A 57,671-nucleotide genomic window follows, 5' to 3' on the forward strand; every position below is an offset into this window, starting at 1 on the left:
TTCGGTTCTTCCGTTAAATGTGTAGATTGTTAATAGAATGAGATTAATCCACATACATGGTAAGCTTACCTCCAATAAGATTATTTTATAAGGGGGGGGGTAAACTATATGATAAATGTAATTAGGTGTGATGTCTATCTGTCGTCTACAAACAATTTATTCCTATTAGCCTAATTAGGCTATTTAGTCCAATTGGGCTAATTAGGCTAATAACTTATTATTCTGTTATAATTTTTCACATCATAATTTTGAATACATGCTCTTTTGGCTTCTAAAAGACGCCCTTTTGGCTTGCAAAAGATGCTCTTTAAGACCCTTGCTAACGCCCTTTTGAAGTCCAACTAAGCACCTTTTACTTTATACTTGGTAACTAATTGGTAATCTGTTGATTGCAAACCTGCTTCATGTGTGTATTTTTGCCGTTAGTTATAGGTGTTTTCCTTGAAATTATGTAATGATTTTTCAACCCCTTATCTGCAGATTTTCGAAGTCTTAAAACGAAAAGATTTTCAATGAAAGAGGATGGAAATAGGATAGATAGTTGACTGTCTCAGCTATATTTTTGTTTAATGAGTAACTTTGGCTCTTACGTTAAAGCACTACGAAAAGCGTCCACACATTTAACGGAAGAACCTTTTATTCTTCCATACATTGGAAGAACAAGGTACTACCCAAAACATAATAAGAGTCCTATTCTGCATCTATGAATTAGACTTAATAGCCGACCCTTACCTTATTATATTATCTAATAATAACCCTCTTGATAAGTTCTCTCAAACGTGTTAATACTCAGCACATCATGTGCGAATACACATCAGCTATAGTGCTGAGCGCAAACACATTACAAAGAGAGCATTAGAGAGGGCTGTATTATCTTACTTCTCTTGATAGAGATAACGCTTAATACTCTTCTTCGGAGTCTTGGCAAACTCCTCATCACGCAACTCTATCGCTGAAAGATGGCAGAAAGATGGAAGCATAGCATTCAGTTCTATACGATTCTGCTCCATTATCTCTTGCAAGTCTGATTGTAAGAAGCCCATCTCTTTAGCCTCATCAAGATCTGGATGAACCAAACCGACAATCTTGTCACCACGTTGGATAACGATACACTCACTCACCATTGACATAGAGTTCAGCTTGTCTTCTATCTCTTCTGGATAGACATTCTGACCATTAGAGCCTAAAAGCATATTCTTAATGCGGCCACGGATAAACAAATGACCATCCGCACTCATCGTTCCAAGGTCGCCTGTATGATACCAGCCATCCTTATCAAGCACCTCTTTCGTAGCCTCTTCGTTCTTATAATAACCAAGCATAACGTTCTCACCACGTGTAATTACCTCACCTGGAACATGCTCAGGATCAGGACTAACAATCTTCACCTCCATATTCAAAGCAGGTGTACCGCAAGAACCGGGTACAAAGTCTTTGTAGTCACTGAACGTTACCAAAGGGCCACACTCCGTAGCACCATAAACGCTTGTTATAGGGAAATCAATGCTTACTAAGAAGTCTTCTATCTCTTTATTAAGTGCTGCTCCACCCGTTACTACCTCGTATGCATTGCCTCCAAAGCATTCCATAACGATTGCTCTAATCTTTTCTTTCACCTTCTTGCTTACCACTGGCATCTTTAACAACATTCGGGTAGCTGTACTCTGGACCCTTGGAAAGACATTCTTACGGATAATCTTCTCTACAACCATTGGTACTGACATAATAATAGCAGGATGGATGTCTCTACATGCTTGAGCTATCAAAGAAGGACTCGGTAGACGTGTGAGGAAATAAAGATGACTTCCAAAACAGAACTGACAGATGAACTCGCATATCATACCATACATGTGTGCCATCGGTAATATACAAAGCACTTTACTATCGGGCTTGATATGTGGTTTTATATCAGCTATTGCCCATGCGAGATTACTACGAATAGAGCGATAACTTAGCATGACACCCTTTGAGAAACCCGTCGTCCCGCTGGTATAATTAATCAGTGCAAGGTCGTCAGCCTCATCCTTAAAATAGTTAACATCCTCTGCACGGAAGAATTTAGGGAATTTCTTACCAAAGAGTGCATTAAGGTTTTCACGCGCATTTGTCAATGACTCTGAACGAGAAAGTATCAACGAGAAATCTGGTAGATAGATAATACCTTCCAACTGGGGCATGTGCTCGCCATCAATCGCTGTAGCTACTACATCACCAACAAAGAGGAGCTTTGCCTCTGAATGGTTTACTATATTATATATTTGTTCGGGTTTAAACTCATTCTGAACAGGTACTGCCACTGCTCCATAGGTTAGAGTTGCAAAGAAAGCAACTGCCCATGAAGAGGAGTTTCGACCACAAAGGGCTACCTTATCACCCTTCTTCAAGCCGCTATTAGCAAAGAGAATGTGTAACTTCTCTATTTTCCGCGCTACATCATGGTATTGAAGTGTAGCACCAAGATAGTCGGTAAGAGCATCTTTGTCCCAGTTATCCTTGATACTCTTCTCTATACACGCGTTGAAACTATTTATAGCATCCATTGCACAAAAGTATGATTCGCGTGCAAAGTTAAGTAAAATTCTGCACATTCACAAAAACTTTGTGCAAGAAAAACATACTATTTGTACAAATAGAAAGAAGCCTCTACTTGCACAGATAATTACAAATTATGGATTAAGCAGATCTTATTTTATTTCCCTATCACACTTATCGTCTTATTAGAAAGACCTATTCAGAAATCCGAACATGCCTTATTTAAACTCATACGAATTACCGTAGAACAGCCAATATCAGGACTTTCTCACATCAAAGGGATTGCTATTAAAATCTCGAATAAGTCTTAAAACGAAAACTATCAAGCAACAATGAAGTTCGAAAACATAAAAGACCAATACAACCCAATCACTTACTATCCTTTCACATAATGGCGAATATGAAAGAAAACAGTAAAAGACAAAGAACAAAGAAGAGACTATATCAGAAATGTTAAGATACACGACCCGTATATCTGACAGCAGTAGTTAAAATGGAAGCATAAGTATTGCTTACCACACAAATGTGCTGACTCATTTCTGAGATAGTCTCTTTCTATTTTCTTAAAGCCACTTACACCTTATTATATATAGGTGCACATGGAAATGATATTATTCCTCAGCAGGCTTCATGTTAGTGTAGACATTCTGCACGTCGTCGAAATCCTCCAAACGCTCAACCATCTTATCAATAGTCTCACGCTCCTCATCAGTAACGTCCTTTAAGTCGTTAGGAATACGAGTGAACTCTGCAGAAGTGATTTCGAAACCATTGTCTTCCAAGTGCTTCTGAATCTCGCCGAAGCTTGTAGGCTCTCCGTAGATTGTGATTTCATTCTCTTCTTCATCCTCATCGTACTCATCGTCAACTCCATAGTCAATCAAATCAAGGATCAACTCCTCCATATCTACACCCTCTTTCTTCTTGAAGGTGAACACAGCCTTATGGTCGAAAAGGAAGCTAAGAGAGCCCTGTGTACCAAGATTACCATTGAACTTGTTGAAAATAGAACGAACATCACCAACCGTACGAGTAGTGTTGTCTGTCAATGTATCAACAAACACAGCAACTCCATGAGGACCATAACCCTCGTAAGTCACCTCCTTGTAGTCGCTGGTATCCTTACCCATCGCATTCTTAATAGCACGCTGGATATTGTCCTTCGGCATGTTCTCACGCTTACATGTAGCGATGATAGCACGAAGGCGTGGGTTATTCTCTGGTTCAGGACCGCCAGCTTTAACAGCGATAGCGATTTCTTTACCTAACTTAGTGAACGTACGGGCCATGTGACCCCATCTCTTGAGCTTAGTTGCTTTGCGATATTCAAATGCTCTACCCATTGGATTTGTTTGTTAACGGAGTTCTGCTCCGAGTTTATTTGTTAAATTCTTTATTAGTTTCTGCATGATGGCGTCTATCGCCTTGTCGTTGAGCGTCTTGGTCTCGTCCTGCAAAATGAAGTTTACTGCATAACTCTTCTTGCCCTCAGGGAGGTTTTTGCCCTGATAAACATCAAAGAGTTCGACGCGCTTCAAAAGTTTCTTATCTGCTTGACGAGCTATCTCTTCTATCTGTGCAAACTCTACATTATTGTCGACCAACAAGGCAAGGTCACGACTAACAGCAGGATATTTAGATATCTCTTGGAACTGAAGTTTATTCTTGCGGATAGCCTTCATCAGTCCTGCCCAGTCTAAATCTGCATAATAAACCTTCTGGTCAAGACCGAAACGCTTCAACAGTTTATGGCTGAGAATACCCATCTCAACGAGTACCTTACCAGCACGCGTCTTCAAAGCTATTGCCTTGTCAAACACGTTGTTATCCGACTTCTCACTAACAAGTAAGCCCTGTGCAACACCGATACGACGGAGGATATTCTCGACATGTGCCTTTAGCTCATAGAATGAACTTTCCTCGTCAGGATGTGCCCAAGAACCTTGTACACGCTTACCTGTCACCCACAAAGCCATGTGATAGTCCTGACTATAAGCCTTAACAGGATTTTCCTCTGTCCATCTCTCCTTATTGTATTTATAGACATTACCTACTTCAAAGAAACGGAGGTTCTGCGCCTTACGATTCACATTACGTACGATACTCTCCAAACCACCAAAGAGAAGGGTCTGACGCATCACACCTAAGTCTGCTGAAAGAGGATTCATCACCTTCACGGTCTCCTCCCAAGGATAAGCATTGAGACCTGCCTCCTCATAGTAAGAGCTCTTTGTGAGCGAGTTGTTCATAATCTCTGAGAAGCCAGCACCTACCAACTGTTCACCGATAATGTTCTCACGATGATAGTTCTTGTCAGCCTCCTCTGCGATTGTCAATGACGACTTCAACTCTGTAGGTATCTCTACATTATTATATCCGTAGATACGCAGGATGTCTTCTACTACATCACAAGGACGTTGTACATCGACACGATAAGGTGGAACCAGGAGGTTGAGGCCCTCTGCATCTTCATTTTCCACCTTCATCTCAAGGCTCTCTGCAATACGCTTAATCGTATCATGACCGAGCTTCTTACCAATAAGACGGTCGCAATACTCATAGTTCAAACGAACAGGGAAACCCTCCATCTTCGTTGGATACTCGTCACATATCTCCATGCTAACCTTTCCTCCAGCAAGTTCCTGACAAAGGATTGCGGCCTGCTTGAGTGCATAGACAATGCCATTAGGGTCTATACCACGCTCGAAACGGAAGCTGGCATCCGTAGAAAGACCATGACGACGAGCACTCTTACGAATCCATGTTGGATGGAAATAAGCACTCTCTAACACTACGTTCTTCGTTGTTTCGTATGTGCCACTACCCTTTCCACCGAACACACCGGCTATGCACATTGGATCCTCTTCATTGCAGATAGCGAGGTCGTGCTCGCCAAGGATGTGCTCTTCACCATCTAAGGTAACGAACTTCTTACCCTCATTCTTATCCTTAACGATGATGTGATGTCCCTTAACCATGTCTGCATCAAAGCAGTGCATAGGCTGACCGTAGGCCATCATGATATAGTTAGTAATATCCACGATATTGTTGATTGGGCGCAAACCGATAACATTCAGCTTGTCTTTCAACCACTGTGGACTTTCTTTTACTTCGCAATCAGTTAAACTCAAACAAGCATAACGGCGACAAGCATCCGTATTCTCAATTGTCACCTTGATAGGGAGATCATGGTTATCAACCTTGAAAGCATCACAAGAAGGGCGATGTAATGACGTCTTATAACCATTCTGTATCAACCAGGCATAGAGGTCGCGCGCCACTCCATAGTGACTCAATGCGTCCGCACGATTGGCAGTGATGTCTATATCTATCAGCCAGTCGCTGTCTAAGTGATAGTATTCTGATGCTGGCTGACCCACTGGTGCGTCCTCTGGTAACACGATAATACCATCGTGAGCAGTACCGACACCAATCTCGTCCTCGGCACATATCATACCAAGACTCTCTACACCACGCAGCTTACTCTTCTTAATAGTAAACTCATTGTCGCCATCATAGAGTACACAACCTAAGTCGGCAACGATTACCTTCTGGCCTGCTGCAACATTCGGTGCACCACAGACGATCTGCTGTGGTTCTCCCTTGCCAAGGTCAACAGTTGTTACGTGGAGATGATCTGAGTTCGGATGTGCCTCACAAGTCAGTACCTTACCGACATACAAGCCCTTTAATCCACCACGTATCGTCTCAACCTCGTCCAGTGACCCTACCTCCAAACCTATTGAAGTGAGCGCGACAGCAATCTCTTCTGGACTAAGATTGAAATCAACGTATTCCTTTAGCCATTTATATGAAATCTTCATTATGTTGTTATTTGTTTGTTCTGAAAATACATGCAAATTTACGAAAAAACTCAGATATAGCAAAGGGATAAAAGAAAAAAGCCGTTGTATGGGACGAAAGTAGCTGTTTATACTATCACTATAAAGAGATTGCAGCTCCGTACACCAGCATCGATAACTGGCTTTTCGTACTCTTTCTCACTACCTTTTGTTGGTGATAACGTAAAGTTTTTGACGTTAGCTCATAGCTCCATCATCACAGGAACGGAACCACAATACTTGCAGATATCAAGATAATGCCTTACCTTTGTCGACATAGAAATAACTGGAGAATAAAAACAAAACAAACAATATGAGACTTACAGGACGTAGAGAGAGTAATAATGTAGACGACCGTCGTGGCATGGGTATGGGTACTAAAGCGGGTATCGGTGGTATTGGCGGTATCATCCTCATTGCTCTTATTACCTTTTTGAGCGGTGGAGACATGGGTGATGTGGTAAATAATGTTTTACAACAAGAGCTGCAAGGGCCAACTGAAGTGCAGACTGGCGGACAACAACATCAGTTTTCTGCGGAGGAAGAGAAACTTGCGAACTTCTCTAAACAGATTCTTGCAGGTACGGAAGATGTGTGGACTGAACAGTTTCAGTTGCATGGCATGCGCTATCAATACCCTACCCTCGTCCTCTATACTGGTGCTGTACAAACTGCTTGTGGGGATGGCTCCGCTGCAATGGGACCTTTCTATTGTTCGGCCGACCAACGTCTTTATCTCGACTTGAGTTTCTTTAGTGGTATGCGCAAGGATTTAGGATTAAAAGCAAAAGGCGACCTTGACTTTGCCTACGCCTACGTGATTGCGCATGAGGTGGGTCACCACGTGGAGTATCTCCGTGGTATTCTTGGGAAATGTCATGCTAAGATGGCACGTGTAAATAAGGAAGAGGCTAACAAACTGAGTGTGAAATTAGAGCTCCTTGCCGATTACTATGCTGGCTGTTGGGCCCATTACGATAATGAAAAATATCAAAGTCTTACTGACGGGGATATCGAAGAGGCTATTGACTGTGCTGAGAAAATCGGAGATAACTATCTTCAGAAGAAAGCACGAGGCTATGCTATGCCTGAGACCTTCACCCACGGTACCTCTGAACAACGTATGTACTGGCTGAAGAAGGGTATCGACACAGGCGATTGGAACACAACTACCTTCTCACCAGGCGATTTAGACTAAAGCATTAACTATCTTCTTTACCGTTGAAAGGGCTCTTTTTACAGGTAGAATAGGCCTTAACAACACCCATGGGATACTCCTCGTAGGAATAAGAAGGCTGTGAAACTTTGAATTATTACCATGATAAAAAAGAATTATCATCATGATAAAAAATATTTCTTTTCATGAAGAAAAATATTTTTTATCGTGAAAATAATTCGATAAAGGGATTTTATAGCAGTCGAGAAGATTGTTATAACTCACCTAACACCTTCTCAATCACACGATTAACAGCGCTTTATTATCGTCCTACTATCAAGGCTCAAGGTCCTATCCTTTGCTTACCTTCGTATGAGAAAAGTAGGAGTTAAAGTTATAACTGTTGTAAATAGGCTGCGACCATCTCAGCGCATCGCTCTCCATCAATACCTGCGCTGACAATTCCACCAGCATAACCAGCACCCTCAGCACAAGGGAAAAGACCTTCGAGACGCACGTGCATGAGGCGTTCTCGGTCACGGAGAATACGGACAGGCGAACTGGTACGAGTCTCGGAGGCTATCATTACGGCTTCATTGGTAAGGAAACCATGCGCTTGACGACCAAAGGTTTTGAAGGCTTCTTGCAGTCGTTTTGTCACAAAAGACGGCATCCAAAAATGTAGTGGACTTGATATTAGTCCCGGCGCATAGCTCGACTTAGGAAGATCATACGACAGACGATTGTTTACAAAGTCGGCCATACGTTGTGCTGGAGCCGTCTGCTTGCGATTTCCCTGCTGCCATGTGTCACGCTCTAATTGCTCTTGATAATGCATGATGCGCAACACGTCCTCTCCTGCTACGTCCTCTGGGTTCAATTGAACAACCATACCAGCATTCGACCACTGCGTCCCTCGGTTGGCAGGACTCATCCCATTGGTGACTGTTTGTTCGGGTCCTGTGGCCGAAGGTATCACAAAGCCGCCCGGACACATGCAGAAGGAATAAACACCACGACCCTCTACTTGCGTCACAAAAGAGTATTCTGCTGTTGGGAGATACTTCCCCTTTCCATTCTTATTATGGTATTGTATCTGGTCAATCAGGTGGGAAGGGTGCTCTAATCGTACACCGACGGCAATCCCCTTTGCCTCCATCTCAATGCCAGCATCAGCAAGATAGCGATAGACATCACGTGCAGAATGGCCCGTGGCAAGAATTACCGGACCATGAAACTCACGTTTCACGCTGACCATCCCACCATTGTCAACGGCCTCAACACCGACGACTTTATCGCCATCAAGTATCAATGAGGTCATCTTAGTTTGGAAGTGAACCTCCCCTCCACAGTCGAGTATGGTGTTACGCATGTTCTCTATCACCCGTGGAAGCTTGTCTGTACCGATATGTGGGTGGGCATCAGCGAGGATAGCGGGGGATGCGCCATGCTGACAAAAGACGTTTAGAATCTTGTCGACAGGGCCACGCTTCTTACTTCTTGTATAGAGTTTTCCATCCGAATAGGCTCCTGCTCCACCTTCACCAAAGCAGTAATTCGACTCAGGGTCAACCTCTTGCGTCTTTGAAATCAGGGCCATATCTAACTTACGATCACGTACATTCTTTCCTCGTTCGAGGACGATTGGGCGCAAGCCTAATTCTATCAGTTTCAGAGAAGAGAACAGACCAGCTGGGCCTGCACCTACCACAATGACCGAAGGACGGCTACTTACGTCTTGATATTCAGTCTTTATATATGGGTCGTCTTGCGGAAACTCGTTGATATATACACGCACTTTCAGATTTACATAGATGTCACGATGACGCGCATCAATAGAACGCTTCAACACCCGAACACGATAAATGGTACGCTCGTCCAGTCCCTTCTCCTTGGCAAGATAGCCTTTCAAATTGTTTTCACTATAGGCAATCTGGGGCAGAACACGTAGCTGATATTCCTCTGTCATATATAGTAATACTTCTTCTTTTTGACGCAAATTTAATCAAATATATCGAGATATTCGTTGGCTATTGCAATATTTCTTATTATTTTTGTGGCTAAGTTTCGCACCTCCCCCATTGTTAAGGGGATGCTAAATAATAACAAATAGAATATCAGAAATGAAAGTATTAAAGTTTGGTGGAACGTCCGTAGGTTCTGTTGCGAGTATTCTAAGCCTGCAAAAGATTGTCGAAAAAGAGGCTAAACATCAACCTATTATTGTGGTTGTAAGTGCCTTAGGGGGTATAACAGATCAGCTCATTACTACCTCTCAGCTTGCCTTGAAGGGGGATGAAAGCTGGAGAAATGAGTTCGATTCAATTGTTGCACGACATCACAAGATGATTGATGCGATTATTACCGACCCTCATGACCGTGAGAGTCTATTCAACAACGTGGATAGTCTCTTTGAACAACTACAGTCTATCTATTATGGTGTTTTCTTAATCCACGACCTTAGTCATAAGACTGAGGATACTATTGTTAGCTATGGCGAACGCCTTAGTTCGAGAATAGTAGCTACGCTCATCCGTGGAGCGAAGTGGTTTGATTCACGTAAGTTCATAAAGACTGAAGAGAAGCAGGGCAAGAGAAGTCTCGATTCAGAGCTAACCAACAAACTTGTTTTAGATACTTTCTCTGACCTTCCTCGTATCTCTCTTGTACCTGGTTTCATAGCACAAGACCGCGACTCTGGCGATATCACCAATCTTGGACGTGGTGGAAGTGACTATACAGCGTCTATCCTCGCTGCCTCTCTCAATGCTGAGGTGTTGGAGATATGGACGGATGTTGACGGCTTTATGACGGCCGACCCACGTGTTATCAAGAGTGCTTATACCATCAATGAACTGTCATACGCAGAGGCAATGGAGCTTTGTAACTTTGGTGCAAAGGTCGTCTATCCTCCAACGATCTACCCTGTCTGCGTGAAGAACATACCGATTAAGGTGAAAAACACCTTTAATCCTGACGGGAAAGGGACGATTATTAAATCACACGTTGAGAACAATCAAAAGCCTATCAAGGGTTTATCATCTATAAAAGGTACGACGGTCATCACCGTGACAGGCCTTTCTATGGTGGGTGTCGTTGGTGTCAACCGACGTATCTTTAGTTCTCTTGCCAACAATGGTATCAGTGTCTTCCTTGTGTCACAGGCTGCTTCAGAGAACAACACCTCTATCGGTGTGAAAGATGAAGATGCTGACAATGCTGTGAGAGTACTCAATGATGAATTCCGACTTGAGATAGAAGATGGTCGAATGTTCCCTATGCACGCTGAGAGTGGACTTGCCACTGTGGCCATCGTAGGCGAGAACATGCGGCGAACACCAGGCATCAGTGGTAAGCTATTTGAGGTTCTTGGACGTTCAGGTATCAGTATTATCGCTATTGCACAAGGTGCGTCAGAGATGAACATTTCCTTCGTTGTGAAGGGAACTGACCTAAGGAAAGCACTGAATGTACTTCATGATTCACTCTTCTTGTCGGAGTATAAGGTGCTTAACCTCTTTATATGCGGTGTCGGAACAGTAGGTGGTATGCTCATCGAACAGATTAAGAGCCAGTATGAAGAGTTAAAACAAAACTCTAACCTGAAGCTAAAGGTAGTGGGTATCGCCTCCTCTAAGAATGCTATCTTCAATCGTGACGGATTAAACTTAGACAACTATCGAGAGGAACTCAAGTCGAGTGAGCCGTCAAACCCAGAACATTTGCGTGACGTAATACTACAGATGAATATCTTCAACTCGGTATTTGTGGATTGTACTGCCTCCCAAGACGTGGCTGCACTCTACCAGTCTTTATTGGAGAATAATATCTCTGTCATAGCAGCCAATAAGATTGCAGCATCTGGAAAGTATGAGGATTACTATCACTTAAAGCAGACTGCCATACAACGTGGCGTCAAGTTCCGCTTTGAAACGAACGTAGGTGCAGGACTGCCTATCATTGGTACGATCAATGACCTACGTAATTCGGGGGATAAGATACTGAAGATTGAGGCCGTACTGTCTGGTACGCTTAACTTTATCTTCAATGAGATTGGAGCCGAGACTCCCTTCTCTGAGACCGTTAAACGAGCCAAAGAGCAGGGCTATAGTGAGCCTGACCCACGTATTGACCTTAGTGGAAAGGATGTCGTTCGCAAGTTAGTTATCCTTACACGTGAGGCTGGCTACAAGGTAGAACAAGAGGATGTTGAGAAGCACCTCTTCGTTCCTAATGATTATTTCCAAGGTTCTGTAGAAGACTTTTGGAAGCGTCTTCCTGAGCTTGATGCCAACTTCGAGCAGCGTCGAGAGAAACTTGCTGAGGAAGGTAAACGCTGGCGTTTCGTCGCAACGATGGACCATGGCAAGACTAATGTTGCTCTGAAAGAGGTCGATTCAAGCCATCCTTTCTATAACCTTGAGGGTTCTAACAACATTGTTCTACTAACAACCGACCGATACAAGGAGTATCCTATGCAGATTCAGGGCTATGGTGCTGGTGCGTCAGTGACTGCTGCTGGTGTGTTCGCCAATATCATGAGCATTGCTAACATATAATATTAGATTGTTTATATACCAACAAGAAGAGGGGCATACGGCGTTGTATGTCCCTTTCTCAGTATTCAATAGCCAGCCTTATAACACCAGTTTCCAAACCGTATTTTCGGTCTCCATGTCGCCAGACTCCTCATGGAACGTGAAGCCTTGGGGCTTCTTTCCTTCCACACTTATATCTATTACCGACATAACATTACGTTTGATAGTGAGCTGCTTCTGCTCTTTCTCTACCGTCCCATCGTCCTTTGTCCATGAAACACGAAGGTCTATTGTCGTTTGATAACCGTCTTTAGTCCCATTCACCACGTCATAGAAGGAATAAACAGCCCTATTGTCATACATCGGACTGTCCTTTGTCAGAGGAATACCCCAGCCTACATAGTTGACTACAAGTTTTCCTTCATCGGGCGGTGTCACCTTAAAATGCAAACCAAACACCGACCGTTTCATATCGAGTGTCAGGTCTTTTGTTGCCTTAGGACTAAAGGAGTCGATTGTAGCATACAGCTTCGTAATACGTGGATAATGTATCGTTCGACCGTCGGCAATAGTTGTTTCACCTTTTGTCAGACCATTAAGATTCTCCTCTTTAGATAACACAAAGCTATTTGTTAACCGTGTTCCCTTATCCGTTCCATGCAAGAAAGGAGCAAGATACTCGCCATCCTTCAAGAATATTCTATCATCTCCTTCCTCTACAATCAGGCACTCTACCTTGTAAAGGTTCTCTACATTCATCTTCAAAGCAATCTTTGAAGCATTGGTAAACAGTCCGTAGGCATACATAGAATACGCCTCTTCATTGGGCTTCTTCTCGTACACATTGACAGCATAAAACTTCTTCTTCGTTTCACCAGTGACACCTCTACTAAACGGTTGAGGCTTTGCACCCATCGCATCCTCAAATGTTTCGATATGCAACTCCTTAGGATGAATACGCACAACTCTGGTTAGCTTGTTCTTTGAATTACGAGACTTTGTCCCCTCATCGACATTGTCTAACACTGGTTTCTCACATGCGGCTAATGCTAATATACATACTAAAAGCCAAATCCATGCTACTTGTTTTTTCATATTAGTTATTTTTTAAGTTAAGTTATGGTCGTTCTGTATTAATCATCCCACGCTGGGAAGGAATCATCTAATCCTAAGTCTGGGAAGGAAAAGCCCTTTGCCAATTGGTTCTGCTCTCCTTCATATTGATTATGCACTTCACCTTGTTCACCTCTCAATGTGGTACTCCCCGCTCTTGTTTGCGAGCTTCTTAACAAGAAAGAACGTGAGGATACATAATAAACTGTTATTAAGGGCTTAATATATGTTTTCATATTCAATTGCTTTAAGTTGTCAAAAGGAGTATATAACAAAGTCGTTTATCGATTTAAGTATTTCTTTCCACCAACGATTATAATACCTTTATAGTCCTTACTAACCTGTTGCCCTGCAATATTATAGATTGGACAGCACTGGTGAACATCATCATTTACCGTGGTGGAATTGATTCCTAAAGGTATATCAAAGGTGAAATTAGACTTTGCTTGTGTAGCTACTGTTGGCGTGTAGACGAGGTAAGCTTTATGAGCCTTCGTCTGGAAAGCCTTGCCATCAGGCTTATTCCAATAAAAGCCTACGCCATTACTGCCCTTAGCAAAGACATAATACAATGTGCCTCCATCCGTTTCTCTATCCACATCAGAGCCTCGTAAAGCATTTAAAGCATCTCCTTCGCCTTCTTTAGTCGTCTCACTAAAAAGGTAATTACCCTCCTCTGCTTCTAAAACGACAGCCGTACCACTCGGAAGGACATCATTCTCTTGATACGTCTTACTCACTGAAAGAACGTTATCAACAATCTTATACGTTCGTGCTATGACTCCTTTAGGAATAACAAACGACTTCTTACCATAATAAAAAGTAGCTCGCTTGGCTGCAGAAACGTAGATAGAGACCGTGTTCTCAGTAGGTTCTATAGGTTTGACTGGCTCATAAGTGACTTTTATAGACGTAATGCAACTACCTTTACTGGTCGTAGGAGTAAAGGAAATACTTTGTTTATTACCTTTCCATTCCTGTCGATAAAATTCCTTTCGACCCTTTTTTTCCTTAGAAATAGGCATTTTATTATCATCATCATAGACACTAAGTCGCATTTTATCACCTACAATAGAAAAAATAACTGACGTAATCTCACAACTAACTCCTTTTATTGTTAATAGACTATCACTAACAAGTCTTACACAAGGACAGCCATTTATAACAGAACACTTTGGTGAGTATAATTTCTTTGAACGTGTACTAAACTCCAACACAATCCCTTCCTTCTCGATTCTACTGGGGACCTTTTCACTTCCAGAGTACTTTGAGAAATCAAAGAGAACGGACTTCTGTGCCAGAATGGATATTGGGAACAGTAGCATTAGACATGAAAAAATGAGTTTCTTGGGCATAGTTGGTAAAGATTTGTATTATATTTTTTAAGGTTAAAGTTGGTTCTTTCCTTCTCTATTACAAGAGGACAGCAGCCAAAAACGACCTTGTTTTCAACATGGTAAATAGTATTTATCGATGCAAAGATATATAAAAAATAAATAAAAGGAAAGTAAAATAAAAGAAAAAAAGGCGACTTAATAAATCTATAAAAGCCTCTATTCCTCCATTAATAGACATATATACACGTTCAGTATAGCATAAAGTACATTTAGTCAATAAACTTTTAAAGTAGAATATATGCATAAAATTAGTCACAGAGAGCAGAGATTTACGCAAAAAAACTACTTAATATTTATATTCATCCGTCTTTTTGAGCGATATGTCGAGCATTCCTTATTGTCTTAACGTCAATTACAAATCTCTATTACAGGGTTATCTTTATGCTTACCCTCTACCCCATTCGTACCAAGAGAAGGCCGTGTCCACCACACTTTGAGTTCTACCTACATGTAAAAACCTCCGTTACTCTGTGAGAAAGAATATGCCCCTCTATCTCTATCAGCATATTCTATAGAAACACCTCAGCTATCAATCCACTCTTAGAGGAAATCAACAAGAATACGAAAAATCATTACATCGCAACGAGTTAAACAACCTCAACACAGGAGTATAACGTTTCTTAAAAGCAAGTTTATAACTTTCAAAAAATCAATAGGTTACATACAGCATCAAAGAAGACACCTTTCTTGCTTCAAGAAGGGCGTCTTCAACACCCAAGAAGGGCATCTTCTTGAACGTTGAAGGGCCTCTTCTTAACCCATGAAGAGCATGTACTATCTTCAAGAGGGGCGAAAATAATTGACAAAGGGATGAGGAGTTAAGGAGTGAAGGGGGAGTGAAAGGAGTTAAGACATCAGCACCGATACCACGAAAGAAAACGAGGTATCAACTCTTATTAAAGCTGCAAAAGAAAGCTACTTGGCATAATAGTAACTTGCATAACTTCCTTTCTTATAAGGCGGAACAAGTCTTAGTCCTTGCTTCTTGAGCAGCAGTATTTTCATAGCCTCCTTATAATAACGAGGACGAAGACTGTCGGCTGGGTAATACTCCGGTAGGTAGCGGGCAAATTCAGATAGGTTACGATCCAACAAGAAGCCTGTCAACTGATAGTTAGCAGAGTTACGGGTCACCTTGTAAAGGACGCTATCTGGCTGCAACCACGAATGAACCTTCCCTGGACGTAAAGTGCGTGCACCACCCTCAAGAGGATAATAGAAGAGACTATCGGCCAGCTGTCCTCTTCGTGCAACAGCATAGACAGTTAGCATGGAAGTGACCGAGTCGGTATGAGGCATGGTACGTACAACATTTAAAGCACCTGCATAATCTCGCTTATCTATCAAGGCCTCCACCTTAGCCCGCAGATGAAAATACCTATCATTATTGCTAAGAAGTCCTGTAAACAAGAAGTAGAAAAGGAATAGAAGAAGGCTAATCCATATCATCTCTGAGAAGGGTCCGAAGCTACGCTGTTCTGGTTCGTAAGGTTCAAAACGCTTTACAGAAATCAAAACAAAGACATAAACGATAATCAATAACGGTGTTGCCCACAGCCAGTTACCAAATGTAACACCATCAACCGTAGGACGTAAGTCGGAGATAATCGTTAGTATAAGAAAAGATGGAAAGTAAGTCAAGGCGAAGCCACGCTTGCCTAACTTAGCCAAAGAGCTAACTCCTACCTGAAGAAGCTTCAACGTAGCTGTTATCAGCACTGCTCCTAACAATGGATTATAGAAGGTCTGTCTCCCAGAAGCCAAATGTTGTACTACTGTCATCACGTCTGCTTGATAGAAGAACAGGAAGCAGAAGGTGAATGAACAAAATAGTATCGTGCAGATAGCACGCATAAACTTACTCTCCATCATGCGCAATTTACTTCTTTCTCAACACCACAGCGCTGCGTGCTGGTATGTAGAGTTTAAGCCAACCTTTGTGATCTTTCTCATAAAGAGGGTCGGCATTCGTGAAATGCTCAACTGTATCATCAGCAAAACCATTGCCACCATACTCCTTGGCATCGGTGTTTAAGACCACATTATAAGCCCCCTCAGGTACCAAGAAACCATAATCATAGAAGGAACGAGTAGGAGAGAAATTGAAGACAAAGATTAGCTCGCCTCTACTAAAGGCTAAGATCTGGTCGCCATCATCGTGCCATATCTCTTGAACTGGCGTCTCGTTGAATTTCTTCTCGCTCTTCACCACCTCTAACATCCTCTGATCGAAATCGCCAAGGAAGTGATAACACAGCTCTTTATTGTCTACTAAGTTCCATTGTCGGCGTGCATACTTATAGCTCCATCCGTTTCCTTCACGTGGGAAGTCTATCCACTCTGGATGTCCAAACTCATTTCCCATAAAGTTCAGATAGCCACCATTGATCGCAGCTAACGTCGCAAGGCGTATCATCTTATGCAATGCTATACCACGATGAACCATCTCTGTCTCGTCTCCCTTACGGAAATGCCAATACATATCAGCGTCTACCAAACGGAAGATGATAGTCTTATCGCCTACTAAGGCTTGGTCGTGTGACTCGCAATAAGAGATAGTCTTTTCATCAGAACGACGATTTTTTATCTCCCAGAAGATAGAAGATGGCTTCCAAGACTCGTCAGGCAACTCCTTAATAGTCTTTATCCAATAGTCTGGAATGTTCATGGCCATACGATAGTCAAAGCCATATCCGCCATCTTTGAACTTAGCGGCAAGACCCGGCATACCAGATACCTCCTCCGCTATAGTTACTGCATTCTTATTAACTTCATGGATAAGACAGTTGGCTAAGGTCAGATAACAAATAGCATTATCATCCTGATGACCATTAAAGTAGTCGGCATAGTTACAGAAAGCCTCACCTAAGCCATGACTATAATAAAGCATTGATGTGACACCATCAAAGCGGAAACCATCAAAGTGATATTCCTCCAACCAATACTTGCAGTTAGACAAAAGGAAGTGTAGAACCTCGTCTTTACCATAGTCAAAGCATAGGGAGTCCCATGCTGGATGCTCATGACGTTCACCTGGATAGAAGTATTGATTAGGGTCACCGGCTAAGTTACCTAATCCTTCCACCTCGTTCTTAACGGCATGAGAGTGTACGATGTCCATGATAACAGCAACCCCATTCTTATGAGCCTCATCGATAAGTGCCTTCAAGTCCTCGGGAGTTCCGAAGCGTGAACTGGCTGCAAAGAAAGAGCTAACATGGTAACCAAAGCTGCCATAGTAGGGATGCTCCTGTATTGCCATAATCTGAATAGCATTGTAACCATCCTTAATAATACGTGGCAACACCTTCTCACGAAACTCATTATAGGTCCCTACCTTCTCTTCATCCTGTGCCATTCCGATGTGGCACTCATAGATCAAGAGCGGAGAAGTCTGTGGTTTGAAAGTCTTCTTCTTCCAAACAAATGGCTTCTTAGGCGCCCATACCTGTGCAGAGAAGATTTTCGTCGCATCGTCTTGAACAACTCGTTGTGCCCAAGCAGGGATACGCTCGCCCTCACCTCCTTGCCAATGAACTCGCATCTTATAGTACTGACCGTGTTGTAAGGCGTTTTCAGGGAGTATAAGTTCCCAGTTTCCTGTTCCTTCCAATCGTTGACACTGGTAGGCCTCTTGCTCCTTCCAATCATTAAAATCGCCAATGAGGAAGATTTCGGTCGCATTTGGCGCCCATTCACGGAACACCCAACCATCCTTTGTACGGTGTAGTCCGTAATAATTGTAGCCATTTGCGAATTCAGAAAGTGACAGCTTACCATCCTGTGTGAGCTGATTCATTTTCCAAAGGGCATGTTCGTGGCGTCCACGGATAGCATCCTCGTATGGAGCCAGATAAGAATCGTTCTTCACAAGTCCGATATGTGCTGGTTCCTTCGCCTTTGTTATTCTGGCAGAAGTCTTCTTCTCTGAAGCCTTCTTAGTGCTGGTTTTCTTTGTTACCATGGTAGAATAATCTTTATGTTGTTGTTATATTATGTAAAGACTAATTAGTATATCGCTTTCCATTCTCGTAATAACCGCTTGCTGTAACATTCCCGTTTTTATCACGTTCAATGAACTTTCCATCACGACAGTCATCTCGATAGTTACCTTCAAAGCGCACGCCTGAGGCAGACTCCTCAACCGCTGTGCCATTACGCTTACCATTATGGTAGCTTCCACGGAACTTACTTCCATCAGCATAGTGGATGATGATAAGTCCTTCTAACAGTCCGTTGCGAAACTGTCCTTCATAGACATCCTTATTCTTCTTGGTCAGTTTGCCTTGTCCGTTCTGCATATCTCTCTCCCAGTAGCCAGTGTAGATGTCACCATTTCGCCATGACATCGTACCATAACCCGACTTCTGTCCTTTTAAGAAATGGCCTGAATACTGGTCACCATTCTTATATCGAAAGATTCCTTGACCAGTCCGCTCGCCATCTAAATACTCTCCATCGTAGCTCTCACCATCCTTGAATTTATAGATGCCTTTACCATTCTGCAAGTCATTCTTCCAATCACCGTTATATTCATCACCATCGGCATAGATGTAAAGTCCTTTCCCCTCCTTGAGATTATTCACCCAGTTACCAGTAAAGGAAGAGTGGTCAGGCCATCTGAAACTGCCGTATCCGTTCTTCATATCGTCTTTCCAAGTCCCTTCATAGTAGGCTCCATTCGCAAAGATGTACTTTCCTTGCCCGCTACGCTTATCATGTTCCCAGTTGCCAACATACTTGTCACCATTGTAGTAATACATTGTGCCCTGTCCTTGCTGATAGTCTTTATACCACAGACCATCGTAACGATTGCCGTTAGCAAAGTAGTAAACGCCCTGTCCATGCTGTTGGTCTTGGAACCACTGACCCTTATATTTCTCTCCATCAGCGAAGGTATAGGTCCCTTCTCCATGTCGCATGCCTTTCATATACTCTCCTTCATAGACATCACCTTTCTTGTATGTGGTCTTACCTTTACCATTTGGCTTTCCACGAAACATCTGTCCATGATACTGTCCGCCGTCCTTTGTCGTACACGAACCAGTCTCTATATCCTGAGCATAGAGGCAAGTAGATATGAATAGAAATAATATGACGATATAATTATGTCTCACGTTGTGCGATTTTAGATTGTTATAATTCAAATAACCTATATGCAAAGATACCGATTTCAAGTGAAAACAACAAATTTATGAAGCTTTTTTAATGTTCTTCTGAAAGATGAATTAAGATGCTTCGCAAAATGAGTAGTGAAGGAGAACATACCTTATCGTCTTTCTAACGCTCGTCCTCTGTTTTTGATGACAAACCTACCCCCTATCCTTTCCCCGAATAACAAGGGATTTGAACGCCGAGATAGTCCATACGAAAATGGTTACTTATCCCTCTTCGACTTACAAGATAGGAACACACAAAACTGTCTGCTGCTTTATTTACAATCTATCTTCATGACATTTGCTCAATTTGTAGTTCTATCTGTTTTGAACTTTTTAATCGTTATATCCGTGCACATGAATATGCGTGGAAGACGTAGTTTTGTATCATCTAAGCAGTTTACATCGTTGTGAAATATCATGACAAAACACAAAGAATAGCTTGTCTGTAAAATAGATGTATGTGCGTAATCATTAAGCTCGTAATATTCAATAAATCAGAAAGTTATAGGCTATGTAGAAGAAGAGGCCTTTCTTGGCCTAAGAAGGGCGTCTTCAACATGCAAGAAGGGCATGTTCTTGGAAGTAGAAGAGCGTCTTCTTGATGCTTGAAGGGCAAGTCTTAGAATCGAGACACTTGAAAACAATTTACAATAATATCTTTGCGCCTAACTTTGCTAAGCTATTATTCCTCCTTTCTTCAAATTCTCTCTCACTATGATGGTACTCAGGGAAAGATAAGACAACAGCCTGCATTCATTGTGCGAACGATAGAATCGTCGTTCTATCAGCCCATAATCATGGCTCATCCACCTTGACAACTGGTATAACTATTCTTAGCTATAACATTCAACTTTCTTTCGTTGTTGCTTCTTGAGTTTTTCATGCTATTTGATAGTCTCTACACACGCTGTTTCTGTATGTCGATAAGAAAGCATAAATACCGAAAAATAAAGTTGCTGTCATTACTGTCATGCAAAGTAACAAGCTAACTCTTTAGTTTACAGTAGAGTTACATGAAATGTTAAAAATGACAGCAAAAGAAAATAAAACTATTTTCGTATAAATAGCAAGAGTTTGACTTTCATTAGAAGCCATTTCTGTTCTAATATTTGAAAGTATCTTCCTCAAGGTAAAAGGAGTTGATTATAGATCTCAAAACAGGGCGAATTGGACTATAAGACATCATAAACAAAATAACAAGCGTATGTAGAGAAATGTTATACATATATATGATAAGCAAAGAAAATACTTGTCATTATTGCAAACTCCCCTACTCTCTTCGGTCTACCACAGTACTATCGCCCCCCAAAGAAATAATTATCAGTATTGTCATAGATTGCATATTTCGTAACATACGAATGTATATATAGAACTAAAGGGCACAGCATTAATTTGCTGTGCCCTTTAGCATCCACCTTTCAGTGGAATGTTTGAGCTTGATTTTTGGTTCGCGCCTCACGGCGTTCACCAATCATCTCGCATCATAATTATCCTTTAATCAATCTTTATTATTACCTTTAACTAAACCTATTTAGTTGAAACCTGAACAATCTCCTTTGTTCTACCTTAAATAATAACTAAAAACCTAAATCTATTACTACTAACCTAAACAATCTATTATTTGTCTTTTGACGATGCAAAGGTACGACTGTTTGCGTACACAACAAAACTTTTTTAGGTTTTTATTCATCGCCTTCTGCGTTTTTTGATATATATCAAGATTAAAACATAAAACTGTGTCCTGTGAATAAAGAAAATGTAAGTTGATCGATTGTCGACGATAAAGGCAACGCTATAGACACTTACAATAGCATATAGACGAGCATAAAAAATGTTGGAACACACGCTCAGTGTATTCCAACATCTATAATATATCCTTTAAAGAAAGGGTTATGTCCTACCTTACACCTTATTATATAAGGTACTGACTTGAGATACTCTCATTGTTCAACACACGCTGAATTGTCTCAGCAAACATGTCGGCTACAGAGATCTGCTTAACCTTTGAGCAACGAGCAGTGTATGGGATAGAATCTGTAAAGACCATCTCCTCCAAAGAAGAAGCCTCTACACGCTCAGTAGCAGGACCACTCATCACACAGTGAGAAGCAATAGCACGAACACTCTTTGCACCAGCCTCCTTCATAACATCAGCTGCCTTAGTAATCGTACCGGCCGTATCAACCATGTCATCAACAATGATTACATTCTTGTCTTTCACATCACCAATAATCTGAATTGTGTCTACGACATTAGCACGTGCACGTGTCTTATTACAGAGAACGAGCGGACAACCAAGATACTTAGCGTATGTGTTAGCACGCTTTGAGCCACCTACGTCAGGACTTGCGATAACAAGATCCTTCAAGTGAAGGCCCTGAACATAAGGAAGCAGCACACCACTGGCATAGAGATGGTCGACAGGAACATTGAAGAAACCCTGAATCTGATCTGCATGTAAGTCCATTGTAATCAGACGATCGATACCAGCAACACTCAATAAGTCTGCTACTAACTTTGCACCAATACTGACACGTGGCTTGTCCTTACGGTCCTGACGTGCCCAACCAAAGTAAGGCATGACAGCGATGATATGACGAGCAGAAGCACGCTTTGCCGCATCTATCATCAAAAGAAGCTCCATGAGGTTGTCGGAGTTAGGGAAAGTACTTTGCACAAGGAAGACATCCTTACCGCGAATACTCTGCTCGTAGGAAACGACAAATTCCCCGTCAGAGAAACGGGTCATCACCAAGTTGCCAAGCGGACAGCCAAGGCTGGCGCAGATCTTCTCAGCAAGGTATCTCGTCTTTGTACCTGAGAATACCAAAAAAGAGTTATTTTCACTCATTTCTTTTAGTTGTTTATATTGATAACGTAGAAATCTCTTATAAGTCTTGTAACCACTAACAGAGGGCACGTAGTTTACGGAAATAATCTATGATGGGCTTGAAGTCCTGTTCATTATGGATACAGATCTTGTCCCAAAGGTCGTTCCTTATCACCACACCACCAAAGTCAAGCTCACGTAAAATGGGTAGATCATCTATCGTCACACCTCCCATTGCATAGACACGTCGCCCCAATAGGCCCTGTCTATATGCCTCGTCTAACTCAAGGTCGGAAAGAACATGCTCGTCATGTGACGACTGCTCACGAGGTTGATGGATGTTCTTCAGAAAGACGTAGTCAGACTGCTTTGTTATAGCCTTCAGTTGCATCACGTCATCACAAGTCCTACTTAAAGTGCCGCGATACCCCCGTGGCACAGCTACAGATGAGTCATCAAGATGGATACCACCTAAAGAAAACTCATTCTTCATGTCAAAATGCTGGTGAACTGTGACTTTTCTATGATATTCAGAAGGCAAAAGAGAAAGAAGACGTTCCCAATAAAGTGGGGAATTATCTGCCTTCGAGATATGAAGACTATCAAGTCCTTCCTCGAAAAGCAAACTTATAATCTTATCTTCTTCCACAAAGAACGTGGACTTAGTCATGATGACCAGTTTCATGCTTTTACTCTGTTTTGTATTGCAAAGGTAGAGATTATTTCCCATAACTGCAAATTTTTCCTTATATTTGCAGCATGAAAATAAATCCATTAACATACGCTGAACTCTCCCGCCCGATGTATGTGCTGGAGGAGGCAAGACTTAGAAAGAACTTAGAAACAATCGCTCACGTGGCTAAAGAGGCTGATGTTGAGATTATTCTTGCTTTTAAGGCATACGCACTATGGCGTACGTTCCCTATCTTTCGTGAGTATATCAAGGCCACAACGGCCTCTTCTCTCTTTGAAGCTCGATTAGGTTTTGAAGAGTTTGGAGCACCTACACATACCTTCTCTCCGGGCTATACCGACTATGAAATTGACGATATCGCTCGTTGTTCATCGCATCTTGTCTTCAACTCAATCACTCAATACGAGCGTTATCACGTTCGTGCGAAGATGGTAAACAGTAAACTAAGTTTTGGTTTACGTGTTAATCCAGAATACTCTGAGGTTGAGACGTTGATTTATAACCCTTGTGCACCGGGTACTCGGTTTGGTATATCATCCGACAAACTCCCGGAAACACTCCCAGAGGACGTAGATGGGCTCCATGTTCACTGTCATTGTGAGAGTGGTAGCGATGTCTTCGAGCGTACATTGGCTCATATCGAGGAGAAATTCGCCAACTGGTTCCCACAAATTAAGTGGATTAACTTTGGTGGTGGACACCTTATGACTCGCAAAGACTATGATGTCAAACTACTAATACATCTTCTGAAAGGCTTTAGAAAACGATACCCATGGATTAAAGTCATCCTCGAGCCTGGTAGTGCCTTTGCTTGGCAGACTGGTCCACTGGTTACACAAGTAGTCGATATAGTTGAAGATAACAATATCAAAACCGCTATCCTTAACGTTAGCTTCTCTTGCCACATGCCCGATTGTCTTGAGATGCCATACCACCCAGCCGTCCGCAATGCTACACTTGCTGACGAGGATGGCACAGCAAAGGGTGAAACAACCTACCGACTGGGAGCTAACAGCTGTCTAAGTGGTGACTGGATGGGATCGTGGACCTTTGACCATGCACTGCAAGTGGGCGAGAACATCATCTTTGAAGATATGCTTCACTATACAACAGTCAAGACAACGATGTTTAATGGTATTAGTCATCCTGCCATTGCTTTACTCCATACAGACAACGAACTGGAGGTTCTGCGCGATTATACTTACGAAGATTACCGTGACAGAATGGACTAATGGCACGCTTTTTGCCTTATATACAATAAAGTTATAAGACATTATTTAGGAGGATATATTATGGCATTTATAGATTATTATAAGATACTTGGCGTTGATCGAAACATCCCACAAAAGGATGTTCGAGCAGCATATAGAAAGAGAGCGAAACAGTTTCATCCAGACTTACACCCTAATGACCCTAAGGCTAAGGCTAAATTTCAGGCTTTGAGTGAGGCTTTTGAGGTCATTGGCGACCCTGAGAAGCGAGCGAAGTATGACAAGTATGGCGAACAATGGCGTAATGCTGAAGCCTACGAGAACGCTGGTGGATTCGGTGGTGCTCAAGGTTCACAAGGTGGAGGAAACCCATTTGGTGGATTCGATTTCAGTAGCTTTGGAAATGGAGGTGGTGGCTTTAGTAGCTTCTTCCAAGACCTCTTCGGAGGCGGAGGACGCCGTCGCTCATCAGGTTTCAACACTGGTAGAGCACAAAGCCAACGTCCTACAGGACAAATGGAGGCTACTGTTGGTATCGACCTTTACACCGCTTTATTGGGTGGTGAGGTTATCATCCAATTGTCAGGAGGACAGAAACTGAAACTGAAGGTAAAGCCTCTTACACAAGGCGGGACCAAGGTGCGTCTGCGCGGCAAGGGTTACGACCGTGGCGATGGCACCTTCGGCGACCTTATCATCACCTACAATGTGAAACTTCCAGACCATCTGACAGACCGTCAGAAAGAACTGATTGAACAGATGAGACGTGAAGGATAAAGGTTGAAGAAAAACATTACAATAAGGGATTTCTATGTTGATAGGGGTCCCTTTTATTGTTTATCAACATCTCTTTCATCGTTCAATAACTTCCCTTTCATTGTTTAATGACATCTCTTTCATCGTATTGTGGGTTATCTTTCATCGTTTTGTGGGATCCAATTAGACGCTTAGTAAGGTAGTGTACTTGGCTGTTAAGCTTCTAAATCTGCCCGAATTGAAGGACAGAGAACTCTCATCTTCGAATTATTTTCATGAACAGAAATATTTATCTTCACGACAAGAAATATTTATTTTCATGAAGAAAAATAATTTCTTTCACGAACTTATAAATCATTATCGTAGCTTGTCAATGTGATTATTAACCAACCAAACTGTTTGAATCATTGGTTTTCACCACCATTGAAAAGGGAAAATTAGAACGCTTAACCTCCTTTGTTCAAATATTTTTTAGTAACTTTGCCTACCGAATCATTCGAGAACTGAATTCGAATATACCAATAAATAAATAACTAAAAACAACATGAGTATTAAAAGAACATTAGCTGCAGCATTCATTCTTGGCAGCTTACTCTTACCCTCAACGGTATCGGCTCAATTCAATTGGCCATACAAAGTCATCAATGGAAAAGCTGTAACAGAAGTACCAGAACGGCCTGCAGGACAGGAGAGTGCGCTCAACTTGGCTACACCTAAGATAAAGGTTGTACGCGTAGCATTCGTAGGTTTAGGAATGCGTGGGCACGACGCTGTAGAACGTTGGACTCATATTCCGGGCATACAAGTAATGGCGTTATGCGACTACGAGCGTGACAGAGCAGAAAGATGTCAGGAGTATCTACGCAAAGCAAGCATGCCAGCTGCCGACATCTATTCTGGTGAGGATGGATATAAGGCCTTGTGTAAGCGCAAGGACATCGACCTTGTATATATTGCACCAGACTGGAAACACCATTTCCTCGTAGCCAAAGAGGCTATGAATAACGGTAAACATGTTGCCGTAGAAGTGCCAGCAGCAATGAATCTCCACGAGATTTGGGAGCTTATTAACCTATCAGAGAAGAAGCGTCTACACTGTATGATGCTTGAGAACTGCTGTTATGATTTCTTCGAATTGAACTCATTAAACATGGCACAGAAGAATGTCTTTGGTGAAGTTCTTTATGTTCAAGGTGCTTATCGCCATGAGTTATCCAAGTTCTGGGATGCTTATTGGAAGAAAGATGCACAAGACAAACTTGGCTGGCGACTTGATTATAATCAGAAGTTCCGTGGTGACATCTATGCTACTCACGGCTTAGGCCCTATTGCTCAGGTGTTGAATATCCACAGAGGAGACAAGATGAAGACCTTGGTAGCTATGGATACCAAGTCGGTCAATGGTAAGAAACAAGTGGAGAAGATGACAGGTGAGCCTTGTAATGAGTTCCGTAACGGTGATCAAACAACCACCCTTATCAGCACGGAGAACGGGAAAGTCATCGAAATACACCATAACGTAATGACGCCACAACCTTATAATCGTATGTATCAGCTCACTGGTACAAAGGGATTTGCTAATAAGTATCCTTTCGAAGGATATGCTTTATCAGCCGACGAATTGAAGAGTTCTGGTATTACTCCTTCTTCTGACAACCTCTCTGGACACTCTTATCTCTCAAAGGCCGACACTGAGGCGTTGATAAAGAAATATGAGAGTCCTATCGTTGCAAAGTATGAAAAGCAAGCAAAAGAGGTTGGTGGACATGGTGGAATGGACTTTATCATGGACTCACGATTAGTTTATTGCCTGCAGAATGGTCTTCCATTAGATATCGATGTTTATGATTTAGCAGAGTGGTGCTGCTTAGCTGAATTAGGTTCTATCTCTATGGACAATGGTAACCTTCCTGTTGAGGTACCTGACTTCACACGTGGTCAATGGAATAAGGTTAAGGGGTTCCATCATGCATACGCCTCAGAAGCTGACGAAACGCAAGCTGCTGCAGACGCAATGGCTTTCACAACCAAACTAAAGGAGGCTGGAAAGAAATACTGGGAGAAGGCTGATAAGGCTGCAAAGAAGAAGTAACGAATACAAATAAAGGCCAAACATATAAATGCCGTAACGCTTAATGAGTGTTACGGCATTTACTTTATGTTTCAAGTCAAGTAAGATATCCTTTGATATCCACCTACTTATAGTCTTATTTCTTTAATGCTAAGTTATAGTTATAATACTCCGTCTTACCCGTGATGTCCTCCACTACTTCAATAAAAGGAGGGAAATTAACATCTTCATGGTCTGCTATTCCCTTTGTTTCCAATATCTGAAGATGAGAACAAGGAGCAAGATAAGTATCAAGCTCAAAGAACTGACCACGCCAAATAAAGGTCTTACGTATCTTATGAATAGACTGACGATAAGGATCAGCTTGGCGCATCAATGATTCATAAAGGTTATTATCAATCTGACGTTCAGTAACAACTTGCTCATTATTAGGCAACGTCTTCTTCGTTGTACGTACATTGATAGACACACCATTCAGTGTTCGACGACGCAAGCGAACCTCACTACAAGGCTCTGAAGTGAGATAGGTCTGTGTGATATCACTCTCGATAGCATCAGGGATGACACCCGTCAATCGAACAATATACTTTCGTTCTTCAACAACCTGTTGCGGAATTTCTAACACATTAGAGATATCTTGCAGTACACGATTAATCTTCGTATCGAAATTCTCGTGGTTGTTAATAACCCGCAAGTGCGGATGTTCCGACCAAGCCTGAATGACCTTCTTATCAAGTTCACGTGCCAGTTCAAGTCCCTCCTTGCGTTCTGCATTATTAGCAGTGGTATAGAACTGCTCAGCACCATCGGCTGCACTAACAAGATGGAGCACTGCATCGTAACGAGCACGGAGTTTTTCAGATGTTGTTCCGACCCCAGCTGTTATCTCTTTCCACATCTCCGGCTTCATATAAGCAGATATATCCATCGTACCACGGTCGCAAACAATGATCGTAGGTTTGTCTATTGTCTTCGCCATAAGCGTAAACTTATCCTCCAAGGCAAGCTGTATCTCCAACGTTGCCTTCTCTCCTTCATAGAAGAAAGCAGCATTTTTAGTAAGATAATCCATACCCGCTTGAGAGAAAAGCGTTGGTACTTCAGGAATGATAAACACCTTATAACCAAGACTTGAGAAATGTTCAATAATCTTGACAAGGGCCGTTGTTTTTCCGGCGCACGGTCCGCCAGTGAGTACAATTCGTTTCATAATGACTAAAAAATCCCCTCCACTCGAAAGTGAAAGGGATTATTATCTAACATTACTGCTTTACAGTGCAAAATGCCATTAGGATTACTCAGCTGCTGGAGTCTCCTCCTCAGCTGCTACAGGAGCCTCTGCTGGCTGCTCTGCAGGAGCTTCCTCAACAGCAGGTGCTGGCTGATTCTCGGCAACAACAGTTACAGGAACCTTCACCTCAACCTCCTTATGGAAGTGTACAGTAGCCTCAGAAGTACCAACCTTCTTCATGTCGCGCATTGTAACAATCTTACGATCGATTTCAATACCACGCTTAGCGAGTTCCTCAACAACAGTAGCTGCATTCACTGAACCGTAAGTTACGCCAGTAGCAGACACCTTAGTTGCGATAACAAGCTCTACTCCCTCCAACTGAGCTGCCTTCTTCTCTGCCTCAGCCTTGAGTGCTGCAAGCTTAGAAGCCTGCTGCTTCAAGTTCTCAGCCAACTGCTTCTTAGCAGAAGGAGAAGCGATGACACCCTTACCAGTTGGGATAAGGTAGTTACGGCCATAGCCGTTCTTTACATTAACGATATCGTTCTTGTATCCAAGACCGATAATATCTTCTTTCAATATAATCTCCATCTATTGACCTCCTTTTTACTTCATCAAATCGGTTACATAAGGAAGAAGCGCAATCTGGCGAGCACGCTTTACAGCCTGTGCCACACGACGCTGATACTTCAGAGAAGTACCTGTAATACGACGAGGAAGAATCTTTCCCTGCTCATTGAGGAACTTCTTCAAGAACTCGCCATCCTTATAATCGATGTACTTAATACCGCTCTTCTTGAAACGGCAATACTTCTTCTTCTTTGTATCGATAGAAGGAGCGGTCAAATAACGGATTTCTGATTTCTGCTCTGCCATGTTCTTAAGCCTCCTTTTTAGCTGCCCATTTAGCACGACGCTTCTCTGCGTATGCTGCAGAATACTTGTCTTGCTTAACGGTAATGTAACGAATAACCTTCTCGTCACGACGGAAGCCGGTCTCGAGAGTGTTGATAACTGATGGATCTGCGTTGAACTCCAACAAAGCATAGAAGCCTGATGACTTCTTCTGAATGTTGTAAGCCAACTTCTTGAGCCCCCAAGCCTCCTCGTTCAAGATCTCAGCACCATTGTCGGTGAGCAGTTTCTTGAATTTAGCGACCGTTTCCTTCATCTGTTCGTCAGACAAAACGGGAGTCAAAATGAAAACGGTTTCGTATTGATTCATACTACTTTAATTTATAAAATTGTGAATTAATTTACACCTGCCTACGCAAAATGCGGTGCAAAAGTACAGCTTTTTATACAAATGACCAAATATTTTTAGTACTTTTGCGAAACGAAGTTACGAAAAGAGTGTAATTTATTGAAAATGAGCGTAGGTTAATTGCTCTTGATAGTAATAGGTTACGATTTAGTTAGTTATCTACTGCATTATCCTTCTGCGCGTCGCGTAACCTTCAAAGAACTCTTTGTATGCAAAAGTAGCTATTTTATCCGAGATTTTGATATAAACTCCCGGATTTTTTATCACCTCATTCATTAGTTTTTCCGTAAAAGCGGTATTGTTCGTCGGAACACCATTGCCCAAAACGAGTTTAGAACAAACGTGTGCCGACTACCGCATAGCCAGAGAAAAGGGCATTGCCTCACGCCTAAACGATGTTTAGACTGATGAAGCAATGCCCCTTTCTTTTGCGTCTATGCCAAGAGGTGCTTTTACGGGCTACCAGATGATTTTTCTTTTTTAGCTGTTTTTTGTGCCGGAAGCGGAAAGTGAATGCAGAGAGTGTCAGCCTGCCCCATAAATGAAACAAGCGGCCACACACAGCGGGCAATCCGGGAAGAATGATTGTTGCCACCCGGCTGGACAAGTCCCGTCGGATCGGAAAACAATCATACTCCCTTTGTTGTGGTTTGCCCTTTTCACGCTTCCGGTGATGTCTTTTTCCTTTTGGTGATTCCTTTTTTACGGATTTTCCCCTGAAGTTTTTTCTACCCAATCTGCCTCTGGTTTCGTTTACCTCCATTTTGCGCCTTTCAGTGAGCCGCATCAGTCAGTCATTTTCGTTCAGGGCGCAAAGGTAATTCCGGGATTGGACGGGAAAGCAAGGTCAAGCCTCCTGTTTTCTGCGGAAATCTCCAGCCCTTCGGGTAGTATTTCCCCGAAAAACCTTGCATTCCCTAATCCCTACCTTTTCAAGCACCCGAAACGAAAACGACCGATGCGACAGAAAGACGCATAAAAAAAATGTCGGATAAACGAGAGGCAGATAAGATAGTTTGAAACTCAACTCCCTCAGCTCTTGAATCCGCATAAAAAACAAAAAAATCAAAAACAGCGAAGATATGACGGCAACGGCAAATTTCAGACAAGTGGCGCAATACATCGGGTTGGCGATATGCGGCTTGATGATGCGCACCGCCTTCGGGGTGTTCGGCATCCTTTGGGACATCATCAGAGAGATTATAAACGGAGTGTTCCGAGTGGCGATAGGTGTAATCGTGGCTATCCTTTCCACCATTGCCTACTTCGGCTTCATCCTTTGGTTATTCACCCTTTAACCCTTACCGACATGGCAAAGAGAAACAGCAAGACGGTAGCGCAGCAGTGCAGATATTACGAGGTGGACAACATCTTCGTGTATATGGTGGAAACGTACATCAACGGTAATTTTGAAACTTTCCGAAGATTGTACCACGAACTGAACAAGGACACACGGAGGGACTTCATGGACTTCCTTCTCAGCGAGGTAGAGCCGACCTATTGGAGAGAGAGACTTAAACAGACAATCTAAAAACGACAGCGATATGAAAGGAACAGACCATTTCAAAAGAACGATACAAATGTATCTGGAACAGCGGGCGGAGGAAGATACGCTCTTTGCGAAGAAGTACCGCAACCCTGCCAAAAACATAGACGAGTGCGTGACCCACATTCTGAACTATGTGCAGAAAAGCGGTTGCAGCGGCTTCACGGACGGAGAGATATTCGGGCAAGCCATCCACTACTATGAGGAAAACGAGATAGAGGTGGGCAAACCTATGAACTGCCAAGTGGTGGTGAACCATGTTGTGGAACTCACGGAAGAGGAAAAGGCGGAGGCACGTCAGAACGCAGCTCGCAGATACCAAGAGGAGGAACTCCGCAAGTTGCAAAACCGCAACAGACCGCCAGCGAGAAAAGTAACCCAATCCCAACCCTCATTATTTGATTTAGGCTTATGAAACCGAAGACCAAGATACAGAAAAAGGTGGCAAGACTTTCAGCCAACCTTCGCCCCATATCAGCGACACAAATAGATTGGGCATACCGCCACTGTATTGAACATATCGGCTACCGCACCAAGAAAGGGAACATTACCTGCTCCGACTGCGGTCACGAGTGGTACAGCAACAGCGTACTGTGCGACACCCTTGAAGGCTGTACCTGCCCCAAATGCTATGCCAAACTCAAAGTGCAGGACACACGCAAACGTATCTACAAGGAAACGCAGTATTTCAGCGTGATAACCACCTGCAAAGGCTATCAGGTAATCCGTGTGGCGCAGGTCAGATGCGAGAGCAGGAAAGGCGAGCCGATGCACTTCTATTGCCACGAGGTTGTGCAGCGTTGGATTTCACCCGACGGTAAGGTTACGGACATGGCGTTGCTCCGTGGCTTCACATTCTATTACTGCGATGTATGGGCATTGTGCAGCGCGATGGAGATAAGACCGCACAACAGCCTATACGATGATGTTGTGGCAAGAAGCTGTGCATATCCTAAGATGAGGGTATTACCCCAACTCAGACGCAACGGCTTCAAGGGCGATTTCCACGGCATTTCCCCCGTGCGTCTTTTCAAAGCCTTGCTTTCAGACCCAAGAATTGAAACCCTTATGAAAGGCGATGAGATTGAGGTCATGAAACACTTTCTTTTCAATGCCCGTACTGCCGATGAATGCTGGGCATCATATCTGATTGCCAAGCGTCACAAGTATCGGATAGACAACTTCTCCATGTGGTGCGACTATCTGCGTATGCTCAACAAACTCGGTCAAGACCTCCGCAACCCGAAGAACATCTGCCCCGAAGATTTCATGGCGGCACACGACAACGCAACTCGAAAGATTGAAGCCATACACGAGAAGGAACGGGCCGAACAACGCCGCCGCTGGGAGATTGAAAGGCGTGAGCGTGAACAACAGCGGCAACTGCAAAGGGAAAAAGATGCGGAGGATTTCATTGCCAACAAATCCAAATTCTTCGGATTGGTAATCACTGACGAGGAAATAATCGTCAAGGTACTTGAAAGCATAGACGAGTATTACAGCGAGGGCAAGGCACAGAACATCTGCGTGTTCGGCAGTGAATACTACAAGAAAGCCGACACCCTCATACTCTCGGCAAGGATTGGCGGTGAGATAATTGAAACCGTAGAGGTGGATTTGCGGACACTCAAGGTGGTGCAGTGCCACGGCAAGTACAACCAAGACACCGAATACCACGAGCGCATCATAGACCTTGTGAACAAGAACGCCAACCTTATCCGTGAGCGGATGAAAGCGGCATAGCATAAACCCTAAAACAACATTGATATGGAAGTAAGAATCGAAAGCATGATTTGTGTGTGGGACGATAAAATCCCCACCTTGTTCCTTGAATTTGTAAATCTCCTCACTCTCTCAACAAGTGAGGAGGGATTAAGAAAGAGCGTAAAGGAGTTTGCCGAGAAGCACGAACTTGACAAGTTTTTCCTTTACGGCTTCGGCTCTCACCATTTCTACCTGCACCAACGCTACACGAGCAACCCCGAAATAGTGATGAAGAACAGAGTTCTGTCAGTACATTTTTAATCATCTAAAAAGCAACATTATGGCAACACGAATGACCATCAACGGAGTAAGCACCTGTACGGAAGCAGGGACGGAGAAATATGAGCGTTTCCAATCGGGTATCGGCAGACGCAAGCGGACACTTGTGCAGTACGACTACCGCCATACGGACGGAGAACTGTTCACTTGTGTCAAACCCACATTGGACGAGTGCCGAACCGCAAGGAACAAGTGGCTGAACGCAAAGCAGGGAAAGGAGGGCAACCGATGAACACGACCTATCAAACGCTGATAGTCAAATTCAGCGAACCTATCGCGGCATTGGACGGTATCTTTGACGATGCCCAAGCGTGGGGAACGGACACCCTCAAAGGGTGGATAGATGATTACGAAAGCACACGTTTCACCGCCACCGACAGCCATACGGCAGTCATCACGAGCGAGTACAATATGGAGTGTGTGAAGGAGTGGCTGCAACGGCAGACACCCATTGCCGAGATGCGAGAATTTTGAACAAGTTGGCGGTGTCCGCACCGCCAGCACTTAAAACCCTAAAAACAACGAATATGATAGCACAGACGATATTACAGCAGATAGGTGGAAAACGCTTTACCGCCATGACAGGTAGCCGAGATTACATCAATATGGGCAACGGCTTACGGATGAGCCTTGCAAGGAACAAGACAAGTGCCAACCGCCTTGACATCATCTATGATGCGGGGGCAGATCTCTACAATATGCGCTTCTACCGCAGGACATTCAGCAAAAAGACATTCGAGTGCAGGACGAAGGACATTGCCGTACACGAGGGTATCTATTTTGATATGCTGGAGGAAATGTTCACGATGGTGACGGGACTTTACACACGCTTTTAAGAAGAGGAACGGGCGGTAAAATCGCCGCCCGCTACTTTTGTCAGTGAGCAGTGGGCGGCACAAAAGTAGCAAAAAGCCCAAGTTCCAATCTGTGATACAATTTACAAAAACAAGTTTTAATCATGGAAGCAATCAGACAGAACGGAAAAATCATCTTGCACAGCAACGACGGCATAAGCATAAAGATGATTTTCAGAAACCTTACGGGAAGGAATTTTCAAGGTCAGGAGTATGCGGACTATATTAGCCACATCGCAATTGGGAGCATGGGGTTTACGCCCGGTAGCATTGAGCATTGCAGGGACGGTGGCGTGATAGACACGGGAACAATCCCGAATGTATGAAAAGCGGAAAATCCAATGAAGTTGGCGGCTTCATCGGATTTTTCCGAAATAATCATTAAGTATTTTAATTTTGAAATGTTTTTTGTAAGAATGTTAGTAGTTTAGACATATCTTCCTTTCGATATATCATTTCACAAACTTTTTGAACAAATACATTTTCTTCTATTCCTTGTTCTTTTAAGTTTTTAATGAGGTAATTATAAAACGCCTTGTCGTCATTCTTTTTGATTAAACTATCCACCACTTCTTTTAGTGATTTAACTTTGAAAAAACGGTCACCTATTTCCTTGAAAAAATCAGCATCTTTATTTACAATAATTTTTTCATGTAGGTATTTTTCCAAACTATGTATTGGCAGAAAATTTATTGTTAAATTAGTATATAATCCCTTTTGCTTATATAGTTGTTCAAAATCCGGTTTTACATCACCATCAAGAACACTTAATACTTTTGTTCCAACCCCTGCTAAATTTGACTTACAAATATCATCTTGCATTTTTAACACATTCTCCCAACCACCACTTGGTAGAATATTAATCAATTTACTTTTATACAAGGCATTTTCATCAATTATATTCTCCAATATATATTTAGCCAACACATCCTCTACTAAAATAAGAAAATCGTATCCCGAATGTTGATAAATATCTCGTGTTGCATATGATGGATAACATGGATTTACAATAGCGATATTATCCAACTCCTTTTGTAAATGAAAAATATTTGAAGGCTTTATTTTCCTAAGTAATTCTATTGAATGACTTGAAAAATATATAGCAAGATTATACTCTGTAGCCAATTTTTGCAAAAAATCAACTAACCTCATGATTGCAGATGGATGCAATGCTAATTCAATTTCATCTATCAATATAAGCCGTACATCTTCAGACTTTGCAGGGCGAACAATGACAACATTCAACATATGCAATAAGCTAATCAACATATTTTCTCCTGCACTCATACAAAACTGATTAACTATTCCATTAGTTCCTTCAATGAAATATGGAATTCCTTTGAACGCTTTAAGTTGTGCTAATGTTCTATTTTTAATGCGTTTAAGATTTGTATAGAAATCATAATTTCCATGCAAAATATAACTTAAATTGCGCGAAACAAACGAATCTGCATCAGTTAAAATTGTATTATTAACTCTTTCAGCTTTTAGTAATGTATCATAATTTGCATCTATAAAACGCATTCCATGTATTATGCTACCTTCATAAAAACCTTTTAGAGATATTATATCAGTTGAACTACAACTCCATCCTCTACTGGCTTTTGTCCAAGAATTTTCTTTTCCATCATAGGATATTGTGATTTTACTATTAGATGAATAATCATGAGGTTGAAAAACATTGAATGCAGAGTTACGTACAACCTTAGAAATGACTGTCATGATAGTACTTTTGCCTGTTCCATTAGCTCCAGTTATAGCATAAAGTCCTGTTTCTATTGGTAGATTTAACTCAATATTATTGATGTTCTTTAATTGTTCTATTTTTATATTTAATTTATTATTCATAATTGTTCTGTCTTTGGACGCAAAATTAGGCATTTTATACTGAATGACAAAATGTTATCATAAAATAATACAACTAAAGTAATATTGAGGTGATACATAATTACCCCTGCTCTTGAATTATAAAACAGAGGTAATTATTTTTTTTACGAATTTTGCATCAATCACGGGATATACAGCAGCGCAAACTCCACCTTTCTCCGTGTGAGCAGCATGGCATGGCGTTTTCCCTTGTAACTGCAAAAAGCAATATATTCATGGTAGATGTTCCTGTCGCCAGCCTCCAACTTCTTTATCAAGGTGCTTTTGGGGATTGTCTTGCTACCCAAAAGCCGGTATGGACCCACGTTGTAGGCAAGCGTGGCGAGTAAAAGGCTGTCTTTCCCGAACTGCCGGAACATCGCGCAGAACTTCCGCAAGTCTTTCCGCAGAAGCACGTCCGCCTGCCGCTTCGTCATGGTTCGTGCCGAATATCTTTCGTCCGGCAGAATTTTGTGACCCCAACCCACGTATGGGTGGTGTTTTTCCGAGTGCCAGCCCTCAAAATATTTCGTGCAGCACACCGCCCTCTCGAAAAGTGGCAAACGGTAGATTGCCGCCTGCCCGTCCATTCCCTCTCGGCGGCTGATCCGTGCGGACACGGAACAGACCGCCATAAGCGAACAGAGCATTACCATGAATACACGCATCATTTCAGCAAGGGGCTGAAGTTGCCGATGGGAACGATGGTCAAACCGTCATCCTTTACATTCCGGTTGTTGAAGTCAAATTCCAGCTCGAAGGAGTTGCCGAAGTTGTCCTCCACCACCACAATAAAGTTGTGCGCCTCTTCGCCCTCCGCCGTGTAGTACAGGCGGAACTTTTCGTTCTCCAGCAGGTAGCGGTCGTTGGGCAGGAAGGTGATGCCGTTATCCATTTTCAACTTTCCTTCTCCCTCAAACTGAAAATAGCGGATGGTATAAAGCGTGTTAGCGAAGTCGCCCTCCTTTTTCAGTTCACAGCGGATTTCCACCGTCTGCCCCTTTGTCACCTTGTTCGGCACGGGCATGACCTCCACCGTGAAGGGATAGGACTGTTGGATGTCCATGTCGTCATCGCACGACACGAGGGTGAATGACACAGCGGCTATCAGGCATAACGCCACCACCTTAAAGATGTTTGTACTCTTGTTTCTGTTGTTCAGTATGTTCATTGTTCTTCGATTTTTAGATGATTGTTTTTCTGTTTTTTCGTTGTCCGTTGCAGGTACTCATTCAAGTCCTTGCAACCGTCATAGAGGGAGGAACGGTCGGCGACACGCGCCCCATACCGTTTGGCAAGAGCGTCAAGCGTCCGCCGTCCGGCTTCGTCACGGTCAAGGAAGCATCCGATGCGCCCGTAGCCGTCCAGCAATTCCGCCGCCTTCTCCACGTTGGCGACAGAGTTCAGAACAAGGCAGTCAGCGTTACCGGTTACGCCAAGCGTCACAGCGGAGAGAAAGTCCATGAAGCCCTCAAACACGAGGCACTCGTCAGCCGGGATTTCCTTCGTCCTTGCCAAAGACACATCTTTTGGCGGGATGCACCCCTTGAAAAATCGGCTTCGGACTTCATATCCACCTGCCATATTCAGGAAACCGACAGCAAAATACCGTTTTCCACGCACACTGTAGTTCAGACGGCAACAGTGACGGGATGTGATGGCGATGGGTATGCCACGTTCCGCCAGATAGTCCGTCAACGGTGAGCGAAGTAACGGAGCGACCTCCACATCCTCAAAGACGGGTTCGGTCGGCTTCGGGAGATAGGCGGGCTTTTCCCATCCGGCAACCGTCATATTGGCGGCTTCCGCTATGAACTTCGCTTGCTTCATGAAGTCATCGCTTTGCAGAAACTCCCCGGCAAGCGTGAAGATGTCGCCGCCCTTGCCCAAACCGAAGTCGTACCAGAGCTGTTTCGCCACGTTCACACGGAAAGAGGGTGTGCGCTCGCCCCTGTACGGGGCAAGATACCACAGCTCGTTACTGCTCCTTCTAACAGGCTCATGCCCCAGCCGTGCGAGAAAATCCGTAAGCGGCATCCTTCTGACAGCATCTATTTCCGTCCTTTCCATGCCCGTGTCAGTTGATGATGAACTTGATACCGACCCCGAACTGCGTGTGAAACTTCCGCGTGTCGCCACCCCAAAGGCAACGCTCCCGCAGATTGGCAAGCAGGGCTATACGGTCTGCCACGTAGCATTCCACATCGAGCGTCAGCGCGCCGCCGTAGATGAAGGCGTCCCGGTCGTGCAGCGTAGAACCGTCATGCAGCACCTTCGTTCCCCAGTTCACCGACTCATATCCGGCAAGAGCCGAAGCCCCGGCATAGACGAACACGATTTTTCGAGCGTCCGACAGTATCTTGAAGTAATAGCCGCCCTCCGCCGTGAACTGCGCCACGGGTATCTTGGTGTTCTTGTAAGGATTGTTTTTCAGGAGGTATTCGCCACCGAACACCCACTTGTTTCCCCTCTTCGTGTAGGTGGAAAGAGACGCCCCGAAACTGTAGCCGCCGTCCTTGCCACCGGGATTGAAACCGTCCGCCATGTCCGCCCTTACCTCGATGCCATGCATCTTCGGCAGACACCGCTGGGCGTGCGCCTGCCCCGTGAAAAGGGCAAGCGACGCGATGATTATTGCGATGTATTTTCTCATGGTCAGCGCACTTGAAGTTCGTTAATGGTGCTGGCTCGTACCAAATCCTCGTTCTCAATCACGAAGGACTGGTGACGGCCGCCGTTCTTCTCGTTCAGCTCCACCACGAGGCACTTGTCGTCGGGGATGGTGAACTTCGCCATCGTGAAGACCGTGCGCTCACTTTTTTTGCCCGGCACGAGAGTGGCGTAGTTCTGCGCACGGAGCGGCAGAATGATCTGCTCCTGCACGGCGGTACGTTTCGCCACCTTCTTGTCCACGATTTTCCAAGTGATGTAGTCCACATCGAAAGGCACGTTGCTCTGGTTCTTTATCTCCGTGTGGAAGTAGAGTAAGCCGTTGTGCGTGTAGATGCCTTTCAACAGGTATTGGATGCCGAAACGCTTGCAGCCGATATGCTTCACCTCGCGCTTGTTCTGTTTGTGGATGGACTTCATGATAAGGCGCACCAGCATCGGGCTTTCGCTGCCCAGCTCTTTCAGATAGATTTCCTGCGCATTGTTCGGGCGGTTCACCGTACTGCCGTCATGGATGAAATCGCACATCTCCACGTTGAGTAACAGCGGTTCGGCGGCGTACTTCACGTTGAAGGTGTAGAAACTGCCGTCCTCCGTGATGACGGACATATTCGTTTCGTTGGGAAAATTTCTCACGGTAGCCTTCACGCGGATGACGTTCTCCGCTCCGTCGGCTTTCCCGGCAATCAGGTCGGGCGAGCCTAAATCGACATAGCGCACCTCCGCCGGAAAAATGACGTGGACGGTCTTGTCATAGGTCACTTCCAGTCCGTGCGGCGGTATCATGCGGTCGAAGGTCAGCTTGCGCGACAGACCGTGATACAGGTCGCCGTCCGCCTCCTTCTGCGGATAGACCTCCTTCGTCAAGGTCGGCTGTTCACTTCCTTTGGTCGTTTCAACGGTTACATTCTCCTGCGCGTTGGCAGTTGCGATGCCCATAGCGAGGGCAAACATGATGATTACTTTTCTCATTACTTTTGGATTTTAGTGGTAAATGTTTTTTTGATTGATTGTTGTTTTCAGTCCTTTTCCTGATAGAGCATGACCCTGTACCCGGCTTTCAGATGCACCTTTACGGTTCGCATCTTCTTGGCGATGTACTGGCTCGTGCCTTGTATCAGCCCCTTGCCCAAATCGGAGGCGAGCTGCGCCCCGGCATTGGTGGAGATGTTGATGCTGCTCCCTAACGAGCCGCCCATGTTGGCGGCGACCTCCCTGACGGCGTTCATCTCCATCGAGTTCGGGATGAAGATACCGGGCTGTCCGTCCGTGTCATAGACCGCAAGCTCCACCGGGATAATCGTGCCATCGTATTCCAGCGAGGTGACCTCGATGTCGAGCCGCTCACCCTGTATCTTGCCCGTGCCGACCACCACTGCATTGCGTGGGATTGTTCTGCCCGCCACCGCCATAGGCTCCAGCAGGCGCAACCTTACCGTCTGTCCGTCCGTCACGCTCTGCGCACCATGCACACATGCCGGGATGGTATTCCGGTCCGATACCTCTGTAGTGCCGACAGCCGTGTTGAACCCCCGGTTGCGCTCCTGCGAGAAGGTGGCGACAAACTCCGCGTTGCTCATGGGCTGTGCAAGGGAGGAAACGACTTGGCGGGTCACTTGCCTTACGGGTGTCGCCGTGTTCTTCTTTCCCTTCTGCACGGTGGAAGGCTCTGCCGCCTGTTCCGGCTTTCCTCCGTTCTGACCGCCCATGTACTTTGCCGCCAGCTCATAGGACTTCTCCATAAGTGCCACCTGTTCGTCCATAGATGAAGTCCTGCCCTTCTCGCTTTCCAGTTCCGACTCCAGCGAGGCGATGCGCTCCAACAGCTCATCCATCTCGGCATTGTCGTTCTTCGGCTGTTCGTAGAAGTTGCCGAGGGTGGCGTTCAGGTCACGGTAGGCGGCTGCGGAGGATTGGATGGTCTGCGGCGTGGCGGGCTGTGCCTTTTCCTCTTTGCCGCCCGGATTGGCGAGGTCGAAGTCCGTCCCGTCCTCCGTTCCAGCTATCTCGCGGTCGAACATGTCGCCCAGCTGCCCGATGGCACGGTTGCGGCTCTCCAGACGCTCTTCCATCTCCCCATGCTCGTAGGCTTTCAACTTGTCGCCGATAATCTGCCGGTTCGCCTTGTCCGCGTCGGGCATCTCGGTGTTGTATCCGTCTGTTCCCGGCTGTTGCTCCTTGCCGGAGGACGGGGCGAATATCAGCCACATCGCCCCGATGAACACCAGCACCATAGCGGGCAGGACTATCATCTTCTGCCGTTTCAGCCGCTGCGCCTCGGTCAGCGGTTCGCGCCCCTTTTTCGGCTTTCCCGTGTCGGGAGCGGCTTTGTTCTCTTTCGTCGGTTCATTCTTCGTCTGTTCCATATAAATAAGGTGTTAAGTGATTGTCAGTTTCCACCGGGGTCGGCAGTTCCACCCGTCCGGCGTGTCCCGTTTCCATGCGTAAGCCGTCGTTCCTGCCGATGTCATAGACGGCTCTGCCGAAGGTGTAGAGGGCAAGCACCGCGAAGGCGGCGAGCATCCCCAGTACGATGCGGCGGCGTGTTTCCGGCGGCAAACCGTCCAGATACCCTTTGAGCCTTGCCACCAGCCGTTTCCGTTTGTCGTGGAGCTTCCAGTACACGCCCCACATTGTTTTTCTGATACTTTTTACTTTCCGTTTCATAATCCGTTACCGTTTGATAGTCTGTAAATCCTTATTCTCGATGATGGTGAAACCCTCGATGGTGAAGCCGTTGGGATTGTCGTCCGACCGTGATGCGTTCAGCAGGCGGCAGGTGGTCACGAGGCTGCGCTCGGTGACGTTGCTTTGCCGGATGATTTTCTGCGTGGCGTAGGTCACGGCTCGGTAGGGATAGGCGTTGAAGTCACACACCACGCTGTCCACCTTCAACACTTGGTTGATGTTTCCGGCGATGATGCGGTTGTAGTACCCCTTCTCGGCGAAGTCCGAATAATAGTGGTACACGCTCTTGTCTGCCAGCAGCAAGGCACGTTTTACGTTGTGTTCAATCGCGCTTTTTTCAGGTGACAGCGTGAAGAAAAGCTCGTGGAAGCGGCGCACATGCTCCCGTGCCTCCGCTGGACGGTTCTGCGACAGATCCTGCGACAGCGCAAGCATCAGCGACTTGCCGTTGTCCAACACATAGATTTTCTCCCGTTGCTTCTCCGCGAAACGGTAGGAGTTCCACACGCTCCACACCGTCACCACGGTGCACAGCGAGAGGAAGACGATACCGAACAGGCGTATCTGCCTGAACGATGATTCGATGTTTTTAAGTGACTTAAATTCCATTGTTGTTTATTCGTTTTTAATTGTCAGTTGATTATTTCAGCAGTTTCCCGGCACGTCCGACCACGTTTCCTGCGGCTGCACCCGCCACGCTGCCCGCCATGCTTCCGGCTCGTCCCGCCATCTGGTTCACGTTGCGACCGTAACCGCCCATGCCTCCGGCTTGGATAATCCAGCCGGCAACGGTGGGAATGGTGAAGTATCCGATGATGCCGATGCAGAGGAACACGATATACACCCCGTCGCTCGAATCCAGCGAGAAGTTCGGGTCTGCCTGCATCCGCTCGATGTCGCTTTGCAGCATCAGCACCTGTATCTTCGCCAGTATGGTGCTGAACATGTCCGACACCGGAAGCCACAGATAGACCTGTATGTAGCGGCATATCCACTGCGTGAGCGTGCTTTGGAAACCGTCCCATACCGACAGGGCGAAGGCTATCGGACCGAGTATCGCCAGCACCACGAGAAAGAAGGTGCGGACGGTGTCTATCACGAGGGCGGCGGCTTGGAACAGCAGTTCCAGTATCTCGCGGAAGAAGTCGCGGATACTCTTCTTCATGTTGTACATTCCCCGGTCGATATACATTCCCGCCATCGTCACCATGTCGGAGGGCGACCAGCCGAGTTCCTCCAGTTGCTTGTCAAATTCCTCGTTGGACACGAGGTAGGCGGTTTCGGGGTTGCGTACCATCGCCTCGTATTCCAGCTTGTCCTTCTGCTCCCGGTATCGGTTCATGTCCAGCGTTTCCGCCTCCAGCATCTTTGCCGTGCCCTGTACGACGGGTGAGAGGATGCTGTTTATCGTGCCCAGCACCACAGTCGGGAAGAACATGATGCACAGACCGATGGCAAAAGGACGGAGCATCGGGAATACGTCTATCGGTTCGGCTCTCGCCAGCGACTGCCATACCCGGTAGGCGACGTAGAACAGCGCACCCAGCCCGGCGATGCCTTTCGCCACACCCGCCATGTCCCCACATAGCGGCATCATCTGCTCATAAAGTGAGCGTAAAATCTGATGAAGGTTATCGAACTCCATAGGCTTACCAGTATCTTTCGTTCATGTTCCCGTACAGCCCCATGATGCGGTCGAGGTCGTTCTTTTTCTTCGCACGCAGATAACTCACGGAGATGTTCTTGTTGGTGTAATAGCTCACAAGGTTGCGGTAACGCTTCATTTTGGAGTAGCAGCGTTCCACCACGTCCATGCGCTCCTTGTCGGTCATGGAGAGCGTGGTGATGTTCACCACATTCTTCAGTTCCGTCAATACTTCGTTGCTCTCTTCCAGCAGTTTCGTGTAACCGAAAGCGATTGCCGACAGCTCTTCTGGTCTGAAATTTCCATCACGGAGCATCCTTTGGAAACTGTTTACATAAATGTCGGTGATGTCGCCTACCATCAGGATGGTCTGCTGCACCTTGCGGGCGTCCTTGACGAGATTGTTCACCGATTTGAGGGCATCGTAATACTTTTTGCCCTGCTGATAGATTTTCACCGTTTCCTGAAAGTTGCTCACCATGTTCGTGGCAGTCTTGGAGGTATGGATGATGTTTTTGGAGGCATTGATGATACCCTGCGCCAGATTGCCCGGATCGCTTACGACCCACTGTGCGCTTGCCCTGCCTGCGAAAAGCAGGCACAGGCAGATAATCATTGTTATTCTTGTTCTCATGTTACTTTGGATTTTAGTGGTTGTTATTCTTCTGTCGGGTGTCCCGGCTGCGGTTTCACCCGCACATAGTCGCCGCCCGGCGAGAAGGTCAGCACGTCCGTTGCCTCGTTGTAGGACACGTCGATGCGGAAGCCGGTGTTCATGAACAGGTTGTCGTTTTCCTCCTGCAAGAGATAGGTTTCCGGTTTCAGCTTGCGGCGCAGACCGCTCCGGCGGAACACCGTCACCTTGTAGGCTTCGCCCTCCTTGTAGATAAGCACATCGGGCTTCCCCTCCACGCTCTCCCAGTTCCCGCACAGCATATCACGGCGGTTATCGACCACATCGCAGGATTGCAGCATCATGACCGCCAATCCGATCAGGCACTTGCTGACTTGCAGCATTTTAACTTTTGATAAATTCATACGCATTTCTTGTTTTTAGCTGATGATTAAATGATTAACTTTTGGTTCTCCGCTTCTCGGCAAGTTGCCGGATGGCGGCTTCGATGTCGCCGCCCAACTTCTCCGCCAGACGGTAAACCTCCACTTTCTCCGTTTCCTCGGTGGTGTACGCCAGATATTCTTCTGCACTGACCTCGGTGGCATAGACCGCCGATTGTGTGCCACCCAAGCCTATCCACACCTCCTTGTAGAGCCGTGAAGGGTTGTTCGCCATGTTGATGGAGAGTATCTGCCCTTTCTCCTTTTCCGTCAGTCCGAGCAACGCCTGTATCTGGTCGAACTTGTTCATGTACTTGCGCTGGTCGAGAAGTATCTTGCAGTCGGAGTTGTTGATGATGCTCTCCTTGACCACGGGAGAGGAAATGATGTCGTCCACCTCCTGCGTCACCACGATTGCCTCGCCGTAATATTTTCTGACCGTCTTGTACATATAGCGCAGATATTCAGCCATGTTCGCTGAAGAGAGAGCCTTCCAAGCCTCTTCCACAATAAGCTGTTTCCGTACCCCTTTTAGTCGCCGCATCTTGTTGATGAAGGCTTCCATGATGATGATGGTCACGACGGGGAACAGTTCGCGGTTTTCCTTAATCGAATCTATCTCGAAGACAATGAACCGCTTGCCGAGCAGGTCGATGTTCTCCGTGGAGTTGAGCAGGAAGTCGTAGCGTCCGCCCCGGTAATACTGCCGCATGGTGGTGAGCATGTTGTCGATGTTGAAGTCGGACTTCTCCACCTTGATGTCACGCTGTGCCAGTTCCTTGCGGTAGTCGTCACGCATATACTCGTAGAAGGTGTTGAACGACGGCACGATGCTACGGTCGGATTGGATGCGCTCAATATAGGCACTCACGGCACTGCCCAGCTCGCCGCTCTCCGTCTTTGTCACCTTGTCGTCCTCCGACTTCCAGAGCGTCAGCAGCAGGGTCTTGATGCTGTCCTTCTTCTCCACGTCGAAGATGTAATCGTCGGTGTAGAACGGGTTGAACGATATGGGCTTCTCTTCCGTGTAGGTGAAATACACGCCGTCCGCTCCGCCTGTCTTGCGTCGGATCATGCCGCACAAGCCCTGATAGGAGTTTCCCGTGTCCACCAATACCACATGTGCGCCTTGCTCATAATATTGGCGCACGAGGTGGTTCATGAAGAAAGACTTGCCGCTGCCCGAAGGACCCAGCACGAACTTGTTGCGGTTGGTCGTGATACCCCGCTTCATGGGCAGGTCGGAGATGTCAAGGTGCAGCGGTTTTCCCGTGAGCCTGTCCACCATCTTGATGCCGAAGGGCGAGAGCGAGTTGCGGTAGTTGGTTTCCTCTGTGAACAGGCACACCGCCTGTTCGATGAAGGTGTGGAAACTCTCTTCCGCCGGGAAGTCCGCCGCATTGCCGGGTATCGCCGCCCAGTAGAGTGTCGGGCAGTCGATGGTGTTGTGGCGCGGCACGCATTCCATGCTTGCCAACTGGCTGCCCACGTCGTTCTTGATATGCTTCAGTTCCTCCGCATCGTCGCTCCACGCCATGACGTTGAAGTGTGCCCGTACCGAGGTCAGTCCGTAGGAATGGGCTTCGTTCAGGTATTGGTCTATCCACTCGCGGTTGATGCTGTTGCTCCTTGAATAGCGAGATAGCGACTGCATGTTACGGGCGGACTTCTCGAACTTATGCAAGGTTTCCTCACTGTTGTCTATCAGCACATACTGGTTGTAGATATGGTTGCAGGAGAGCAGAAGCCCCACCGGGGAGGCGAATGACAGTCGGCAGTCACTCCGGTCGGTGGAGAGCTTCTCGTAACGGGTGTCGGTAGCCACCTTGCCCGGCAGGTCTTCCGCGTCGGAGAGGGTGTGCAGACACAGGCGGTTGTCGCCGATGCGCATCTCCCTTGCCGAAAGCTCGATGTCCTGCAAGGTGGTGTCACCTTCCGACATGAGCGAGAAGTAGCGTTCAATAAGTCCCGTATTTCCCTCAGTACCCACAATCTCATCGGTGGAGAGGCGGCGCAGCCTGACAAGCCCGCTGTCGTTCATGATGCGCTCGAACTGTTCGCAGGCTTCCAAGAACTTGGTCGTGGTTTCCCTGTCCAGCTCCTTCGGGATGATATGTCCCCGGCACAGCGTGCTGAAATTGCTCTGCATCCGGTTACGCTCCTTTGTTGTCTTGGTCAGGTAGAGGAAGCAGGTGTGTTTCAGGTACGGACGCTCGTTGAAGTGACGCTCGAAAGAGCGGCTTAAAAAGCTCATGTCGTCCTTCTGAAGCTCCGGTTTGTAGCGTTCCTTGATGAACCAGTCCTGTTTGTGGACGACGGAGTAGTCCGGCAGCACCTTGATAGCCTTGCACCAGCAACTGTGTATCGCCTCGTACTCCGCACCCGTCACGGTGTAAAGTTCCGGCAGTTCCACCTCGAAAGCCACCGTGATGTCGGCGTCCTTTGAGATGATGCAGCCATGCTCCACCGCTAAAAGTGGGAACCTGTTTTCCAGTGTTGTCATTTTCGATGTATTCCTCATTGTCTTTCTTCCTTTCGTTGTCGTTTGAACAGACGGGGTATCCGCCGCCGGTTGATAAGGTATCGGGGATGGCTCCGTGCCGCTCCTAATTTCATCAGCCCGTGTTCGCCGTACCGGGCGTTCAGCGCGAAGGTCTGCCATACAAGGAGGGAGGACGATGCCGCGCCGAAGCCGATACATATCCACTGGTCGATACCGACCATGTAGAGGATGACGAACAGGACGAAGAGAGCCAGCAGACCTCCGCAGAAGATGAAGAGGTACTGTGCCTTCAAGCCCTTGAACTCTACCGGACGGCCGATACCCTTGTTGATTGGGTATTCAGCCATACATTATTTATTAAAGGAAGAATGAGCGCAGGATGGTGGCGGCAACAATCAGGAAGATGCACGCGCCGAACCACGAGGCGGCTGTCTTGCTGGTGTCGGGGTCGCCCGATGAAAACTTGCCGTACACTTTTACGCCCCCGATAAGCCCGACGACTGCACCGATGGCGTATATCAGTTTAGTTCCGGGGTCGAAATAAGAACTCACCATAGAGGTGGCTTCGTTGATGCCCGCGATGCCGTTTCCCTGCGCGAAAGCGGAGGCGGTTGCGGCGATGACAAGTGCCGCGGAGAGGATTGCTTTTCTGTTTTTCAAGATGTTCTTGTTCATAAACTGTTCTTGTTTTTTGCCGTCAAAAGGGTGGATGGTCCTTTGTCGGGCGGTTGATACTTTGTTTCTTTACTTTGGTTTTAGTGGATGCCCGTTTGTTTCCACGGACGTGGGCGTGTCCGTTGCGGATAGGGATGCGCCTTGCGTTTCCTCGCCGCGTGGGTTGATGTCATTCTTTCATGTTCATTTCTTTTATTGTTGTCATACATAGTTGCGAATGTCGAACTCCTCGATGTTGTCCGGCACGACGAACTCCTTTTCAGGTTTCTTCAGCCGAATCTCGATAAGCCCCTTGATGCGGATGCCTATCTCCGAAGAGCCTTCCATCATTTTCTCGTACAACTCCGTGCCCTCCATGTCGGTGAACACCTTCGCCGCCTTTTCACGTTCCGCCTGTGTCGCGTCCGGGTTCTTGGCGGTCTTGCAGGCGTCGTCAATCTCGTCAAAGCTGCTGCCCGAAGCCCGTGGCGTGTCCGAGGCGTCCTCTTCCGGTTCGTCGTCCCCGTATCCCAGTTCCTCCGGCGGTATGCTCGTGAAGGTCTCATCGAGTTTTTCCTCCGGAACTTGTGCCGGGCGGGATGCGTTTCCCGTTTTTCCGTCGTCAAAAGTAGCCTCTTCCTCCGACAGCTCAATGCCTTTTTCCATAGTGGCGGCTTCTTGCGTCGGTATGGCAGCGGTTGTCCGGGTGGATGCCATCCTGAAACGGCTCTTGCCGATGATGTCCGCCTTTTCCGCAGGGACTTCCTCGTGTGCCGCTATGCGTTTAGCCTCATTCCCGTCCAGTGACCGCCATAATCCGACAATGCCCTTGAAGAAGCGGACAATCCGCGTGTCCATGATGCGCTCGTAAAGGAGCAGGAACAGGAACCAGAGGTTGCAGCCGACCGATACCGCCAGCAGAATGTCTGTCATGCTGATTGTGTAATTCATATCCTTCCGTTTTTGGTTAGAATACTGAATTATAATTTCGGGCATAAAGGCTCTTTATCGCATCCTCGCACTGGTTGAAGTGATGCGTCAGCACATGGTCGATGTAAGCGGACAGCATAAGCCGGTCATGCCCGATTACACGGGTGATACACATGATACGCTCGTGGTACTCCGGGCGCACATACGCCATCTTCCCCTCACGTGCCTTTACTTCCGAGTCACGGATGAACAGACGTTCATAGTCCTTCTCGCAGCATTTGCCGCTTACCGGGACAGGCGACAGGATTTCCACACTCGCCTGCACTTGGGCAAACATACCTCCGCAGTCTTGCTGTGGTCTTTTTTCATTCGGTGTCATTTCTTTTTCCATTTTCAAATCAGATCTTCACGTTGTTTCTTGTACAGTTCGTTGATTCTCTCCTTGTGCTGTTCCAGATGTTGGCGCAGCACGGTATCCACATAGCCGCCCACCGAGATTTCACCTCCGGCGATGTCGTTCACGATTCTGAGGATTTTGCCGTGGACATCGCGGCTGATATAGACACACTGGCGGGTCTTTATCTCGTTGCGGCGCAGGAACAGCTCGTTATAGTCCTCATCCTGCCTTTTCCGGCGGCCACTTTCCCTCTGCGCTTTTTCCCGTGTTACTGGTTGCACAGGAGGTGGTTCCGGTGCGGCGGTGTCCTCTTCGGTCGGTGCAGCTGCGGGTACTTCCTGTGCGGGGCGCAGTGTCCCGTCCTGTGTGCGCCGCCCGATGGAAGCTAACAGCAGTTCCTCGTCGATGCCTTCCGTGTTCACTTTCCTGCTGCCCATGCTCACTGCGGTCTGATGATGTCGCTTATCTCTTCGGAAAACTCCCGGATGCCACTCCCTTTCAGCAGTGCCGTGTCCATCGGGAAGATGGTGGAGCGGAAAACGCTCTTGCGCTCTTCCGAAAGGTCACGGCGGAACTTCTTGCTGTCGGGCAAGCGGGTGGAAAGTACCGGAAAGCCCATTTCGGCTATCACTTCCTCGTAGATGCCGTACAGGTCGTTCCTCTCCCTGCCGTCCACCATCGTCCAAAACAGATAAAGCCCCTTTGTTTTCGCCTGTCCGGTAGTCATCAGCCTGTCGCGGAACATTGTGACGAATTTCAGGGTACTCTCCACAACAAAGCGGTCGGCACTCAGCGGAGTGAAGATGTAGTCCATCTGCGAGAGCGTCTTTATCACGCCGTTACTACGGAGTGTGCCGGGCATGTCGAAGAACACCACGTCGGGTTTCACGTCCTCAGTGGCAATCATCCTCTCGGCATCGTCGAGGGCGTTCACCGCATTGCTCTTGACGATGGTGTAGGCGTTCTTTTTCATCCGGCGGAAATGGTCGCAAGCGAGAGCCTTGAAGTAGGTGCTGCTGTCGATAAGCCCCATTTCGTGTTCGCGCAGCCCGTGGATGCTGTGCTGCGGGTCGTCGCAGTCCACGACGGCGACATTGTAGCCTTTCACGTTGTGCAGGTAGCTGGCGGCAAGTGCCGTGACAGTGGATTTGCCGATGCCACCTTTCTGTGTTGCGAATGCAACGAAGATTTCCTTACTCATAGTTCCATTTATTTTAATTGTTGAAGATTTCTTTTTCTATTTATATGCGGATTTGGTTGCTACATTATCCGCTTCAGTGAACAGACACATGGGCGGGTCATCGCGTATCCGGTTCTGTGGTGAAGCGGTGCGGCGAACAAGTGATGAATGACGACACTGCGTCATGAAGTCATTGAATCTGTACTTCACCAGATTGTCGGATAACCGGGGTTCCGACGGTTCGGGTATCCGCTTCGGCAAGTATCCGCCGAAGCGATTGTCCGGGTATTTGAATGTTCCTTTTCTCATATTTTCAAATCGTTCGTTTCTTGAATCATGCTGCAAATAAACAAGTATATTTTGGAACCTGTATCACTTCTCCGGCAAGTGGCAGCACGTTGCGCCGGTTGGCAGTCATTGACCGGGTCAAGCATCTGTCCAATACAGCTTTAAGGGCGTAACTTTGCCCCCCGGACAGCAGGGTTCGCCGATGGTGCGCGGCCCGGAGTCCTGAAAGGTATCTTCCCATCCGTCCCCTGACGGATTTTTATGTTCACCTGAACATAGCAAGGTATGTTTTCAGCCGCTCAAAATATTTTGAGCATCCCGGAAAACGCCTTGCCCTTGCAGGGGGCGGGCTTTCCCTCCGAAGTCGGAAAGCCTTTCAGAACTGCGGTGCTGTGATCCGAAGCGGCGGCTTATGCCGTCAATCCGCTAAATCCAAAGTAATATGAAAGAGAAAAGGAAAAGCAAAGCAGGGAGAAATCCCAAACTTGATCCGGCGGTGTACCGTTACACCGTCCGTTTCAACGAGGAGGAACACAATCGTTTCCTCGCCATGTTCGGAAAATCGGGTGTCTATGCACGGTCGGTTTTCCTCAAAGCGCACTTCTTCGGACAGCCGTTCAAGGTGCTGAAGGTGGACAAGACGCTGGTGGACTATTACACCAAGCTATCGGATTTTCATGCGCAGTTCCGCGCCGTGGGTACGAATTACAACCAAGTCGTGAAGGAACTGAGGCTGCATTTTTCAGAGAAAAAGGCGATGGCGTTGCTCTACAAATTAGAGCAACACACCGTCGAACTCGTGAAACTGAGCCGCCGGATTGTGGAACTTTCAAGGGAAATGGAGGCGAAATGGTCGCAAAAATCAGTGTAGGAAACTCGTTGTACGGCGCGATTGCCTATAACGGGGAGAAGATTAACGAGGCGCAGGGGCGGTTGCTTACGACCAACCGCATCTACAATGACGGTTCGGGAAAGGTGGACATCAACAAGGCGATGGAGGGTTTTCTCACCTTCATGCCGCCACAGATGAAGGTGGAGAAGCCGGTGGTGCATATTTCGCTCAACCCACATCCGGAGGATGTGTTGACCGATGCGGAATTGCAGGATATAGCCCGCGAGTATCTGGAAAAACTCGGTTTCGGCAACCAGCCTTATCTTGTTTTCAAGCACGAGGACATCGACCGCCACCACCTGCACATCGTGACGGTGCGGGTGGACGATAACGGGAAATGTATCAGCGACAAGAACAACTACTATCGTAGCAAACAAATCACCCGTGAGCTGGAGAAGAAATACGGGCTGCACGGCGCGGAGCGCAGGAACCGCCGGCTTGACACGCCGCTAAGCAAGGTGGACGCATCGGCAGGTGATGTGAAGAAGCAGGTGGCTGGCACTGTGAAGGCTCTGAACGGGCAGTACCGTTTTCAGACGATGGGCGAATACCGTGCGCTCCTTTCCTTATATAATATGACGGTGGAGGAAGCGAGAGGCAACGTGCGCGGACGGGAGTATCACGGGCTGGTTTATTCCGTCACGGACGACAAGGGTAACAAGGTGGGCAACCCGTTCAAGTCCTCGCTTTTCGGGAAGTCCGCAGGTTATGAAGCCGTACAGAGAAAATTTATCCGTTCCAAATCAGAGATTAAGGACAGGAAGCTCGCCGACATGACGAAACGCACCGTTCTTTCCGTGCTGCAAGGCACTTATGACAAGGACAAATTTGTATCCCAACTCAAAGAGAAGGGCATCGACACCGTACTGCGCTACACGGATGAAGGGCGTATCTATGGAGCGACGTTTATCGACCACCGCACAGGATGTGTACTGAACGGCTCTCGCATGGGCAAGGAGCTTTCGGCGAATGCCTTGCAGGAACACTTCACCCTGCCATACGCCGGACAACCGCCGATACCGTTATCCATCCCTATGGATGCTGCGGACAAGGCATACGGACAGACCGCATACGACCGTGAAGACGTATCGGGCGGAATGGGCTTGCTCACTCCCGAAGGTCCGGCGGTAGATGCTGAGGAAAAGGCTTTCATCCGGGCGATGAAGCGCAAAAAGAAGAAAAAGCGCAAGGGCTTGGGTTTGTAATCGGAGTATCAACAATTAAAAAATCAATGTATGTCACAACAAGAAGACGATTTGAGGGCATTGGCGAAAATCATGGATTTTCTGCGTGCCGTGAGTATTATTTTAGTGGTTATGAACGTGTACTGGTTCTGTTACGAAGTCATCCGGCTGTGGGGCGTGAACATCGGTGTGGTGGACAGAATCCTTCTGAACTTCGACCGCACGGCGGGGCTGTTCCATTCCATACTGTACACAAAGCTGTTTGCCGTCCTGCTGCTTGCCCTGTCCTGTCTGGGTACAAAGGGGGTCAAGGGAGAGAAAATCACTTGGGGAAGAATATGGACGGCACTCGCCGCCGGGTCCGTGCTGTTTTTCCTAAACTGGTGGATACTGGCTCTGCCGCTTCCGATTGAGGCGGTGATGGGGCTGTATGTCCTTACCATCGGTACGGGCTATGTCTGCCTGTTGATGGGAGGTCTGTGGATGAGCCGTCTGTTGAAACACAATTTGATGGAGGATGTTTTCAACAACGAGAACGAGAGTTTCATGCAGGAAACAAGACTCATCGAAAGCGAGTATTCGGTCAATTTGCCGACACGCTTCTATTACAAAAAGCGTTGGAACAACGGTTGGATCAATGTGGTGAATCCCTTCCGTGCGTCCATCGTGTTGGGTACGCCGGGCAGCGGCAAGTCATACGCCGTGGTAAACAATTTTATCAAGCAACAGATTGAAAAGGGCTTCTTGATGTACGTGTATGACTTCAAATTCAGCGACTTGTCCACCATTGCCTACAATCATCTGCTGAACCACCCTGACGGCTACAAGGTGAAGCCGAAGTTCTATGTGATCAACTTCGACGACCCGCGACGCTCTCATCGGTGCAATCCCATTCACCCGGATTTTATGGAAGATATTACGGACGCCTACGAGAGTGCCTATACAATAATGCTCAACCTCAATAAAACGTGGGTGCAAAAGCAGGGTGACTTCTTTGTGGAATCACCTATCATTTTGTTCGCCAGTATTATATGGTATCTTAAAATCTATCAGAACGGGAAATATTGCACGTTTCCCCATGCCATCGAATTTTTGAACCGCCGCTACGAGGATATTTTTCCGATACTGACTTCCTATCCCGAACTGGAGAACTACCTTTCCCCGTTCATGGATGCGTGGCTCGGAGGGGCTGCGGAGCAGCTCATGGGGCAGATAGCGTCGGCAAAAATTCCGCTTTCGAGGATGATTTCACCGCAGCTCTATTGGGTGATGTCGGACAGCGAGTTTACGCTGGACATCAACAATCCCGAAGAGCCGAAAATCCTATGCGTGGGCAACAATCCCGACCGTCAGAATATCTACGGGGCGGCTCTCGGATTGTATAACTCCCGCATCGTGAAGCTCATCAATAAGAAGGGGATGCTGAAGTCGTCGGTCATCATAGACGAGCTGCCGACGATATATTTCAAAGGGTTGGACAATCTTATAGCTACCGCCCGAAGCAACAAGGTTGCCGTGTGTCTGGGATTTCAGGATTTCAGCCAGCTGGTGCGCGACTACGGTGATAAGGAGGCGAAAGTGGTGATGAATACGGTCGGTAACATTTTCTCCGGGCAGGTGGTAGGTGAAACGGCAAAGACACTATCGGAACGATTCGGTAAGGTGTTGCAGAAACGGCAGTCTATCTCCATCAACCGGCAGGATGTTTCCACCTCCATTAACACGCAGATGGACGCGCTTATCCCGCCCAGCAAGATTTCCGGTTTGACGCAGGGAATGTTTGTCGGTTCGGTGTCCGACAACTTCAACGAGCGTATCGAACAGAAGATTTTCCACTGCGAGATTGTGGTGGATGCCGATAAGGTAAAACGGGAGGAAAGTGCCTACAAGAAAATCCCCGTTATTACCGATTTCACTGACGCAGACGGCAACGACCGCATGAAGGAAACGGTGCAGGCAAATTACCGGCGCATCAAGGAGGAGGTGAAGCAGATTGTTCAGGAGGAATTGGAGCGCATCGCGGGCGATGACAACCTGAAGCATCTGTTGCAGCAGAAGTAACCTATTAAAATAAGGGAGGATAGCTAAAATCCTCCCTTATTTTAATATTCCTCCAAAAGTTTATTTTGACGTAAATCTTCAATGTAACATGCTAAGTTACTTGAAACTTTATTAAATACTTTATCAAGATATGGGATGATATTTTCCAAATTCAATTCCAACTCTAACGGGAAACTATGATATTGATGTAAAAACCTTGTGATGTCATTTCTTTCTGAAACAGATAAAAGCAAAAATGGATTACTGTTTTTATAATATACCATTGCTGAAAGATGAATAAAAGCGCATCCTAATTTATAAACAAAAAAAGGCCAGCCATAAAATTTATCAGCTAAATCCACCATTTGTTTATCGGTCACGACTTTCTTTGTATTGGGATAAGACCATTTTATTCCCTCCAAAGTTTGGTTTATAAAATGCTCTCTAAGGTTTAAGTCGCTAATTGACAACAAAAACATAACTCTTACCATAGAATCTAATTCTTGACGCAGAATAGATATTACCTGCCCATATAATTGTTGTTGCAACAAAATATTTATAGCGCAAGAATGTTCTCCTGACCTTTGAGTAACTATATCGCAAAATAAATTAATATTATTTGTTTTCATTGTTGAGTGATTTCGCTTATAAGATATAGGATTTACTATTGGTTGCCACATATATCTGATGCGGCATTTCTTTTTCGTTGTATATTATTGTATGGTTGTCGCACAAGGTCATTCCCAGCCTTTCAACCACACGGATGGATGCCACGTTTTCCGGTCGGATACTGCAACAGACAGTTTTCAGTTCCAGCTCTCCAAAGGCGTATTCCAAACACGCGCGGGCGGCTTCCGTACCGTAACCGTTATGCCAGTATGTGTTATCGAGTATATAGCCAAGCTCGACAGTCTCGTTCCCGTTTAGGGTACTATTCATCAGACCGGCTTGTCCTATCAATGCGCCGCTTTCTTTCAGTATGACGGCAAAATATCCGAACCCGTCCTTGCGGTATCGGATGAGTTGCCTGTTTATCCATTTGCGCACGTCCTTTTTGGTAAAGCCGTGTTCCCAAGCGTACATGACTTCCGGCTTTCCCATTATGGCAAGGAGTGCGTCCATATCCTTACGGGTTATCCTGCGGATAAGCAGCCGTTCCGTTTCCATGACGACCAGCGATGCGGAATAGGTCTTTATCTCAAATCCGTCCTCTTTCCATTCCTTCACAAGCCTGTTGATCGTTTCTTCCACCAGACTGTCATAAGCGGCATCGGGAATAACCTTTATAAAAAAGGTGTCACGGGTTTCTTTCATGACCCATTCGTTGATGTCTTTCAGTTCCTTGCCTTCGGGAATGTAATTCTTGTGTATCATGAACTCGTTGATGTTGTCCGCCAACAATTCTTCCAACTGATAACGGATGTCATCCTCCAGTTCGGCAAATGGTGGAAAAGCCACACTAATTTGACCCACGCTGGCAAGTATTTTAGACCCAGTAAGGTTAAAATAACCAGCCCCACCTTGCCAAAATAAGAATGACCCTTTGAAACGCTAGTTTTTTAGGGTCATTTTGTAGTTTTGTGTTACTGTCCTGGTCGGCATTAAAAACATAAAACTATTATTTATATGACAAAATTAAAGAATTTATTGCGCTGTTACGCATCTGGTATGGGAATAAGAAGTATTTCTAGTACTTTCCATATATCTCGTAACACCCTCCGCAAGTATGTCCGTAAATTCCAAGAAAGTGGCTTGTCTATGGAGCAAATTCTGTCGCTTTCAGATGATAAGCTAGCGGACTTGTTTTCAGATGGGCATTCTCGTAACCGTCCGCCTTCTGCTCGTAAGTTGGAGTTAGAGGCACTTGTTCCTGATTATGTGAAACGGCTTAGCAAGAAGGGTGTTTCTATCTTATCTCTTCACACGGAGTATCTCAAAACTCATCCTAATGGTTACCAGTATTCTACTTTCAAACACGCAATCCATGCCTACAGATGTCAAACACGAGCCGTAGGACATGTAGAGCACCTTGCTGGCGATCAGATGTATATTGATTATGCGGGTGATAAACTAGAGATAGTCGAAGAACAGACGGGTGAGGTGCGGAAGGTAGAGGTTTTTGTGGCTACCCTTCCATGCAGTCATTACACCTATTGCGAGGCAGTGTGGTCGCAGAAGAAGGAAGACCTTATCGTTGCTTGCGAGAATGCTCTTCATTTCTTTGGTGGTGTACCCAAGGCTGTTGTGCCTGACAACTTAAAATCAGCCGTTATCCGCAGTGATCGTAATGAGCCTGTTATCAATGACGACTTCGCTGCTATGGCTGAATTTTATGACATGGCTGTTTATCCAGCTAGGGTGCGCCGTCCCAAGGACAAGGCACTGGTTGAGAATGCTGTAAAGCTAATGTATCGGTCGGTATATGTAGATATTGAAGGGCAAATTTTCCATAATCTAGAATCACTTAATATTGCTATACGCACATCTTTAGAAGCATTTAATAGCCGTAGATTGAGTGGACGTAAGGAATCCCGCCAAGAACTATTTGAGGAAATGGAAAAAGATTTTCTTCGTCCTCTTCCTACCGCTCGCTATCAGATGAAGTCTAGAAAGTCTGCTACTGTCATGGCTAATAGCTTCGTTATGCTAAGAAAGCATAGTTATAGTGTTCCAACAGAGTATATCGGCAAACGTATGGAGCTTATTTACGATAATGACAATGTTCAAATCTACTATGGGTTAAAGTTAGTTACCATCCATCAGCGAGATGATACTCCCTATACCTACTCACAGAAAGATGCACATAATCTTCCTGGTCATCATGGTAGCTTTGAAAAGGATTTGGAGGAAATATATCAACGGGCAGGGCAAATAGACAACATCCTTCTGCTTTATCTCAAGGAAGTCGCTACGCAGATGAAATATCCACCAAAAGCCTTCCGCTCTTGCCGTGGTATCATGTCGCTGGAGAAGAAGTATGGCATGGCTCGTCTAGTAGCAGCTTGTAACTGTGCTTCGGAAGGACGACGCTATGGCTATAATGAGATAAAGGATATACTACAGAAGGGTGATGATGCTTCCTATATATCTATGGATGAAGATAATATGGAGCTATCTCCTGAATATAAATCAAAAACGCATAAGAACATACGAGGCAAGGATTATTTCTCAAAGCAATTATCCAATAATAACAATAATAGCAAACAATTAAAGTAAACAACTATGGAACTAAATAATAATAAGACAGCACCTATTGTGCAAGAAATGGATAAGAATCAGTTATCTCTTGATTTAATGCATAGAATGAGGCTTACGGGTATGGCAACTGCCTTTGAAGAAAGTCTAACAACTACAATTGCAGATACGATGACACCAGATGCCTTTTTATCATGGCTCTTATCTCGAGAATGGGACTATCGTTCCGCAGCTGCTATTGAA

The 57,671-nt window shown here is 45.8% G+C and carries 57 protein-coding genes and 1 pseudogene (1 of these 58 running past the window's edge); 20 read left to right on the plus strand and 38 right to left on the minus strand.

All coding sequences use genetic code 11. The features are described 5' to 3' along the window. Positions 1 to 875: 875 nt before the first annotated feature. The 3 genes from HMPREF0666_RS08860 to pheT all read right to left on the minus strand — a co-directional run bounded on the left by HMPREF0666_RS08860 (position 876) and on the right by pheT (position 6,356). The gene (locus tag HMPREF0666_RS08860) at positions 876 to 2,540 is read right to left on the minus strand and encodes an AMP-binding protein (protein ID WP_042856235.1); all 1,665 of its coding nucleotides are present in this window, start codon (positions 2,538 to 2,540) and stop codon (positions 876 to 878) included. 603 nt (positions 2,541 to 3,143) lie between these two features. Continuing rightward, the gene (locus tag HMPREF0666_RS08865) at positions 3,144 to 3,875 is read right to left on the minus strand and encodes a YebC/PmpR family DNA-binding transcriptional regulator (RefSeq protein ID WP_009012072.1); all 732 of its coding nucleotides are present in this window, start codon (positions 3,873 to 3,875) and stop codon (positions 3,144 to 3,146) included. A 12-nt stretch (positions 3,876 to 3,887) separates the two neighbouring features. Next, complete coding sequence (pheT, locus tag HMPREF0666_RS08870) at positions 3,888 to 6,356, minus strand: phenylalanine--tRNA ligase subunit beta (RefSeq protein WP_009012073.1); 2,469 nt, start codon at positions 6,354 to 6,356, stop codon at positions 3,888 to 3,890. A gap of 331 nt (positions 6,357 to 6,687) precedes the next feature. Between pheT and HMPREF0666_RS08875 the strand changes: the two genes are divergently transcribed. Together HMPREF0666_RS08875 and HMPREF0666_RS17360 are read left to right on the plus strand one after the other, a co-directional pair. After that, complete coding sequence (locus HMPREF0666_RS08875) at positions 6,688 to 7,572, plus strand: neutral zinc metallopeptidase (RefSeq protein ID WP_009012074.1); 885 nt, start codon at positions 6,688 to 6,690, stop codon at positions 7,570 to 7,572. Positions 7,573 to 7,736: 164 nt separating this feature from the next. Then, positions 7,737 to 7,922, plus strand: a complete 186-nt coding sequence (locus tag HMPREF0666_RS17360) for a hypothetical protein (RefSeq protein WP_009012075.1) — start codon at positions 7,737 to 7,739, stop codon at positions 7,920 to 7,922. 2 nt (positions 7,923 to 7,924) lie between these two features. Here HMPREF0666_RS17360 and HMPREF0666_RS08880 read toward each other — a convergent pair whose 3' ends face one another. Next, positions 7,925 to 9,499 (minus strand): NAD(P)/FAD-dependent oxidoreductase, encoded by a 1,575-nt coding sequence (locus tag HMPREF0666_RS08880; protein WP_009012076.1) that lies wholly within the window; start codon positions 9,497 to 9,499, stop codon positions 7,925 to 7,927. A 154-nt stretch (positions 9,500 to 9,653) separates the two neighbouring features. Here HMPREF0666_RS08880 and thrA point away from each other — a divergent pair, with 154 nt between their 5' ends. Further along, the gene (gene thrA / locus HMPREF0666_RS08885; RefSeq protein WP_009012077.1) at positions 9,654 to 12,089 is read left to right on the plus strand and encodes a bifunctional aspartate kinase/homoserine dehydrogenase I; all 2,436 of its coding nucleotides are present in this window, start codon (positions 9,654 to 9,656) and stop codon (positions 12,087 to 12,089) included. Positions 12,090 to 12,167: 78 nt separating this feature from the next. Here thrA and HMPREF0666_RS08890 read toward each other — a convergent pair whose 3' ends face one another. The 8 genes from HMPREF0666_RS08890 to HMPREF0666_RS08920 form a co-directional block, all read right to left on the minus strand. Continuing rightward, positions 12,168 to 13,163 carry a hypothetical protein gene (locus tag HMPREF0666_RS08890; protein WP_009012078.1) on the minus strand — a complete coding sequence of 332 codons (996 nt, stop codon included), beginning with the start codon at positions 13,161 to 13,163 and terminating at the stop codon, positions 12,168 to 12,170. A gap of 38 nt (positions 13,164 to 13,201) precedes the next feature. Further along, the gene (locus HMPREF0666_RS17365) at positions 13,202 to 13,417 is read right to left on the minus strand and encodes a hypothetical protein (protein ID WP_009012079.1); all 216 of its coding nucleotides are present in this window, start codon (positions 13,415 to 13,417) and stop codon (positions 13,202 to 13,204) included. Positions 13,418 to 13,462: 45 nt separating this feature from the next. After that, positions 13,463 to 14,239, minus strand: a complete 777-nt coding sequence (locus tag HMPREF0666_RS08895) for a hypothetical protein (RefSeq protein ID WP_232214089.1) — start codon at positions 14,237 to 14,239, stop codon at positions 13,463 to 13,465. A 1,254-nt stretch (positions 14,240 to 15,493) separates the two neighbouring features. Then, the gene (locus tag HMPREF0666_RS08900) at positions 15,494 to 16,450 is read right to left on the minus strand and encodes a DUF6057 family protein (RefSeq protein ID WP_042856236.1); all 957 of its coding nucleotides are present in this window, start codon (positions 16,448 to 16,450) and stop codon (positions 15,494 to 15,496) included. A gap of 7 nt (positions 16,451 to 16,457) precedes the next feature. Then, positions 16,458 to 18,542 carry an alpha amylase C-terminal domain-containing protein gene (locus HMPREF0666_RS08905; RefSeq protein ID WP_009012082.1) on the minus strand — a complete coding sequence of 695 codons (2,085 nt, stop codon included), beginning with the start codon at positions 18,540 to 18,542 and terminating at the stop codon, positions 16,458 to 16,460. 40 nt (positions 18,543 to 18,582) lie between these two features. Continuing rightward, a complete protein-coding gene (locus tag HMPREF0666_RS08910) occupies positions 18,583 to 19,695 on the minus strand; it encodes a phosphatidylinositol-4-phosphate 5-kinase (protein ID WP_009012083.1) in 1,113 nt (370 codons plus the stop codon). Positions 19,696 to 21,649: 1,954 nt separating this feature from the next. After that, the gene (locus tag HMPREF0666_RS08915; protein ID WP_009012084.1) at positions 21,650 to 22,588 is read right to left on the minus strand and encodes a ribose-phosphate pyrophosphokinase; all 939 of its coding nucleotides are present in this window, start codon (positions 22,586 to 22,588) and stop codon (positions 21,650 to 21,652) included. Positions 22,589 to 22,643: 55 nt separating this feature from the next. After that, entirely contained in the window at positions 22,644 to 23,252 is a 609-nt protein-coding gene (locus HMPREF0666_RS08920; protein ID WP_042856238.1) for a thiamine-phosphate pyrophosphorylase, read from the minus strand. Positions 23,253 to 23,326: 74 nt separating this feature from the next. Between HMPREF0666_RS08920 and nspC the strand changes: the two genes are divergently transcribed. From nspC to HMPREF0666_RS08935, 3 genes are all read left to right on the plus strand, one after another. Then, positions 23,327 to 24,493, plus strand: coding sequence for a carboxynorspermidine decarboxylase (nspC, locus tag HMPREF0666_RS08925; protein WP_009012086.1), 1,167 nt, complete (start codon positions 23,327 to 23,329; stop codon positions 24,491 to 24,493). A 60-nt stretch (positions 24,494 to 24,553) separates the two neighbouring features. Then, entirely contained in the window at positions 24,554 to 25,249 is a 696-nt protein-coding gene (locus HMPREF0666_RS08930; protein WP_009012087.1) for a DnaJ domain-containing protein, read from the plus strand. 523 nt (positions 25,250 to 25,772) lie between these two features. Then, positions 25,773 to 27,320 (plus strand): Gfo/Idh/MocA family protein, encoded by a 1,548-nt coding sequence (locus tag HMPREF0666_RS08935; protein WP_009012089.1) that lies wholly within the window; start codon positions 25,773 to 25,775, stop codon positions 27,318 to 27,320. A gap of 115 nt (positions 27,321 to 27,435) precedes the next feature. On the opposite strand, the gene HMPREF0666_RS08940 is transcribed toward HMPREF0666_RS08935, so the two are convergent. The 5 genes and pseudogenes from HMPREF0666_RS08940 to HMPREF0666_RS18675 all read right to left on the minus strand — a co-directional run bounded on the left by HMPREF0666_RS08940 (position 27,436) and on the right by HMPREF0666_RS18675 (position 30,213). After that, entirely contained in the window at positions 27,436 to 28,509 is a 1,074-nt protein-coding gene (locus HMPREF0666_RS08940) for an AAA family ATPase (RefSeq protein WP_009012090.1), read from the minus strand. An 84-nt stretch (positions 28,510 to 28,593) separates the two neighbouring features. Further along, on the minus strand, positions 28,594 to 29,124 hold the full coding sequence (gene rplI, locus HMPREF0666_RS08945) for a 50S ribosomal protein L9 (RefSeq protein ID WP_009012091.1): 531 nt from the start codon (positions 29,122 to 29,124) through the stop codon (positions 28,594 to 28,596). A 15-nt stretch (positions 29,125 to 29,139) separates the two neighbouring features. After that, on the minus strand, positions 29,140 to 29,409 hold the full coding sequence (gene rpsR / locus HMPREF0666_RS08950) for a 30S ribosomal protein S18 (protein WP_004353605.1): 270 nt from the start codon (positions 29,407 to 29,409) through the stop codon (positions 29,140 to 29,142). A gap of 4 nt (positions 29,410 to 29,413) precedes the next feature. Then, positions 29,414 to 29,758 carry a 30S ribosomal protein S6 gene (gene rpsF, locus HMPREF0666_RS08955; RefSeq protein WP_009012092.1) on the minus strand — a complete coding sequence of 115 codons (345 nt, stop codon included), beginning with the start codon at positions 29,756 to 29,758 and terminating at the stop codon, positions 29,414 to 29,416. A 265-nt stretch (positions 29,759 to 30,023) separates the two neighbouring features. After that, positions 30,024 to 30,213, minus strand: a pseudogene (locus HMPREF0666_RS18675) (hypothetical protein). A 666-nt stretch (positions 30,214 to 30,879) separates the two neighbouring features. On the opposite strand from HMPREF0666_RS18675, the gene HMPREF0666_RS08965 reads away from it, so the two are divergent. From HMPREF0666_RS08965 to HMPREF0666_RS09005, 9 genes are all read left to right on the plus strand, one after another. Continuing rightward, positions 30,880 to 31,095 (plus strand): hypothetical protein, encoded by a 216-nt coding sequence (locus HMPREF0666_RS08965; protein ID WP_002560959.1) that lies wholly within the window; start codon positions 30,880 to 30,882, stop codon positions 31,093 to 31,095. Between the two features lie 11 nt (positions 31,096 to 31,106). Beyond that, a complete protein-coding gene (locus HMPREF0666_RS08970) occupies positions 31,107 to 31,328 on the plus strand; it encodes a hypothetical protein (RefSeq protein ID WP_002560960.1) in 222 nt (73 codons plus the stop codon). A 13-nt stretch (positions 31,329 to 31,341) separates the two neighbouring features. After that, positions 31,342 to 31,758 (plus strand): PcfK-like family protein, encoded by a 417-nt coding sequence (locus HMPREF0666_RS08975; protein ID WP_002560961.1) that lies wholly within the window; start codon positions 31,342 to 31,344, stop codon positions 31,756 to 31,758. Then, positions 31,755 to 33,086, plus strand: coding sequence for a PcfJ domain-containing protein (locus tag HMPREF0666_RS08980; RefSeq protein WP_002560962.1), 1,332 nt, complete (start codon positions 31,755 to 31,757; stop codon positions 33,084 to 33,086). The genes HMPREF0666_RS08975 and HMPREF0666_RS08980 overlap by 4 nt, the downstream gene beginning before the upstream one ends. A 24-nt stretch (positions 33,087 to 33,110) precedes the next feature. Then, a complete protein-coding gene (locus HMPREF0666_RS08985) occupies positions 33,111 to 33,368 on the plus strand; it encodes a hypothetical protein (RefSeq protein WP_002560963.1) in 258 nt (85 codons plus the stop codon). A gap of 19 nt (positions 33,369 to 33,387) precedes the next feature. After that, complete coding sequence (locus HMPREF0666_RS08990; RefSeq protein WP_002560964.1) at positions 33,388 to 33,618, plus strand: DUF3873 domain-containing protein; 231 nt, start codon at positions 33,388 to 33,390, stop codon at positions 33,616 to 33,618. Beyond that, a complete protein-coding gene (locus HMPREF0666_RS08995; protein WP_306425397.1) occupies positions 33,558 to 33,860 on the plus strand; it encodes a hypothetical protein in 303 nt (100 codons plus the stop codon). Before HMPREF0666_RS08990 ends, HMPREF0666_RS08995 begins: the two co-directional genes overlap by 61 nt. Before the next feature lie 53 nt (positions 33,861 to 33,913). Next, positions 33,914 to 34,222, plus strand: coding sequence for a hypothetical protein (locus HMPREF0666_RS09000; RefSeq protein WP_002560966.1), 309 nt, complete (start codon positions 33,914 to 33,916; stop codon positions 34,220 to 34,222). A gap of 122 nt (positions 34,223 to 34,344) precedes the next feature. Then, positions 34,345 to 34,566 (plus strand): hypothetical protein, encoded by a 222-nt coding sequence (locus HMPREF0666_RS09005; protein WP_004356138.1) that lies wholly within the window; start codon positions 34,345 to 34,347, stop codon positions 34,564 to 34,566. 64 nt (positions 34,567 to 34,630) lie between these two features. Here the strand turns inward: HMPREF0666_RS09005 and HMPREF0666_RS09010 are convergent, their stop codons facing one another. The 19 genes from HMPREF0666_RS09010 to HMPREF0666_RS09100 form a co-directional block, all read right to left on the minus strand. Then, positions 34,631 to 36,088, minus strand: coding sequence for an ATP-dependent endonuclease (locus HMPREF0666_RS09010; RefSeq protein ID WP_002560968.1), 1,458 nt, complete (start codon positions 36,086 to 36,088; stop codon positions 34,631 to 34,633). Positions 36,089 to 36,249: 161 nt separating this feature from the next. Further along, positions 36,250 to 36,777, minus strand: a complete 528-nt coding sequence (locus HMPREF0666_RS09015) for a hypothetical protein (RefSeq protein ID WP_002560969.1) — start codon at positions 36,775 to 36,777, stop codon at positions 36,250 to 36,252. Next, a complete protein-coding gene (locus HMPREF0666_RS09020; RefSeq protein WP_002560970.1) occupies positions 36,774 to 37,277 on the minus strand; it encodes a DUF3872 domain-containing protein in 504 nt (167 codons plus the stop codon). The genes HMPREF0666_RS09015 and HMPREF0666_RS09020 overlap by 4 nt, the downstream gene beginning before the upstream one ends. Further along, positions 37,274 to 38,176 carry a toprim domain-containing protein gene (locus HMPREF0666_RS09025; RefSeq protein WP_002560971.1) on the minus strand — a complete coding sequence of 301 codons (903 nt, stop codon included), beginning with the start codon at positions 38,174 to 38,176 and terminating at the stop codon, positions 37,274 to 37,276. The genes HMPREF0666_RS09020 and HMPREF0666_RS09025 overlap by 4 nt, the downstream gene beginning before the upstream one ends. Positions 38,177 to 38,183: 7 nt before the next feature. Then, positions 38,184 to 38,759, minus strand: coding sequence for a conjugal transfer protein TraO (locus HMPREF0666_RS09030; protein WP_008764729.1), 576 nt, complete (start codon positions 38,757 to 38,759; stop codon positions 38,184 to 38,186). Positions 38,760 to 38,761: 2 nt separating this feature from the next. Next, positions 38,762 to 39,748 carry a conjugative transposon protein TraN gene (traN, locus tag HMPREF0666_RS09035; RefSeq protein ID WP_002560973.1) on the minus strand — a complete coding sequence of 329 codons (987 nt, stop codon included), beginning with the start codon at positions 39,746 to 39,748 and terminating at the stop codon, positions 38,762 to 38,764. Positions 39,749 to 39,795: 47 nt separating this feature from the next. Continuing rightward, the gene (traM, locus tag HMPREF0666_RS09040) at positions 39,796 to 41,142 is read right to left on the minus strand and encodes a conjugative transposon protein TraM (RefSeq protein WP_002560974.1); all 1,347 of its coding nucleotides are present in this window, start codon (positions 41,140 to 41,142) and stop codon (positions 39,796 to 39,798) included. After that, a complete protein-coding gene (locus HMPREF0666_RS09045; protein WP_002560975.1) occupies positions 41,123 to 41,410 on the minus strand; it encodes a TraL conjugative transposon family protein in 288 nt (95 codons plus the stop codon). Before HMPREF0666_RS09045 ends, traM begins: the two co-directional genes overlap by 20 nt. A 39-nt stretch (positions 41,411 to 41,449) precedes the next feature. Beyond that, the gene (traK, locus tag HMPREF0666_RS09050) at positions 41,450 to 42,073 is read right to left on the minus strand and encodes a conjugative transposon protein TraK (protein WP_002560976.1); all 624 of its coding nucleotides are present in this window, start codon (positions 42,071 to 42,073) and stop codon (positions 41,450 to 41,452) included. A 31-nt stretch (positions 42,074 to 42,104) separates the two neighbouring features. Continuing rightward, positions 42,105 to 43,109, minus strand: a complete 1,005-nt coding sequence (gene traJ, locus HMPREF0666_RS09055; RefSeq protein WP_002560977.1) for a conjugative transposon protein TraJ — start codon at positions 43,107 to 43,109, stop codon at positions 42,105 to 42,107. A 4-nt stretch (positions 43,110 to 43,113) separates the two neighbouring features. Next, positions 43,114 to 43,743 carry a DUF4141 domain-containing protein gene (locus tag HMPREF0666_RS09060; RefSeq protein WP_002560978.1) on the minus strand — a complete coding sequence of 210 codons (630 nt, stop codon included), beginning with the start codon at positions 43,741 to 43,743 and terminating at the stop codon, positions 43,114 to 43,116. 23 nt (positions 43,744 to 43,766) lie between these two features. After that, positions 43,767 to 44,147 (minus strand): DUF3876 domain-containing protein, encoded by a 381-nt coding sequence (locus HMPREF0666_RS09065; protein WP_002560979.1) that lies wholly within the window; start codon positions 44,145 to 44,147, stop codon positions 43,767 to 43,769. Between the two features lie 34 nt (positions 44,148 to 44,181). Beyond that, on the minus strand, positions 44,182 to 46,686 hold the full coding sequence (locus HMPREF0666_RS09070; protein WP_009012093.1) for a TraG family conjugative transposon ATPase: 2,505 nt from the start codon (positions 46,684 to 46,686) through the stop codon (positions 44,182 to 44,184). Next, a complete protein-coding gene (locus HMPREF0666_RS09075; protein WP_008764731.1) occupies positions 46,683 to 47,015 on the minus strand; it encodes a DUF4133 domain-containing protein in 333 nt (110 codons plus the stop codon). Before HMPREF0666_RS09075 ends, HMPREF0666_RS09070 begins: the two co-directional genes overlap by 4 nt. Positions 47,016 to 47,025: 10 nt before the next feature. Beyond that, positions 47,026 to 47,343 (minus strand): DUF4134 domain-containing protein, encoded by a 318-nt coding sequence (locus HMPREF0666_RS09080; RefSeq protein WP_002560983.1) that lies wholly within the window; start codon positions 47,341 to 47,343, stop codon positions 47,026 to 47,028. A gap of 201 nt (positions 47,344 to 47,544) precedes the next feature. After that, positions 47,545 to 48,273, minus strand: coding sequence for a hypothetical protein (locus HMPREF0666_RS09085; RefSeq protein ID WP_008764732.1), 729 nt, complete (start codon positions 48,271 to 48,273; stop codon positions 47,545 to 47,547). A gap of 16 nt (positions 48,274 to 48,289) precedes the next feature. Continuing rightward, positions 48,290 to 48,643, minus strand: coding sequence for a DUF3408 domain-containing protein (locus HMPREF0666_RS09090; RefSeq protein WP_025880727.1), 354 nt, complete (start codon positions 48,641 to 48,643; stop codon positions 48,290 to 48,292). A gap of 2 nt (positions 48,644 to 48,645) precedes the next feature. Continuing rightward, positions 48,646 to 49,086, minus strand: a complete 441-nt coding sequence (locus HMPREF0666_RS09095; protein WP_002560986.1) for a DUF3408 domain-containing protein — start codon at positions 49,084 to 49,086, stop codon at positions 48,646 to 48,648. Positions 49,087 to 49,088: 2 nt separating this feature from the next. Beyond that, a complete protein-coding gene (locus tag HMPREF0666_RS09100) occupies positions 49,089 to 49,850 on the minus strand; it encodes a ParA family protein (RefSeq protein ID WP_002560987.1) in 762 nt (253 codons plus the stop codon). 709 nt (positions 49,851 to 50,559) lie between these two features. Here HMPREF0666_RS09100 and mobA point away from each other — a divergent pair. The 3 genes from mobA to mobC are packed head-to-tail and all read left to right on the plus strand — an operon-like array spanning position 50,560 to position 54,254. Then, on the plus strand, positions 50,560 to 50,988 hold the full coding sequence (gene mobA, locus HMPREF0666_RS09105) for a conjugal transfer protein MobA (RefSeq protein WP_002560988.1): 429 nt from the start codon (positions 50,560 to 50,562) through the stop codon (positions 50,986 to 50,988). Next, positions 50,967 to 52,214, plus strand: coding sequence for a conjugal transfer protein MobB (mobB, locus tag HMPREF0666_RS09110; protein WP_002560989.1), 1,248 nt, complete (start codon positions 50,967 to 50,969; stop codon positions 52,212 to 52,214). Before mobA ends, mobB begins: the two co-directional genes overlap by 22 nt. Positions 52,215 to 52,244: 30 nt before the next feature. Beyond that, a complete protein-coding gene (gene mobC, locus HMPREF0666_RS09115) occupies positions 52,245 to 54,254 on the plus strand; it encodes a conjugal transfer protein MobC (protein WP_002560990.1) in 2,010 nt (669 codons plus the stop codon). A gap of 41 nt (positions 54,255 to 54,295) precedes the next feature. On the opposite strand, the gene HMPREF0666_RS09120 is transcribed toward mobC, so the two are convergent. Together HMPREF0666_RS09120 and HMPREF0666_RS18100 are read right to left on the minus strand one after the other, a co-directional pair. Beyond that, positions 54,296 to 54,862, minus strand: a complete 567-nt coding sequence (locus tag HMPREF0666_RS09120) for a hypothetical protein (RefSeq protein ID WP_002560991.1) — start codon at positions 54,860 to 54,862, stop codon at positions 54,296 to 54,298. 16 nt (positions 54,863 to 54,878) lie between these two features. After that, positions 54,879 to 55,706 (minus strand): GNAT family N-acetyltransferase, encoded by an 828-nt coding sequence (locus HMPREF0666_RS18100; protein ID WP_009012094.1) that lies wholly within the window; start codon positions 55,704 to 55,706, stop codon positions 54,879 to 54,881. A 153-nt stretch (positions 55,707 to 55,859) separates the two neighbouring features. Between HMPREF0666_RS18100 and istA the strand changes: the two genes are divergently transcribed. Continuing rightward, complete coding sequence (gene istA, locus HMPREF0666_RS09130; RefSeq protein WP_004337046.1) at positions 55,860 to 57,449, plus strand: IS21 family transposase; 1,590 nt, start codon at positions 55,860 to 55,862, stop codon at positions 57,447 to 57,449. A gap of 6 nt (positions 57,450 to 57,455) precedes the next feature. Continuing rightward, a protein-coding gene (istB, locus tag HMPREF0666_RS09135; RefSeq protein WP_009012095.1) for an IS21-like element helper ATPase IstB crosses the window boundary here: on the plus strand, positions 57,456 to 57,671 show its beginning. 573 nt of this gene lie beyond the right edge of the window; only the first 216 of its 789 coding nucleotides appear in the window; it begins with the start codon at positions 57,456 to 57,458; its stop codon lies beyond the right edge, outside the window.

The organism is Prevotella sp. C561 (assembly GCF_000224595.1).
In the GTDB taxonomy this organism is placed as follows: Bacteria; Bacteroidota; Bacteroidia; order Bacteroidales; family Bacteroidaceae; genus Prevotella; species Prevotella jejuni.

Coding starts and splice junctions, on each gene's coding strand:
- HMPREF0666_RS08930 (WP_009012087.1), top strand. CDS start 24,554: ATGGCATTTATAGATTATTATAAGATACTTGGCGTTGATCGAAACATC.
- traJ (WP_002560977.1), bottom strand. CDS start 43,109: ATGGAGTTCGATAACCTTCATCAGATTTTACGCTCACTTTATGAGCAG.
- traK (WP_002560976.1), bottom strand. CDS start 42,073: ATGGAATTTAAGTCACTTAAAAACATCGAATCATCGTTCAGGCAGATA.
- HMPREF0666_RS08970 (WP_002560960.1), top strand. CDS start 31,107: ATGGCAAAGAGAAACAGCAAGACGGTAGCGCAGCAGTGCAGATATTAC.
- HMPREF0666_RS09060 (WP_002560978.1), bottom strand. CDS start 43,743: ATGAGAACAAGAATAACAATGATTATCTGCCTGTGCCTGCTTTTCGCA.
- HMPREF0666_RS08920 (WP_042856238.1), bottom strand. CDS start 23,252: ATGAAACTGGTCATCATGACTAAGTCCACGTTCTTTGTGGAAGAAGAT.
- nspC (WP_009012086.1), top strand. CDS start 23,327: ATGAAAATAAATCCATTAACATACGCTGAACTCTCCCGCCCGATGTAT.
- HMPREF0666_RS09085 (WP_008764732.1), bottom strand. CDS start 48,273: ATGAATTACACAATCAGCATGACAGACATTCTGCTGGCGGTATCGGTC.
- HMPREF0666_RS08860 (WP_042856235.1), bottom strand. CDS start 2,540: ATGGATGCTATAAATAGTTTCAACGCGTGTATAGAGAAGAGTATCAAG.
- HMPREF0666_RS09025 (WP_002560971.1), bottom strand. CDS start 38,176: ATGGAAAGGACGGAAATAGATGCTGTCAGAAGGATGCCGCTTACGGAT.
- HMPREF0666_RS08895 (WP_232214089.1), bottom strand. CDS start 14,239: ATGCGACTTAGTGTCTATGATGATGATAATAAAATGCCTATTTCTAAG.
- HMPREF0666_RS09090 (WP_025880727.1), bottom strand. CDS start 48,643: ATGGAAAAAGAAATGACACCGAATGAAAAAAGACCACAGCAAGACTGC.
- HMPREF0666_RS08980 (WP_002560962.1), top strand. CDS start 31,755: ATGAAACCGAAGACCAAGATACAGAAAAAGGTGGCAAGACTTTCAGCC.
- HMPREF0666_RS09015 (WP_002560969.1), bottom strand. CDS start 36,777: ATGATGCGTGTATTCATGGTAATGCTCTGTTCGCTTATGGCGGTCTGT.
- HMPREF0666_RS09045 (WP_002560975.1), bottom strand. CDS start 41,410: ATGTGGGGCGTGTACTGGAAGCTCCACGACAAACGGAAACGGCTGGTG.
- mobB (WP_002560989.1), top strand. CDS start 50,967: ATGGTCGCAAAAATCAGTGTAGGAAACTCGTTGTACGGCGCGATTGCC.
- HMPREF0666_RS08990 (WP_002560964.1), top strand. CDS start 33,388: ATGGCAACACGAATGACCATCAACGGAGTAAGCACCTGTACGGAAGCA.
- HMPREF0666_RS08985 (WP_002560963.1), top strand. CDS start 33,111: ATGGAAGTAAGAATCGAAAGCATGATTTGTGTGTGGGACGATAAAATC.
- rpsR (WP_004353605.1), bottom strand. CDS start 29,409: ATGGCAGAGCAGAAATCAGAAATCCGTTATTTGACCGCTCCTTCTATC.
- HMPREF0666_RS09000 (WP_002560966.1), top strand. CDS start 33,914: ATGATAGCACAGACGATATTACAGCAGATAGGTGGAAAACGCTTTACC.
- HMPREF0666_RS08975 (WP_002560961.1), top strand. CDS start 31,342: ATGAAAGGAACAGACCATTTCAAAAGAACGATACAAATGTATCTGGAA.
- HMPREF0666_RS09095 (WP_002560986.1), bottom strand. CDS start 49,086: ATGGGCAGCAGGAAAGTGAACACGGAAGGCATCGACGAGGAACTGCTG.
- HMPREF0666_RS09080 (WP_002560983.1), bottom strand. CDS start 47,343: ATGAACAAGAACATCTTGAAAAACAGAAAAGCAATCCTCTCCGCGGCA.
- HMPREF0666_RS17360 (WP_009012075.1), top strand. CDS start 7,737: ATGAAGAAAAATATTTTTTATCGTGAAAATAATTCGATAAAGGGATTT.
- traM (WP_002560974.1), bottom strand. CDS start 41,142: ATGGAACAGACGAAGAATGAACCGACGAAAGAGAACAAAGCCGCTCCC.
- HMPREF0666_RS09120 (WP_002560991.1), bottom strand. CDS start 54,862: ATGAAAACAAATAATATTAATTTATTTTGCGATATAGTTACTCAAAGG.
- traN (WP_002560973.1), bottom strand. CDS start 39,748: ATGAGAAAAGTAATCATCATGTTTGCCCTCGCTATGGGCATCGCAACT.
- mobC (WP_002560990.1), top strand. CDS start 52,245: ATGTCACAACAAGAAGACGATTTGAGGGCATTGGCGAAAATCATGGAT.
- HMPREF0666_RS08900 (WP_042856236.1), bottom strand. CDS start 16,450: ATGATGGAGAGTAAGTTTATGCGTGCTATCTGCACGATACTATTTTGT.
- HMPREF0666_RS08865 (WP_009012072.1), bottom strand. CDS start 3,875: ATGGGTAGAGCATTTGAATATCGCAAAGCAACTAAGCTCAAGAGATGG.
- HMPREF0666_RS09065 (WP_002560979.1), bottom strand. CDS start 44,147: ATGAATTTATCAAAAGTTAAAATGCTGCAAGTCAGCAAGTGCCTGATC.
- HMPREF0666_RS08965 (WP_002560959.1), top strand. CDS start 30,880: ATGACGGCAACGGCAAATTTCAGACAAGTGGCGCAATACATCGGGTTG.
- HMPREF0666_RS08905 (WP_009012082.1), bottom strand. CDS start 18,542: ATGGTAACAAAGAAAACCAGCACTAAGAAGGCTTCAGAGAAGAAGACT.
- HMPREF0666_RS08890 (WP_009012078.1), bottom strand. CDS start 13,163: ATGAAAAAACAAGTAGCATGGATTTGGCTTTTAGTATGTATATTAGCA.
- HMPREF0666_RS09100 (WP_002560987.1), bottom strand. CDS start 49,850: ATGAGTAAGGAAATCTTCGTTGCATTCGCAACACAGAAAGGTGGCATC.
- HMPREF0666_RS09010 (WP_002560968.1), bottom strand. CDS start 36,088: ATGAATAATAAATTAAATATAAAAATAGAACAATTAAAGAACATCAAT.
- HMPREF0666_RS09075 (WP_008764731.1), bottom strand. CDS start 47,015: ATGGCTGAATACCCAATCAACAAGGGTATCGGCCGTCCGGTAGAGTTC.
- HMPREF0666_RS08880 (WP_009012076.1), bottom strand. CDS start 9,499: ATGACAGAGGAATATCAGCTACGTGTTCTGCCCCAGATTGCCTATAGT.
- HMPREF0666_RS09020 (WP_002560970.1), bottom strand. CDS start 37,277: ATGAACATACTGAACAACAGAAACAAGAGTACAAACATCTTTAAGGTG.
- thrA (WP_009012077.1), top strand. CDS start 9,654: ATGAAAGTATTAAAGTTTGGTGGAACGTCCGTAGGTTCTGTTGCGAGT.
- HMPREF0666_RS08935 (WP_009012089.1), top strand. CDS start 25,773: ATGAGTATTAAAAGAACATTAGCTGCAGCATTCATTCTTGGCAGCTTA.
- HMPREF0666_RS08875 (WP_009012074.1), top strand. CDS start 6,688: ATGAGACTTACAGGACGTAGAGAGAGTAATAATGTAGACGACCGTCGT.
- HMPREF0666_RS17365 (WP_009012079.1), bottom strand. CDS start 13,417: ATGAAAACATATATTAAGCCCTTAATAACAGTTTATTATGTATCCTCA.
- HMPREF0666_RS08940 (WP_009012090.1), bottom strand. CDS start 28,509: ATGAAACGAATTGTACTCACTGGCGGACCGTGCGCCGGAAAAACAACG.
- HMPREF0666_RS09005 (WP_004356138.1), top strand. CDS start 34,345: ATGGAAGCAATCAGACAGAACGGAAAAATCATCTTGCACAGCAACGAC.
- pheT (WP_009012073.1), bottom strand. CDS start 6,356: ATGAAGATTTCATATAAATGGCTAAAGGAATACGTTGATTTCAATCTT.
- HMPREF0666_RS08915 (WP_009012084.1), bottom strand. CDS start 22,588: ATGAGTGAAAATAACTCTTTTTTGGTATTCTCAGGTACAAAGACGAGA.
- rplI (WP_009012091.1), bottom strand. CDS start 29,124: ATGGAGATTATATTGAAAGAAGATATTATCGGTCTTGGATACAAGAAC.
- HMPREF0666_RS09030 (WP_008764729.1), bottom strand. CDS start 38,759: ATGAGAAAATACATCGCAATAATCATCGCGTCGCTTGCCCTTTTCACG.
- rpsF (WP_009012092.1), bottom strand. CDS start 29,758: ATGAATCAATACGAAACCGTTTTCATTTTGACTCCCGTTTTGTCTGAC.
- istA (WP_004337046.1), top strand. CDS start 55,860: ATGACAAAATTAAAGAATTTATTGCGCTGTTACGCATCTGGTATGGGA.
- HMPREF0666_RS09070 (WP_009012093.1), bottom strand. CDS start 46,686: ATGAGGAATACATCGAAAATGACAACACTGGAAAACAGGTTCCCACTT.
- mobA (WP_002560988.1), top strand. CDS start 50,560: ATGAAAGAGAAAAGGAAAAGCAAAGCAGGGAGAAATCCCAAACTTGAT.